Source organism: Mesorhizobium sp. CA8, assembly GCF_020164955.1.
Taxonomy (GTDB): domain Bacteria; phylum Pseudomonadota; class Alphaproteobacteria; order Rhizobiales; family Rhizobiaceae; genus Mesorhizobium.
Genome location: NZ_JAIUHG010000007.1, coordinates 112,857 through 169,038 on the forward strand (window position 1 = coordinate 112,857; position 56,182 = coordinate 169,038).

General features: G+C 63.5%; 54 protein-coding genes, 1 tRNA gene and 1 pseudogene (2 of these 56 only partly in view). 36 read left to right on the plus strand and 20 right to left on the minus strand.

Annotated features, from left to right (window positions below; translation table 11 throughout):
• Window positions 1-354 carry the 5' portion of a cytochrome o ubiquinol oxidase subunit I gene (cyoB, locus tag LB553_RS10340; RefSeq protein WP_224512876.1) on the minus strand. 1,653 nt of this gene lie to the left of the window's left edge, so only the first 354 of its 2,007 coding nucleotides appear in the window; it begins with the start codon at window positions 352-354; the stop codon falls past the left edge of the window.
• 10 nt (window positions 355-364) lie between these two features.
• The gene (cyoA, locus tag LB553_RS10345) at window positions 365-1,546 is read right to left on the minus strand and encodes a ubiquinol oxidase subunit II (protein WP_224512878.1); all 1,182 of its coding nucleotides are present in this window, start codon (window positions 1,544-1,546) and stop codon (window positions 365-367) included.
• A gap of 53 nt (window positions 1,547-1,599) precedes the next feature.
• Between cyoA and LB553_RS10350 the strand changes: the two genes are divergently transcribed.
• Window positions 1,600-1,794 carry a hypothetical protein gene (locus LB553_RS10350; RefSeq protein ID WP_224512880.1) on the plus strand — a complete coding sequence of 65 codons (195 nt, stop codon included), beginning with the start codon at window positions 1,600-1,602 and terminating at the stop codon, window positions 1,792-1,794.
• Window positions 1,787-3,097 carry an MFS transporter gene (locus LB553_RS10355; protein ID WP_224512882.1) on the plus strand — a complete coding sequence of 437 codons (1,311 nt, stop codon included), beginning with the start codon at window positions 1,787-1,789 and terminating at the stop codon, window positions 3,095-3,097. Before LB553_RS10350 ends, LB553_RS10355 begins: the two co-directional genes overlap by 8 nt.
• Before the next feature lie 37 nt (window positions 3,098-3,134).
• Here LB553_RS10355 and LB553_RS10360 read toward each other — a convergent pair whose 3' ends face one another.
• Complete coding sequence (locus tag LB553_RS10360) at window positions 3,135-4,154, minus strand: NAD-dependent epimerase (RefSeq protein WP_224512884.1); 1,020 nt, start codon at window positions 4,152-4,154, stop codon at window positions 3,135-3,137.
• Between the two features lie 306 nt (window positions 4,155-4,460).
• Here LB553_RS10360 and LB553_RS10365 point away from each other — a divergent pair, with 306 nt between their 5' ends.
• The 3 genes from LB553_RS10365 (at window position 4,461) to LB553_RS10375 (ending at window position 6,341) form a co-directional block, all read left to right on the plus strand.
• Entirely contained in the window at window positions 4,461-4,901 is a 441-nt protein-coding gene (locus LB553_RS10365; RefSeq protein ID WP_224512886.1) for a hypothetical protein, read from the plus strand.
• A gap of 116 nt (window positions 4,902-5,017) precedes the next feature.
• Complete coding sequence (locus LB553_RS10370) at window positions 5,018-5,500, plus strand: hypothetical protein (protein WP_224512888.1); 483 nt, start codon at window positions 5,018-5,020, stop codon at window positions 5,498-5,500.
• 97 nt (window positions 5,501-5,597) lie between these two features.
• On the plus strand, window positions 5,598-6,341 hold the full coding sequence (locus tag LB553_RS10375) for a pseudouridine synthase (protein ID WP_224512890.1): 744 nt from the start codon (window positions 5,598-5,600) through the stop codon (window positions 6,339-6,341).
• Window positions 6,342-6,512: 171 nt separating this feature from the next.
• On the opposite strand, the gene LB553_RS10380 is transcribed toward LB553_RS10375, so the two are convergent.
• Together LB553_RS10380 and LB553_RS10385 are read right to left on the minus strand one after the other, a co-directional pair.
• Window positions 6,513-7,094: a histidine phosphatase family protein gene (locus LB553_RS10380; protein ID WP_224512892.1), complete on the minus strand. Its 582-nt coding sequence runs from the start codon at window positions 7,092-7,094 to the stop codon at window positions 6,513-6,515.
• 146 nt (window positions 7,095-7,240) lie between these two features.
• Entirely contained in the window at window positions 7,241-8,575 is a 1,335-nt protein-coding gene (locus LB553_RS10385) for a dicarboxylate/amino acid:cation symporter (RefSeq protein WP_224512894.1), read from the minus strand.
• 239 nt (window positions 8,576-8,814) lie between these two features.
• On the opposite strand from LB553_RS10385, the gene LB553_RS10390 reads away from it, so the two are divergent.
• The 3 genes from LB553_RS10390 (at window position 8,815) to LB553_RS10400 (ending at window position 12,595) form a co-directional block, all read left to right on the plus strand.
• On the plus strand, window positions 8,815-10,680 hold the full coding sequence (locus LB553_RS10390; RefSeq protein ID WP_224512896.1) for a sensor histidine kinase: 1,866 nt from the start codon (window positions 8,815-8,817) through the stop codon (window positions 10,678-10,680).
• On the plus strand, window positions 10,677-12,032 hold the full coding sequence (locus LB553_RS10395; RefSeq protein WP_224512897.1) for a sigma-54-dependent transcriptional regulator: 1,356 nt from the start codon (window positions 10,677-10,679) through the stop codon (window positions 12,030-12,032). Before LB553_RS10390 ends, LB553_RS10395 begins: the two co-directional genes overlap by 4 nt.
• A gap of 215 nt (window positions 12,033-12,247) precedes the next feature.
• Window positions 12,248-12,595, plus strand: coding sequence for a hypothetical protein (locus LB553_RS10400; protein WP_224512899.1), 348 nt, complete (start codon window positions 12,248-12,250; stop codon window positions 12,593-12,595).
• Here LB553_RS10400 and ggt read toward each other — a convergent pair.
• From ggt to LB553_RS10415, 3 genes are all read right to left on the minus strand, one after another.
• On the minus strand, window positions 12,592-14,328 hold the full coding sequence (gene ggt, locus LB553_RS10405) for a gamma-glutamyltransferase (protein WP_224512901.1): 1,737 nt from the start codon (window positions 14,326-14,328) through the stop codon (window positions 12,592-12,594). The genes LB553_RS10400 and ggt overlap by 4 nt on opposite strands.
• Window positions 14,329-14,566: 238 nt before the next feature.
• On the minus strand, window positions 14,567-15,901 hold the full coding sequence (rhaI, locus tag LB553_RS10410) for an L-rhamnose catabolism isomerase (protein ID WP_224512903.1): 1,335 nt from the start codon (window positions 15,899-15,901) through the stop codon (window positions 14,567-14,569).
• Between the two features lie 45 nt (window positions 15,902-15,946).
• A complete protein-coding gene (locus LB553_RS10415) occupies window positions 15,947-18,049 on the minus strand; it encodes a bifunctional rhamnulose-1-phosphate aldolase/short-chain dehydrogenase (protein WP_224512905.1) in 2,103 nt (700 codons plus the stop codon).
• 189 nt (window positions 18,050-18,238) lie between these two features.
• Between LB553_RS10415 and LB553_RS10420 the strand changes: the two genes are divergently transcribed.
• From LB553_RS10420 to LB553_RS10450, 7 genes are all read left to right on the plus strand, one after another.
• On the plus strand, window positions 18,239-19,048 hold the full coding sequence (locus tag LB553_RS10420) for a DeoR/GlpR family DNA-binding transcription regulator (protein ID WP_224512907.1): 810 nt from the start codon (window positions 18,239-18,241) through the stop codon (window positions 19,046-19,048).
• Window positions 19,049-19,102: 54 nt separating this feature from the next.
• Window positions 19,103-20,098, plus strand: coding sequence for a rhamnose ABC transporter substrate-binding protein (gene rhaS, locus LB553_RS10425; protein ID WP_224512909.1), 996 nt, complete (start codon window positions 19,103-19,105; stop codon window positions 20,096-20,098).
• 182 nt (window positions 20,099-20,280) lie between these two features.
• Complete coding sequence (locus LB553_RS10430) at window positions 20,281-21,822, plus strand: sugar ABC transporter ATP-binding protein (RefSeq protein ID WP_224512911.1); 1,542 nt, start codon at window positions 20,281-20,283, stop codon at window positions 21,820-21,822.
• Window positions 21,819-22,796, plus strand: coding sequence for an ABC transporter permease (locus LB553_RS10435; protein WP_224512913.1), 978 nt, complete (start codon window positions 21,819-21,821; stop codon window positions 22,794-22,796). Before LB553_RS10430 ends, LB553_RS10435 begins: the two co-directional genes overlap by 4 nt.
• Window positions 22,793-23,794, plus strand: coding sequence for an ABC transporter permease (locus LB553_RS10440; RefSeq protein ID WP_224512915.1), 1,002 nt, complete (start codon window positions 22,793-22,795; stop codon window positions 23,792-23,794). Before LB553_RS10435 ends, LB553_RS10440 begins: the two co-directional genes overlap by 4 nt.
• Entirely contained in the window at window positions 23,794-24,108 is a 315-nt protein-coding gene (gene rhaM / locus LB553_RS10445; RefSeq protein WP_224512917.1) for an L-rhamnose mutarotase, read from the plus strand. The genes LB553_RS10440 and rhaM overlap by 1 nt, the downstream gene beginning before the upstream one ends.
• Window positions 24,105-25,463 (plus strand): FGGY-family carbohydrate kinase, encoded by a 1,359-nt coding sequence (locus tag LB553_RS10450; RefSeq protein ID WP_224512919.1) that lies wholly within the window; start codon window positions 24,105-24,107, stop codon window positions 25,461-25,463. Before rhaM ends, LB553_RS10450 begins: the two co-directional genes overlap by 4 nt.
• A gap of 219 nt (window positions 25,464-25,682) precedes the next feature.
• Here the strand turns inward: LB553_RS10450 and LB553_RS10455 are convergent, their stop codons facing one another.
• Both LB553_RS10455 and galE read right to left on the minus strand, forming a co-directional pair.
• The gene (locus tag LB553_RS10455; protein ID WP_224512921.1) at window positions 25,683-26,939 is read right to left on the minus strand and encodes a D-amino acid dehydrogenase; all 1,257 of its coding nucleotides are present in this window, start codon (window positions 26,937-26,939) and stop codon (window positions 25,683-25,685) included.
• A gap of 97 nt (window positions 26,940-27,036) precedes the next feature.
• Window positions 27,037-28,032, minus strand: a complete 996-nt coding sequence (galE, locus tag LB553_RS10460; protein WP_224513039.1) for a UDP-glucose 4-epimerase GalE — start codon at window positions 28,030-28,032, stop codon at window positions 27,037-27,039.
• Between the two features lie 276 nt (window positions 28,033-28,308).
• Between galE and hemA the strand changes: the two genes are divergently transcribed.
• Window positions 28,309-29,586 carry a 5-aminolevulinate synthase gene (hemA, locus tag LB553_RS10465; RefSeq protein ID WP_224512922.1) on the plus strand — a complete coding sequence of 426 codons (1,278 nt, stop codon included), beginning with the start codon at window positions 28,309-28,311 and terminating at the stop codon, window positions 29,584-29,586.
• A gap of 200 nt (window positions 29,587-29,786) precedes the next feature.
• Here hemA and LB553_RS10470 read toward each other — a convergent pair whose 3' ends face one another.
• Window positions 29,787-30,953: a pyridoxal phosphate-dependent aminotransferase gene (locus tag LB553_RS10470; protein ID WP_224512923.1), complete on the minus strand. Its 1,167-nt coding sequence runs from the start codon at window positions 30,951-30,953 to the stop codon at window positions 29,787-29,789.
• A 103-nt stretch (window positions 30,954-31,056) separates the two neighbouring features.
• On the minus strand, window positions 31,057-31,479 hold the full coding sequence (gene mscL, locus LB553_RS10475) for a large conductance mechanosensitive channel protein MscL (protein WP_224512924.1): 423 nt from the start codon (window positions 31,477-31,479) through the stop codon (window positions 31,057-31,059).
• A gap of 305 nt (window positions 31,480-31,784) precedes the next feature.
• Between mscL and LB553_RS10480 the strand changes: the two genes are divergently transcribed.
• Complete coding sequence (locus LB553_RS10480) at window positions 31,785-35,270, plus strand: PAS-domain containing protein (protein WP_224512925.1); 3,486 nt, start codon at window positions 31,785-31,787, stop codon at window positions 35,268-35,270.
• Here the strand turns inward: LB553_RS10480 and LB553_RS10485 are convergent, their stop codons facing one another.
• Both LB553_RS10485 and LB553_RS10490 read right to left on the minus strand, forming a co-directional pair.
• Window positions 35,271-35,930, minus strand: coding sequence for a response regulator transcription factor (locus LB553_RS10485; protein WP_224513040.1), 660 nt, complete (start codon window positions 35,928-35,930; stop codon window positions 35,271-35,273). It lies immediately after the preceding gene.
• A 123-nt stretch (window positions 35,931-36,053) separates the two neighbouring features.
• Window positions 36,054-36,485 carry a hypothetical protein gene (locus tag LB553_RS10490; protein ID WP_140843995.1) on the minus strand — a complete coding sequence of 144 codons (432 nt, stop codon included), beginning with the start codon at window positions 36,483-36,485 and terminating at the stop codon, window positions 36,054-36,056.
• Window positions 36,486-36,596: 111 nt separating this feature from the next.
• On the opposite strand from LB553_RS10490, the gene LB553_RS10495 reads away from it, so the two are divergent.
• Together LB553_RS10495 and LB553_RS10500 are read left to right on the plus strand one after the other, a co-directional pair.
• A complete protein-coding gene (locus tag LB553_RS10495) occupies window positions 36,597-36,944 on the plus strand; it encodes a DUF952 domain-containing protein (RefSeq protein WP_224512927.1) in 348 nt (115 codons plus the stop codon).
• The gene (locus tag LB553_RS10500) at window positions 36,941-38,032 is read left to right on the plus strand and encodes a quinone-dependent dihydroorotate dehydrogenase (RefSeq protein WP_224512929.1); all 1,092 of its coding nucleotides are present in this window, start codon (window positions 36,941-36,943) and stop codon (window positions 38,030-38,032) included. Before LB553_RS10495 ends, LB553_RS10500 begins: the two co-directional genes overlap by 4 nt.
• Here the strand turns inward: LB553_RS10500 and LB553_RS10505 are convergent.
• Window positions 38,025-39,288: pseudogene (locus LB553_RS10505) on the minus strand (MATE family efflux transporter). The gene LB553_RS10500 and the pseudogene LB553_RS10505 overlap by 8 nt on opposite strands.
• 195 nt (window positions 39,289-39,483) lie before the next feature.
• Here LB553_RS10505 and LB553_RS10510 point away from each other — a divergent pair.
• Complete coding sequence (locus LB553_RS10510; protein WP_224512931.1) at window positions 39,484-40,386, plus strand: histone deacetylase; 903 nt, start codon at window positions 39,484-39,486, stop codon at window positions 40,384-40,386.
• 12 nt (window positions 40,387-40,398) lie between these two features.
• On the opposite strand, the gene LB553_RS10515 is transcribed toward LB553_RS10510, so the two are convergent.
• Window positions 40,399-40,668 carry a DUF6460 domain-containing protein gene (locus LB553_RS10515; RefSeq protein WP_181166832.1) on the minus strand — a complete coding sequence of 90 codons (270 nt, stop codon included), beginning with the start codon at window positions 40,666-40,668 and terminating at the stop codon, window positions 40,399-40,401.
• A 138-nt stretch (window positions 40,669-40,806) separates the two neighbouring features.
• On the opposite strand from LB553_RS10515, the gene LB553_RS10520 reads away from it, so the two are divergent.
• Window positions 40,807-40,880 (plus strand) — tRNA-Gly (locus LB553_RS10520).
• A 102-nt stretch (window positions 40,881-40,982) separates the two neighbouring features.
• Here LB553_RS10520 and LB553_RS10525 read toward each other — a convergent pair.
• Together LB553_RS10525 and LB553_RS10530 are read right to left on the minus strand one after the other, a co-directional pair.
• Window positions 40,983-41,453, minus strand: a complete 471-nt coding sequence (locus LB553_RS10525; RefSeq protein WP_224512933.1) for a HEPN domain-containing protein — start codon at window positions 41,451-41,453, stop codon at window positions 40,983-40,985.
• A 169-nt stretch (window positions 41,454-41,622) separates the two neighbouring features.
• Window positions 41,623-42,750, minus strand: a complete 1,128-nt coding sequence (locus tag LB553_RS10530) for an acyltransferase family protein (RefSeq protein ID WP_140843987.1) — start codon at window positions 42,748-42,750, stop codon at window positions 41,623-41,625.
• Between the two features lie 80 nt (window positions 42,751-42,830).
• Here LB553_RS10530 and LB553_RS10535 point away from each other — a divergent pair, with 80 nt between their 5' ends.
• The 11 genes from LB553_RS10535 (at window position 42,831) to LB553_RS30680 (ending at window position 49,462) form a co-directional block, all read left to right on the plus strand.
• On the plus strand, window positions 42,831-43,424 hold the full coding sequence (locus LB553_RS10535; RefSeq protein WP_224512936.1) for a hypothetical protein: 594 nt from the start codon (window positions 42,831-42,833) through the stop codon (window positions 43,422-43,424).
• A complete protein-coding gene (locus LB553_RS10540) occupies window positions 43,405-43,932 on the plus strand; it encodes a peptidoglycan-binding domain-containing protein (protein ID WP_224512938.1) in 528 nt (175 codons plus the stop codon). The genes LB553_RS10535 and LB553_RS10540 overlap by 20 nt, the downstream gene beginning before the upstream one ends.
• 103 nt (window positions 43,933-44,035) lie before the next feature.
• Complete coding sequence (locus LB553_RS10545; RefSeq protein ID WP_224512940.1) at window positions 44,036-44,329, plus strand: hypothetical protein; 294 nt, start codon at window positions 44,036-44,038, stop codon at window positions 44,327-44,329.
• A gap of 4 nt (window positions 44,330-44,333) precedes the next feature.
• Window positions 44,334-44,483: a hypothetical protein gene (locus LB553_RS10550; RefSeq protein ID WP_224512942.1), complete on the plus strand. Its 150-nt coding sequence runs from the start codon at window positions 44,334-44,336 to the stop codon at window positions 44,481-44,483.
• Window positions 44,484-44,502: 19 nt separating this feature from the next.
• The gene (locus tag LB553_RS10555; protein WP_224512944.1) at window positions 44,503-44,838 is read left to right on the plus strand and encodes a DUF1515 family protein; all 336 of its coding nucleotides are present in this window, start codon (window positions 44,503-44,505) and stop codon (window positions 44,836-44,838) included.
• Window positions 44,839-45,083: 245 nt separating this feature from the next.
• The gene (locus LB553_RS10560) at window positions 45,084-46,208 is read left to right on the plus strand and encodes a PIN-like domain-containing protein (protein ID WP_224512946.1); all 1,125 of its coding nucleotides are present in this window, start codon (window positions 45,084-45,086) and stop codon (window positions 46,206-46,208) included.
• 17 nt (window positions 46,209-46,225) lie between these two features.
• Window positions 46,226-46,348, plus strand: a complete 123-nt coding sequence (locus LB553_RS30500; protein ID WP_263483998.1) for a hypothetical protein — start codon at window positions 46,226-46,228, stop codon at window positions 46,346-46,348.
• Window positions 46,349-46,460: 112 nt separating this feature from the next.
• Window positions 46,461-46,634: a hypothetical protein gene (locus LB553_RS10565; protein ID WP_224512948.1), complete on the plus strand. Its 174-nt coding sequence runs from the start codon at window positions 46,461-46,463 to the stop codon at window positions 46,632-46,634.
• A 78-nt stretch (window positions 46,635-46,712) separates the two neighbouring features.
• Window positions 46,713-47,510: a sulfotransferase family protein gene (locus LB553_RS10570; protein ID WP_224512950.1), complete on the plus strand. Its 798-nt coding sequence runs from the start codon at window positions 46,713-46,715 to the stop codon at window positions 47,508-47,510.
• A gap of 144 nt (window positions 47,511-47,654) precedes the next feature.
• Window positions 47,655-48,512, plus strand: a complete 858-nt coding sequence (locus tag LB553_RS10575) for a glycosyltransferase family 2 protein (RefSeq protein WP_224512952.1) — start codon at window positions 47,655-47,657, stop codon at window positions 48,510-48,512.
• The gene (locus tag LB553_RS30680; RefSeq protein WP_224512955.1) at window positions 48,509-49,462 is read left to right on the plus strand and encodes a glycosyltransferase family 4 protein; all 954 of its coding nucleotides are present in this window, start codon (window positions 48,509-48,511) and stop codon (window positions 49,460-49,462) included. Before LB553_RS10575 ends, LB553_RS30680 begins: the two co-directional genes overlap by 4 nt.
• A gap of 617 nt (window positions 49,463-50,079) precedes the next feature.
• Here LB553_RS30680 and LB553_RS10585 read toward each other — a convergent pair.
• Both LB553_RS10585 and LB553_RS10590 read right to left on the minus strand, forming a co-directional pair.
• A complete protein-coding gene (locus LB553_RS10585; protein WP_140647383.1) occupies window positions 50,080-50,415 on the minus strand; it encodes a protamine-2 (modular protein) in 336 nt (111 codons plus the stop codon).
• Between the two features lie 103 nt (window positions 50,416-50,518).
• Window positions 50,519-51,508, minus strand: a complete 990-nt coding sequence (locus LB553_RS10590) for a LysR family transcriptional regulator (RefSeq protein ID WP_224512957.1) — start codon at window positions 51,506-51,508, stop codon at window positions 50,519-50,521.
• A gap of 292 nt (window positions 51,509-51,800) precedes the next feature.
• On the opposite strand from LB553_RS10590, the gene chvE reads away from it, so the two are divergent.
• The 4 genes from chvE to araD1 form a co-directional block, all read left to right on the plus strand.
• On the plus strand, window positions 51,801-52,871 hold the full coding sequence (gene chvE, locus LB553_RS10595) for a multiple monosaccharide ABC transporter substrate-binding protein (RefSeq protein WP_224512959.1): 1,071 nt from the start codon (window positions 51,801-51,803) through the stop codon (window positions 52,869-52,871).
• A 187-nt stretch (window positions 52,872-53,058) separates the two neighbouring features.
• Window positions 53,059-54,594 (plus strand): multiple monosaccharide ABC transporter ATP-binding protein, encoded by a 1,536-nt coding sequence (gene mmsA, locus LB553_RS10600; RefSeq protein ID WP_224513041.1) that lies wholly within the window; start codon window positions 53,059-53,061, stop codon window positions 54,592-54,594.
• A complete protein-coding gene (gene mmsB / locus LB553_RS10605) occupies window positions 54,591-55,883 on the plus strand; it encodes a multiple monosaccharide ABC transporter permease (RefSeq protein WP_224512960.1) in 1,293 nt (430 codons plus the stop codon). The genes mmsA and mmsB overlap by 4 nt, the downstream gene beginning before the upstream one ends.
• Before the next feature lie 200 nt (window positions 55,884-56,083).
• A protein-coding gene (gene araD1 / locus LB553_RS10610; RefSeq protein WP_224512962.1) for an AraD1 family protein crosses the window boundary here: on the plus strand, window positions 56,084-56,182 show its start. It continues 897 nt past the right edge of the window; the window shows 99 of its 996 coding nt (coding positions 1-99); the start codon lies at window positions 56,084-56,086; its stop codon lies beyond the right edge, outside the window.

A 56,182-nucleotide genomic window follows, 5' to 3' on the forward strand; every position in this document is an offset into this window, starting at 1 on the left:
CATGATCACGCCGTGGGCGGTGAAGATCTGGTCGTAGTGATGGGCGTTGAGATAGCCCTCGGAACCGTTGAAGGCGATGGCCTGCTGCAGGCGCATCATGATGGCGTCGGAGAAGCCGCGCAAAAGCATGACGAGGCCGAGCGCCATGTACATGATGCCGATCTTCTTGTGGTCGACGCTGGTGAACCACTCGCGCCACAGATAGCCCCAGAGCCGGAAATAGGTGATGGCGCCGAGCACCGCCAGGCCGCCCAACGCCACCACGATGAAGGTGACGACAACGATCGGCTCGTGCAGCGGCAGCGACTCCAAAGTGAGGCGGCCGAAGATGAATTTGGTCAGCGACTCAGGCATCCGCGATCCCTCACAATTCGAAGCGCAGCAGGCCGAGCGACGGCGCGCCGGCGTCGGCTCGGCGGCTGCCGGCGCCGGGCGCGAGCAGGCCAACGCCGCGCAGCGGGGACAGGTTCCTGAGCGGCCAGCTCCTGTCATCGTCACTACGGGCCGCGCGCGAAGCGGCGGCCGCCTCCTCCGCCGTGCAGATGCTTGCTACGTAGGACGGATCGTTGCCGAACACCGCCCCGCGCCGCGCAAGCTTGTCATATTGCAGCGGCAGGGTGTTGCGCACGCCGGCCAGGCCAAGGCCGCCCTTGGCGTCGATCGAGATCATCTCGTTCATGCACATCTTGCCGCGCTCGACGCACAGATTGAGGATCGCGCCATAAAGGTCGGGATCGACGGAGGCATAGTGGCGGACCGGCTCGTTCTCGCTCGGACGTTCGAGCTCGAGATAGGTCTCGCGGCTGAGCGTAGCCTGCGTGTTTTTGGTCTGCGCCACCCACTCGCCGAAGGCCTGGTCGGAGAGGCCGTGGAACGCAAAGCGCATGCCGGAGAAGCCGGCGCCGCTGTAGTTGGCCGAGAAGCCGGTATAGGTGCCCGGCCTGTTGATGACGGCGTGCAGCTTGGTCTCCATGCTCGGCATGGCGTAGATCTGCCCGGCAAGGGCCGGGATGTAGAAGGAGTTCATCACCGTGGAGGAGGTGATGCGGAAGTCGATCGGCTGGTTGACCGGCGCCGCCAGCTCGTTGACGGAGGCGATGCCGTAATCCGGATAGATGAAGAGCCATTTCCAATCGAGCGCGACGACCTCGACCTTGAGCGGCTTGTGGTTCTGCGTGACCGGCTGTCCAGCCTCGATCCGGTCGATGCGCCGATAGGGATCGAGCAGATGCGTGCCGAGCCAGGTGAGCGCGCCGAGGCATATGATGACGAGCAGGGGCGCGGCCCAGATCACCAGCTCCAGCTTGGTCGAATGGTCCCAGTCCGGTGTATAGGTCGCCGTAGTGCTGGATTGCCGGTAGCGCCAGGCAAACAGCACGGTCAGCGCCATAACGGGCAGGATGATGAGCAGCATCAGCAGGGTCGAGACGACGAGCAGGTCGCGCTGCTGCACTGCCACGTCGCCCGCGGGCGCCAGCACGACGAAGTCGCAGCCGCTGAGCAGCACAGCCAGCGGAAAAAGAAGCAAGGCTCCGGATCGTTCCATCAAACGCTGCCCTCGATGGGCCTGCAGCAGGTCTTTGCAGGTTGCGATGCGATATGACCAACGGCTACTGCCGCCGTCACGGCGACGACATTGGACAATTTGTCCAATGCCGGATTGCTATGGCTTTGGCGAAAGTGTGCACGCATAATTGGATGACGACAACATCGCATCTGGATGACGACAACATCGCATCGGGACGACAATCGCGTTCCGAACTTGAGCTCGGTGACGACGGACAAGATGGCTGAAACCTCGACTGCCGAAACTGACAGCAGGCTGATCGGCTCGCATCACGGCCAGGTCAGCGCGGGCGATATTGCGGTCGGCGTGATCATCGGCAGAACGTCGGAATTCTTCGATTTCTTCGTCTATGCGATCGCTTCCGTGATCGTGTTCCCCAAGCTTGTGTTTCCAACGCACGACCCGCTGGTGGGGACGCTCTATTCCTTCGCCATCTTCGCGCTTGCCTTCATCGCCCGCCCGTTCGGCACCGTGCTGTTCATGGCGATCGACCGCGCCTATGGCCGCGGCGCCAAGCTTACGATCGCGCTGTTCCTGCTCGGCACCTCGACCGTCGCCATGGCGTTCCTGCCCTCCTATGAAGACGTCGGCGCGGTCGCTGCCTGGCTGCTGGCGCTTACCCGGTTCCTGCAGGGCCTTGCGCTCGGCGGGACCTGGGACGGGCTGCCCTCGCTCCTGGCGCTGAATGCGCCGCAGAACCGGCGCGGCATCTATGCGATGATCCCGCAGCTCGGCGCGCCGATCGGCCTCATCGTGGCCAGCTCGCTGTTTGCCTTCTTCGTTGCCAACCTCTCGGCCGAAGATTTCTTCGCCTGGGGTTGGCGTTACCCCTTCTTCGTCGCATTCGCCATCAATGTCGTGGCGCTGTTTGCCAGACTGCGCATCGTGGTGACGCCCGAGTTCTCGAAACTCTATGAGAGCGGCGACCTGCAGCCGACCCGCATCAGGGACATGATCCGCACGGAAGGCCGTAACGTCGTCGTCGGCGCCTTCGCGCCGCTGGCGAGCTTCGCCCTGTTCCACATGGTGACGGTGTTCCCGCTGTCCTGGGTGTTCCTGTTCACCAATGAAGGGCCGGAGCGCTTCCTGGTCATCGAGGCGGTGAGCGCGCTGTTCGGCATCGCTGCGATCGTCGCATCAGGCCCGCTAGCCGACCGCGTCGGACGTCGCGCCCTGCTCGGCGGCGGCGCCGTCGCCATCGCCGCGTTCAGCGGCTTTGCCCCGCAGCTTCTCAATGGCGGCACCGTCGGCGAGACGGTGTTCATGGTGCTGGGCTTCATCCTGCTGGGCCTAAGCTTCGGGCAATCCTCGGGCGTCGTCGCATCGAGCTTCTCGCGCCGGCACCGCTATACGGGCTCGGCCGTGACGTCGGACCTCGCCTGGATGTTCGGCGCTGGCTTCGCGCCGCTTGCGGCGCTGCTGCTGGCCGGTACTTTCGGCCTTATCGCCGCCGGCGCCTATTTGCTTTCGGGCGCCGCCTGCACGCTGATCGCGCTCTGGATCGACAGGCAGGCACGCCAGGCCGACTGAACGCCCAGCAAGCTCGGTTTGCGGCCGCTAACTGCCATCAGACCCGGTAAAAATCCCGATACCATTCCACGAAGCGCGGGACGCCGATTTCGATCGGGATGCTGGGCTTGAAGCCGGTCACCTCTTCGAGCGAGGTCACATCGGCGAAAGTTGCCGGCACGTCGCCCGGCTGGAGCGGCATCATATTGCGGATGGCTTTGCGCCCAAGCGCTTCTTCCAGCACGTCGATCAGCCGTTTCAGCTCGATGGGCGAGCTGTCGCCAATGTTGTGGATCCTGAACGGTGCATTGCTTGTCGCGGGATCCGGCGCAGCATTTGTCCAATCGGGATTGGGCGTCGCGGGATGATGCATGACGCGGACCACCCCTTCGACGATGTCGTCGATATAAGTGAAATCGCGCTGCATGTTGCCGTGGTTGAAGACGTCGATCGGCTGGCCGGCGAGGATGGCCTTGGTGAAGATGAACAAAGCCATGTCGGGCCGTCCCCACGGACCGTAGACGGTGAAGAAGCGCAAGCCCGTTGTCGGCAGCCCGAACAGATGGCTGTAGGTGTGGGCCATCAGCTCGTTCGCCTTCTTGCTGGCGGCATAGAGGCTAAGGGGATGGTCGGCGGAATCATGCACCGAGAACGGCATGCGGCTGCTGCCGCCATAGATCGAGCTCGACGATGCATAGACGAGATGGCCGACCGAGGCCTGCCGGCACCCTTCCAGGATGTTGAGGAAGCCGTTGAGATTGCTTTGGGCGTAGACATGCGGATTGATCAGCGAATAGCGGACGCCCGCCTGCGCAGCGAGATTGACGACGATCTCCGGCGCGGCCGAGGCAAAGACCGCCGAGATACCATCGCGGTCGGCGAGATCGACATGTTCGAAACGAAAGTGCGGGAATCTTTTCAACCGCTCGAGGCGCGCCTGCTTCAGGGCGACGTCGTAATACTCGCTCATGGAATCGAGGCCGACAACCTGCCGTCCTTCGGCAAGCAGCCTCTGGCAAAGGTGAAACCCTATGAAGCCGGCTGCGCCGGTGATCAGGATCGGCCTGCTCGACGTCAATGCATACCCCTAACGCTGCAGTCCAAGGCCAGTCGAAAGCTTGCAACTTGTATGGCAGGCTGGCGATGAATTCAACGATACGCTTTCTTCTGCCACTCCAATGGTGCCGCCCCGTGCGGCCGTTTCCGCCAGGGTAAGGCCGGCGGAAATGTGATCTCAAGCCGACGCTGATATGCGAGCGTGATCAGTGGTCGACCCCCTTCCGCACGGAATGAGATTGCGCGCACAGCCCGGAGCGGGGATTTGGTTTTCTTGGTGATCTCTGTTCCTTGAGGCAAACTGCTACCCGGGCTGTCAGGAGGAGACATGAGAGCACGCGCGGCGACGGTCGGAGACCTCGAAGATGTTTTCCGCGGCCTGTCCAAGCGAATGTCGGACGAATATGTGGCGGCCGGCAAGGACAGCAAAAGCGCCTATGACAATCTGATGATGAACCTGAAGGAAGGCCGGGCGCATGCGCTCGCGCAGGACGACAGGACGGTTGCGATCATCGCCTGGCACGAGCACGCGGACGCCGCCGATACGCTCTTTGCCGCGCGGGAGGATTTTTTCAACGCCGCGACGGTCCGCTTCTGCAGGCGCCATATCCGCCATGTCCAGGCGCTCGCCGGCAATCTTCCCATCCATTCGCGCAGCTGGCTGGACAGGCCCGACGTCGCGAAATGGTTCCGCGTGATCGGCTATATTGACCGGGGGCGGGAGAACGGCGCCACCCTGTTCGAGCTGCCGCCGGCCGCCAATAGCTGACAAAGCAAAGCCGCCCCTGAAACGGACGCTTGCGCGAAAATCCGATTGGAAAGATTGTACGCGCAGGCAGCCGGCGAGCCGGCACGCCGGATGGGGTTTGGCTGCTGGAAATCGGGATGTTGCGCGTCTGCCTGGCTTTTGTCGCCATCGCTGCCCTGACGAGACCGTCAGGGGCGGAGCCGCGCGCATCCCATCTTTTCGACCGCTCCGACCTCGCCGCAGCCTATTCGGGCCAATCCGACCTTATCACGGCATACACCACCGGCATGGCGCGCTACCGGCTTCAATATTCGGGCTCCGCGGCCCAGGCCGGTTTGGCCGCGCCGCTCGAGCCTCGCCTGCTGCGGCCCGAATTCCAGCAACGGACATGGCGCTCGGCGGACGGCAGCCTGCTGCAGGGCTTTGCCGGCAAAGGCGGCTTTCGCTTGACGGTCGGCAACTGCGTGACCCGCATATGCATGGCCAGCGAGTGCAGCGAGGCGGGCTGGCCGCTCTATGCCTGCAGCGACGGGCGCAAGCGCAACATGTCGGTCAACAGCTTCGTGACGGCAACATTCGACGGAGTCAGCTACCGGCGGCTGAGCGCGCCGCAGGAGTGAAATTGGACGACCCGAAGCAGGTGACGGAGCCGCTTGCGCCCATCTCGCCAAGCGTGGCATCGGTTGCGGCGTTTTGAGGCGATCGAAGAGAAAGATAGTGGCACGCCAACCCGACAGAGGATCCGCAACCCCAAAGGTCAGCCTCGCCCGAGCGCTCTCCAAGATGGGCTTCTGCTCGCGCACGCAGGCCGAGAATCTGGTCGCCGAGGGGCGCGTGCAAGTAACCGGCAAGACGGTGCGCGATGCCTTGCTGCGCATCGATCCCGACCGCGACAGCATCAGTGTCGACGGCAAGCGCGTCGTCGCCGAGCGCAAGGTCTATCTGATGCTCAACAAGCCGCGCGGGCTGGTCACCACCCGCGATGATCCCGAAGGTCGCGGCACGGTCTATGACTGCCTGGAAGGACTCGACCTGCCCTTCGTGTCGCCGGTCGGCCGGCTCGACAAGGCGAGCGAAGGGCTGCTTTTGCTGAGCAACGACACGCGCTGGGCGAACGGGCTGCTCGACCCCGCCTCGCATGTCGATAAGACCTATCACGTGCAGATCGCCGCCGCGGCTGACGAGGCGATGCTGGAGCACTTTCGTCAGGGCGCCGTCGTCGATGGCGAGTTGCTCACGGCAAGCTCGATCGCGCTGTTGCGCAGCGGCGGGCGGACAGCCTGGCTGGAGATCGTGCTCGACGAAGGACGCAACCGGCAGATCCGCAGGCTGCTCGGCGCTTTCGACATCGAGGTGCTGAGGCTGGTCAGGGTGGCGATCGGCGGCCTTCAGCTCGGCGAGCTTGCCAAGGGCAAGGCGCGGCATCTGACGAGCGAGGAGCTGGCGATCTTGTCGACTTGACGCGCCAGGCACTCCCCCTCACCCGGATTGCCAGCCGAATTGCAAAGGCAATTCGGCGCAATCCGACCTCTCCCCAAGGGGAGAGGAGGTCACCGGCGCCGAAGTCAGCCTCTTCTCCCCATGGTGAGAAGGTGGCCGCGAAGCGGCCGGATGAGGGGGAGCCCGCGCTCGCTACTTCTGGTTCCACCGCCGGATGACCGGCTCTGTCAGGTCATGCTCGTAGCCTAGGATGCTGAGGCTGGCGGTATCGAGCACGAAGTGCTCGCCACCTTGCGGCGGCAGGCCGACCCAGCGCGCGGCGAACACGCGCAGGAAATGCGAGCTGGAGAAGATGAGCACATTGCCGGCAACCGCGCGCAGCTCGGCGACGATGGCATCGGCGCGGGCGCCGACATCGGCAGCCGTCTCGCCCTGCGGACAGCCATCGCGAAACAATTGCCAGCCGGGTCGCCTGGACAGGATCTCCTTGGTCGTCACCCCTTCATAGGCGCCGTAATCCCATTCCTGCAGGTCCGGCTTCTTGACCGCGCGCTCGCCGAAGCCGGCGAGCCGGCAGGTGTCGAAGGCGCGCCGCGAGGGGCTAGACCAGATCGCCTGGAATGTCAGTCCCTTGAGCCGGTCGGCAACGGCGCGCGCGGCCTCCTCGCCTTTCGCCGTCAGCGGGATGTCGGTGCGGCCGGTGTGCCTGCCCGAGAGGCTCCATTCGGTCTCGCCGTGACGGACAAGATAGATCTCGGGATACGCGCTGCTCATCGACCGCCCTCTCGGCTGAATGTCTCGCCGAGAATTCGGCTCGCGCAGCCTATGCGGCGGCCGACAAAAAGAACAGGCCGCGGCAGAGCCGCGACCTGTCCGGCATCGGGAGGATGCCGTTTGTCTTTCGCAATTTCGGACGGCGATCAGGCAGGTTGCAGGCCGCCCGACAGCGCAAGATCAGCCTCTTCCGGCAATTGACCGGCCATGGCGGCGGCGAATTGCTTCTGGTCGAGCTCGCCTTCCCAGCGGGCCACGACGATGGTCGCGACCGCGTTGCCGACGAAGTTGGTGAGCGCGCGGCATTCCGACATGAAGCGGTCGACGCCGAGGATCAGCGCCATGCCGGCGACCGGCACCGAGGGCACGACCGAGAGCGTGGCGGCCAAGGTGATGAAGCCGGCGCCAGTGATACCGGCCGCACCCTTCGAGCTCAGCATCGCGACGAGCAAAAGCAGGATCTGGTCGCCGAAGGTGAGCGGCGTGTCGGTCGCCTGGGCGATGAACAGCGCGGCAAGCGTCATATAGATGTTGGTGCCATCAAGGTTGAAGGAATAGCCGGTCGGGATGACCAGGCCGACCACCGAGCGGTTGCAGCCGGCGCGCTCCATCTTGGCCATCAGGCCGGGAAGTGCCGCTTCCGACGACGAGGTCCCGAGCACCAGCAGCAGCTCTTCCTTGATGTAGCGGATCAGCGCCAGGATGGAAAAGCCGTTGTACCATGCGACAGCGCCGAGCACGACGAGCACGAAGAGCAGCGACGTCAGATAGAAGGTGCCGATCAGGAAGGCGAGGTTGGCGATTGCGCCTATGCCGTATTTGCCGACGGTGAAGGCCATGGCGCCGAAAGCGCCGATGGGTGCGGCCTTCATCAGGATGGCGACGAGGCGGAAGACCGGCGCGGTCAGCGCCTGGAGGAAATCGACGACCGGGCGACCGCGTTCGCCGACCAGCGCCAGGGCGATGCCGAACAGCGCCGAGAAGAACAGCACCTGCAGGATATCGCCCTGCGCAAAGGCGCCGGTGATGGTGTCGGGGATGATGTTCATCAGGAAGCCGACGATGGTCGTGTCATGCGCCTTCTCGGCGAAGGTCGAGACCTTCGAGGCGTCGAGCGTGGCCGGATTGATGTGCATGCCGGCGCCAGGTTGGACGACGTTGGAGACGACGAGGCCGACGACGAGCGCCAGAGTCGAGAAGACGAGGAAATAGATCATCGCCTTGCCGGCAACGCGGCCGACCTTCTGCAGGTCGGAAACGCCGGCAATGCCGGTCGCCACAGTGAGGAAGATCACCGGCGCGATCACCATCTTGACCAGCTTGATGAAGGCATCGCCAAGCGGCTTCAGCGAGGCGCCCAGGTCGGGATAGAAATGGCCAAGCAGGATGCCGGCGGCGATCGCCACCAGAACCTGGACATAGAGATGCCGGTAAAAGGGAACCTTGCCGCGCGGTTCGGCGGCAGCGATTGCTGTCTGCATGATATCCTCCATTCGGCCCCCGATCGAGAACACTCGACCTCCCTGGGAGCTGTTGACCTCCACAGCCTCGCGGCTGCTGCGGATGCATTTGCAACGCGCGTGCCAGATGACGGCCGAAGCCCTCGAAATATTGATTTTGTTGTTTTTTCGAACCGACGACGGGCATCTTCGAGAGCTTTCCGTGCGCTTATCCGCATAGGTCGAATTGTGCTTTGTGCGAATTCATGCACAGATGCGGCATGCTGCAACGCCCTGCCGCTGTCTTCGCCTGGACGCCCGAACTGCTCGCCGGGCGGGCACGCCGCGCCTGGCTGCTGTTCGGGGCGGTAGCGCTGGCGATCATCGCGGCAGCGCTTTACGGCGCAGGCCTCTACGGCCGCTCGACCGAGATCGAGGCTTTGGCCACGCAGGGACGCACCGACGCTAACCTTAAGGTGGCGCTGCTGCGCGCGGTACTGGAAAACCCGCGCGCGCTGCCGCTGCTGCTGTCGGAGGACCAGCAGGTGCGTGACGCGTTGAGCGAGCGCAGCCCTGCCTCGATCGACGTGCTCAACCGCAAGCTCGAAGGGCTGGTGTCCGGCACCAAGGCCTCGGTGCTCTACGTCACCGGCACGGACGGCCTGGCGATCGCTTCCAGCAATTGGCGCGAACCGGTGAGCTTCGTCGGCAACGACTATGGTTTCCGCGCCTATTTCTCGGGCGCTATGGAAACCGGCACGGCCGAATATTTCGCGCTCGGTAATGTCAGCAAACGTCCGGGCCTCTACATTTCGCGCCGCGTCGACGGCGCCTCGGGGCCGCTCGGCGTCGTCGTGGTCAAGATGGAATTCGACCAGCTCGAGGCCGACTGGCACGAGGCCAACCGCCCGGCCTATGTCAGCGACGAGCATGGCGTGGTGCTGATCACCAGCGTGCCCTCCTGGCGCTTCATGACGACGGCGCCGCTGGCGGCTCCGGTCAGCGCCGCCATCCGCGCCAGCCAGCAATTCGGCGATGCGCCACTGGTGCCCCTGCCGATCACGAAACCGCAACCGCTGAGCTCCGACGTCGCGCTGGTTCATGCCATCACGCCCGGGGGCAGCGACGCCCAGTATCTGCGGCTGTCGACCGCGGTGCCGTCGACGCCGTGGCGGCTCGACTATCTCGTTCCGGCCGAGGCGCCGATCGCGGCGGCGCAGCGCGAGATGCGGCTGCTGACGCTTGGTATTCTCGTTCCGCTCATCGCCTTTGCCGCCTATCTGTTGTGGCGTCGGCAATCCGGCCAGATGCGGATTGCCGCCGAACAGGCCGCGCGGGTCGAGCTCGAGCGCCGGGTCGTCGAGCGCACGCAGGACCTCAGCCTGGCGCGCGACCGGCTGCAGGCCGAGATCGCCGACCATCGCAGCACGGAGGCGAAGCTGCAGGTGATGCAGCAGGAGCTGGTCCAGGCCAACCGGCTTGCCACGCTTGGCCAGGTCGCCGCCGGCGTCGCGCATGAAATCAACCAGCCGGTGGCGACGATCCGCGCCTATGCCGACAATGCGCGCGTTTTCCTGGAGCGCAAGCAGAGCGCGTCGGCCGAAGAGAACCTTGGCGCCATCGCCGCGCTGACGGAGCGCATCGGCTCGATCACCGAAGAGCTGAAAGCCTTTGCCCGCAAGGGCCGCACCGCCGCCGAACCGGTTGAGCTGCGCAGCGTGATCGAAGGCGCCGTGGTGCTGCTCAGGAGCCGCTTCGCCGGCCGGCTGGACGCGCTGGCGGTCACGCTGCCGCCGCTGGCGCTGAAGGTGATGGGCAACCGGCTGCGGCTGGAGCAGGTGCTGATCAACCTGTTCCAGAACGCGCTGGAGGCGCTCGCTGGCCATGACGGCGCGCGGGTCGAAGTCTTCGCCACCGAAACCGCCGAAGACGTAGCGCTGGTCGTTTCCGATAACGGGCCGGGCATCCCGCCCGCGATCCTGAGATCCCTGTTCACGCCCTTCAACACCTCGAAAGAAAAGGGCCTCGGGCTCGGCCTCGTCATCTCCAAAGACATCGTCGCCGACTATGGCGGGCGTATCGAGGTTTCGAGCAGCGGCCAAGGCACACGCTTCACCATCCATCTGTCGAAAGCCGGCGCAGCATGACCAAGCATGACCCAGCACCGGTGATCCTGATCGATGACGACAGCGATCTGCTCAAGGCGACAAGGCAGACGCTGGAGCTTGCCGGCTTTGCGGTGTCGGCTTACGCGGTGGCGAGCGAAGCTTTGGCGGCGCTCGACAGGAATTTCGCGGGCGTGATCGTCTCGGACATCCGCATGCCGGAGGTCGACGGCCTGCAGCTTTTCGACCGCGTGCTGCGGCTCGATCCCGACATTCCCGTCATCCTGGTCACGGGCCATGGCGATATCGCCATGGCGGTCAAGGCGATCAAGGACGGCGCCTACGACTTCATCACCAAGCCTTTCGCCGCCGACCGGCTGGCGCAGAGCGTTGCGCGCGCCGCGGAGAAACGTCGGCTGGTGATGGAAAACCGCGCTTTGCGAGAAGCGGCAGAGCAGGCACAAGAGGGATTGCCGCTGATCGGCCAGACGCCGGCGATGGAGCGGTTGCGCCGGACATTGCGGCAGATCGCCGACACCGATGTCGACGTGCTGGTGACCGGCGAGACCGGCTCCGGCAAGGAGGTGGTGGCAAGCCTGCTGCATCGCTGGAGCCGCCGCGCCAAGGGCAATTTCGTCGCGCTCAACTGCGGTACGCTGCCGGAGACGGTCATCGAAAGCGAGTTGTTCGGCCACGAGCCCGGCGCTTTCACCGGCGCGCAGAAGAAGCGCGTCGGCCGTATCGAGCATTCGAGCGGCGGCACGCTGTTCCTGGACGAGATCGAAAGCATGCCGGCCTCAACACAGGTACAGATGCTGCGCGTCTTGGAAATGCGCGAGGTGACGCCGCTCGGCACCAATGAGGTGCGCCCGGTCGATCTGAGGGTGGTCGCGGCAGCCAAGGTCGATCTCGGCGATGCCAGCCAGCGCGGCGCTTTCCGCGAGGATCTCTTTTACCGGCTCAATGTGGTGACGCTTTCGATCCCGCCGCTGCGCGAGCGGCGGAATGATGTGCCGCTGCTGTTCGGTTACTTCGCCGAGCGCGCCGCCGCCCGCTTCCGTCGCACCCTGCCGGCGATCTCCGCCGCGGTCCAGCATCATCTGAGGGACCATGACTGGCCGGGCAATGTGCGCGAGCTCGCCCATTTCGCCGAACGTTTCGTGCTCGGGCTCGAGGATGTCGGCGAAACGCCTTCCCCCGCGGCAATGGAAAGCGACGCCGCGATGCCGTTGCCTGAACGGCTCGATCGCTACGAGGCCGAGATCATACGCGAGACACTTGGCCGCAATGACGGCGACGTCCGGCGCACCATCGAGGCGCTCGGCATCCCGCGCAAGACCTTCTACGACAAGCTGCAGCGGCACGGCATCGTGCGCAGTGATTTTTCCAGGTAGATCAAGGCCAGAGATGGGGCATGATGTCGTCCGCAAACGCTTCACATTTTTCGGCATCATGCCCGTGGGAACCGCAACGCCGCTACCGCCGTTGAAACTGACCGGAAAACCGTGGCACGCGGGCATCAGCCGGGCGGCGAATGCATCGCAGTGGCGGCTTTCCCGGGTTGCGCTCGGCTGGCGTTGATGGTTTGTTGCCGCCCAGCGGAGAACGAATGATGCGCGAATCCCTCGGTCAAGACGAATACGGCTCGACCAGCCCCTTCGACCCGGACGACCTGCCCAATCTCAATGCGATGGGGCCGGCGATGGGCGGCGGCAATGATTTCGAGAAATACGCGGTCGCCGTCATTATCGTCTTCGGCGCGCTGATCATCGGCGGCCTGATGGCCGCCTCCATGTCCTTCGGCCATCGCAACGGCTTCCTGTTCGCGCTAGGCGGCGCTACCGCGGCCTGGATTTCCGGCAATGCGCTGCTGCTCGACCGGCCGCGCATCTATGCGCTGTTCGTCGCCATTGCCGCCGTCATGCTGATCGCTTCGACCATCACGCTGGTCATCTAATATCCCAGCGCCTCGCCGGCGGCCGCGCGGCTGTCGATGGCGCCATTGTAGCGGGCGCCGCCGCCCTTCTCGATCTCCGCCAGGCCCTTGCCGCCGACCAGGATGCCCGCGGCCTGCCCCCAGGTCTGGTCGCTCAAGTCGAGATGGTAGCCCATTCCGGCAAGCAGCCGCTCCGTGTCCGGCGACAGCCCGAAAGGCTCGACATAGAGAGTGTCCGGCAGCCATTGATGATGGATGCGCGGCGCGTCGATCGCCTGCTGGATGTCCATGCCGTGATCGATGACGTTGACGATCGCCTCCAGCGTGATGGTGATGATGCGCGAGCCGCCGGGACTGCCGATGACCAGGAACGGATTGCCGTCCTTCGTGACGATCGTCGGGCTCATCGAGGATAAGGGCGTCTTCCTCGGCTGGATGGCGTTGGCCTCGCCCTGGACCAATCCATAGAGGTTGGGCACGCCGGGCTTCTGAGTGAAATCGTCCATCTCGTTGTTGAGCAGGATGCCGGTGCCGCCGGCGACGACGCCGGCGCCGAAGGAGCCGTTCAGCGTATAGGTGACCGCAACCGCATTGCCGTCCTTGTCGATGATCGAATAGTGCGTGGTTTCCTTGGACTCGCCGAAGCCTTTCGGCATCAGCTCCTTCGAGACGCCGGCACGGAACGGGTCGATCTTGTCGCGGATGTCTTTCGCATAGCTCTTGTCGAGCAGCTTCGAGACCGGATTGTCGACGAAATCCGGATCGCCGAGCGCCGAATTGCGGTCGACATAGGCATGGCGCATAGCTTCGACCATGACATGGACCGTCTCAGCCGAGCCGGCGCCGAGATAGGAGAGCGGATAGCCCTCCAGCACATTGAGTATCTCGCAGATGATGACGCCGCCCGAGCTCGGCGGCGGCGAGGAGATGATCTCGTAGCCGCGATAGGAACAGGTCACCGGCTTCAGCTCACGCACGGCATATTGCTCGAAATCGCCCTTGGCGAGGATACCGCCTTTCGCGCCGCTCGCCTTGACGATGGCATCGGCAATCGCCCCCTTGTAGAAGGCGTCAGGCCCCTTTTCAGAGATCGCCGACAGCGAGGCGGCAAGGTCCGGCTGAACAAGCTTCTCGCCGATGCCGTAAGGCCTGCCGTCTTTCTTCAGGAAGATGGCGGCGGCAGCCGGGTCCTTCGCCAACCGGTCGGCGCTGCCGGCGAACGAAGCCGCATCGCCCTGGTTGAGCACGAAGCCGTCTTTGGCGTAGGCAATCGCCGGCGCCATCAGATCCTGCCTCGACAAGGTCCCGTATTTCTCGCGCGCCGTCTCGAAGCCCGCGACCGAGCCGGGCGCGCCGACCGCCAGATAGCCGTCGAGGCTGGCGCCTTTGATCGGCTTGCCGTCCTTGTCGAGATACATGGTTTTGGTGGCGGCGAGCGGCGCGCGCTCGCGGAAATCGAGAAAGGTCGTGCGACCGTCCTTCATGCGCACGGTCATGAAACCGCCGCCGCCGATATTGCCGGCATTGGGATAGACCACGGCGAGCGCATAGCCGACGGCAACCGCGGCATCGACGGCGTTGCCGCCTTTCTTCAGCACGTCGACACCGACTTCTGTGGCTAGATGCTGGGCGGTCACCACCATGCCGTGCTCGCCTTTGGCGGGGGTCGGCGAAGCGGCGAAAAGGGCGGCTGGCGTGAAGGCAAAGGTGAGCGAAAGGCTGACGGCGATCAGCGTCCGGCGGGTCAAGGGCATGGCGGTGCTCCTGGCGTTGGGGGACGCGTAGGAAAGACCGCCACAGCGAATTAGTCCAATAACAATTGAAGCAGCGCGAGTGGCCCCTCACCCGGATTGCCAAGTCGAATTGCAAGGGCAATTCGGGCAATCCGACCTCTCCCCAAGGGGAGAGGAGCGTGCGGCGGCGCTGATCTCTTCTCCCCTCGGGGAGAAGGTGGCCGCGAAGCGGCCGGATGAGGGGGAGTGGCGCTGCCTGTCAGACAATCCCGCCGCCGCCACCCGCAACCGCCGGCCGCTCCGCCGCAACCTTGGCCCGGTAGCCGGCCTCGCGATAGGCGGCGACGGGATCGATGGCGCCTCCGGTTTTCAGCCGTGCCATAGCGAGGATCGGCTCGACGTCGGTACGGTAGGCGGTTTTCAACGTCTGCGTCGCCATCAGCGCATCATTGTCATCCTGGAGGCCTTCCAGCGCCTTGCGGTCGACCAGCAGCGCCTGCACATAGGCGCGCTGCACCTCGACCGCCGACAGCATCAGGCTTTCGATCGGGTCGGTAACGTTGTGGCTCTGGTCGAGCATATGCGCAGGGTGGAAACCCTTGGCGCCCGAAAGCTCCGCATCGACCAGTTCGTTGAAGATGAGGAACAGCCGGTAGGGATCGATCGAACCGGCGTCGAGGTCATCGTCGCCATATTTGGAATCGTTGAAGTGGAAGCCGCCCAGCTTGCCGAACTGGATCAGCCGCGACACGATCATCTCGATGTTGACGTTGGGTGCGTGATGACCGAGATCGACCAGGCAGAAGGCCTTGTCGCCGAGTTCCTTGGCAATGATGTAATTCGTGCCCCAATCCTGCACCACCGTCGAATAGAAGGCCGGCTCGTACATCTTGTGCTCGGTGAACAGCCGCCAGTCGCCCGGCAGGCCGGCATAGATCTCGCGCATGGCCTCGAGATAGCGCTCGAAAGCCTTGGCGAAATTGACCTGGCCGGGGAAGTTGGAGCCATCGCCGATCCACACCGTCAGCGCCTTGGAGCCCAGCGTCTTGCCGATCTCGATGCATTCGAGATTGTGCTCGACCGCTTGGCGGCGCGTGCCGGCATCGGCATGCGACAGCGATCCAAACTTGTAGGAAAGCTTCTGGTCCTTGGCGTCGGAGAAGGTGTTCGAATTCATCGCGTCGAAGCCGAGGCCGAAGCGGGACGCCGCCTGTTTCAGCCGGTTCGGATCGGCCTTGTCCCACGGGATGTGCAGCGAGACGGTCGGCGTCGCCTGCGTCAGCTGGCTGATGACGGCACAGTCCTCGATCTTGTCAAAGATGTCGCGCGGCTCGCCGGCGCCCGGAAAGCGGGCGAAACGCGTGCCGCCGGTGCCGACGCCCCAGGACGGGATCGCCACGCCGAATTTTTCCACCTTGTCGCGGATCGCGTCGATGGCGATGCCGCGCCGGTCGAGACGCTCGCCGAGCGAAGCGTAGTCGCGGTCGAGGTCGGGTTGGCGGGCGGCGTTGCTTTTTTCGACGACGTCAGTCGAGATGATCGTTTCGGACACTGCTCTTCCTCCCAGTATTCGTCGGCTGGCGCTGCCCCTCATCCGCCCTTCGGGCACCTTCTCCCCGTGGAACGGGGAGAAGGAATCTTAGCGCGTAAAGCTCTGCGCGTTGCCGGCGTCGACGTTGACGATGTTGCCGGTCGACTTGGCGGACATATCGGAGGCGAAGAAGTAGATCGCTTCGGCGATGTCCTCCGGGAAGACCGAGCGCTTCAGCATCGAGCGCGAGCGATAATGCTCCTCGAGGTCGTCGGTCGACATCTTGTAGGCGGCGGCGCGCTGTTCCTTCCACTCGCCGGTCCAGATTTTTGAGCCGCGCAGCACGGCGTCCGGATTGACGACGTTGACCCTGATCTGCGCCTCCGCCCCTTCCAGCGCGAGACAGCGGGCAAGATGGATCTCGGCCGCCTTGGCCGTGCAATAGGCGGACGCGTTTGGCGAAGCAGCTAGCCCGTTCTTCGAGGCGACGAAGACGACATTGCCGCCGATCTTCTGGGCGCGGAACAGCCGGAAGGCCTCGCGCGAAACCAGAAAATAGCCGGTGGACAGGATATCCATGTTCCGGTTCCACAAGGTCAGCGTCGTCTCTTCGATCGGCGCCGAGGAGGCTAGCCCGGCATTGGAAACCAGGATGTCGATGCCGCCGAACTCGACCGACGTTTCGGCGAAGCCGGAAAGCACCTGATCCTCCGACGTGACGTCGATGCGCACCGGACGGACGAAGTCTTTGCCGTAGGCTTTCGAGAGCTCTTCATTGGCGCTGGCCAAAGCGGCCTCGTCGATATCGGCGAGCACCACGCAGGCGCCTTCGCGCAGCAGTCGGTTGGCGGCGGCGCGGCCAATGCCGCCGGCGCCGCCGGTGACCAAGGCGATCTGCCCGGCAAGCGCCTTCGGCTTCGGCAGGCGCTGGAGCTTGGCTTCCTCGAGCTGCCAGTATTCGATGTCGAAGGCTTCCTGTGCAGGCAGGCCGACATAGGACGACACGGTCGAGGCGCCGCGCATGACATTTATGGCGTTGACATAGAACTCGCCGGAGATGCGCGCCGTCGCCTTGTCGCCGGCAAAGGTGAACATGCCGACGCCCGGCATCAGATAGACGACGGCATTCGGATCGCGGATGGCGGGCGAGTCCGCATGCTTGCAGGCGTCATAGTAAGCCTGGTAGCCGACACGATAGGCGGCGATGTCGTCGGCCAGACGCGCAATGACGGCATCGACATCCGGCTTTGCCGGATCGAACTCGATCACCAGCGGCCGGATCTTGGTGCGCAGGAAGTGGTCGGGGCATGAGGTGCCCAGCGCAGCCAACGGCCTCAGGTCTTTCGAGTTGACGAATTCAAGCACGGCCGGCTGGTCGTCGAAATGGCCGAGCTTGTGGCTCTTCTCGGAGATCAGGCCGCGGATCCGCGGCATCAGCTTGGCCGCGACGGCGCGGCGCGCCGATGCGTCGAGCGACTTTGCCACTTCGCCGCCGAAGATCGCCTTGCCCTCGGATTTGCGCTCGAACCAGTCGATCGCCTGGTTGATCACCGAGATCGTCGTCTCGTAGCATTCCTTCGGCGTGTCGCTCCAGGTGAACAGGCCGTGGCTTTCCAGCACGACGCCCTTGGCATCGGGATATTCGAGGCAGAATTTTTCCAGCCATAGGCCGAGCTCGAAGCCCGGCCGCTTCCACGGCAGCCAGCCGATGGTGTCGCCGAAGATCTCCTTGGTGATCGCCTTGGAATCCTTCGCTGCGGCGACCGCGATGATGGCATCGGGATGCATGTGGTCGACGCAAGCCTTCGGCACGAAGGCGTGCAGCGGCGTGTCGATGGAGGCTGCGCGCGGATTGAGGTTGAAGGTGCAGTGAGGCAGGTAGCCCACCATCTCATCCTCGTGCTCGACGCCGCGATAAAGGCCTTTCAGCGCCCGCAGCTTTTGCATGTAGAGCGTGGCGAAACCGTCAAGCTTGATCGAGGCGCTGTCGCCGCCCGAGCCCTTGACCCACAGCACCTCGACATCCTCGCCGGTGAGCGGATCCTTCTGCCAGACCTTGGACGAGGTGTTGCCGCCGCCATAATTGGTGACGCGTTTGTCGGAGCCCAGCGTGTTCGAGCGATAGACCAGGAGCTCGGGGCCGCTCATTCCCTCGGCTTTTGCATGGTCCCAAAGATTGGCGAGGCGCGAGCCGGAGCGCTTGTCGAGCATAGGTATCCTCCCTGGAGCGCGAACGCCGTGCCCCCTCATTTCTCGCCGGGAAATGTCTACGCAAGCGCTGCGCTTGTCAATCACAAACGATCAATATCGGTCATATTGCACTGCACAATGAAAATATATGATCGGAAATGATTGACACTGCGTGTTTTCTAAGGCCTGATGCTTGGGCAGGGAGGAAGCATGCACGAGAAAGAGCGCCACAGGATCATTCTGTCCGCCGTCCAGGAAAAGCCTGTGGTGACGGTGCAGGAGATGGTCGAGCTGACGGACTCCTCCGAGGCGACGATCCGGCGCGACATCGCGGCGCTGCATGTGCAGAAGCGCCTGCGCCGGGTGCGCGGCGGCGCCGAGGCGATCTCGCCGCCGCAATTCATCGGCCTCGCCGGCCGGCCCTTCTCCGTCAACGAGACGCTGAACGCCGCGCAGAAGCGGGCGATCGCGCGGGAAGCCGTGAGCCTTTGCGCGGACGGCGAGCCGATCATCATCAATGGCGGCACCACCACCTTCCAGATGGTGCATTTCCTGACCGGACGCCGCATGCCGATCTTCACCAACTCCTTCCCGATCGCCGAGCACCTGCTCAAGCACTCGAAGAATACGGTGATGCTGTCGGGCGGCACGATCTACCGCGAGCAGAACATCGTCCTATCGCCCTTCGACAATGACGTGACGCGCAACTTCTATGCGCGGCGCATGTTCATGGGCGCGCAGGGGCTGGGGCCGCTCGGGCTGATGGAGGGCGATCCGCTGCTGATCCAGGCCGAGCAGAAATTGATCGACCAGGCCGACGAGTTGGTGGTGCTGGTCGATTCCTCGAAATTCCGCATGCGCTCCAGCCTGATCCTGTGCGGGCTGTCGCGCATCGCGACCGTGATCACCGACGACGGCATCGAGGACCGCGAGGCCAAGATGCTGGAAACGGCGGGCGTAGCGCTGATCGTCGCCCGCAGACAGTCAAGCGAGAAGGAAGAATCTTCACTGCAGGCCTGAGGAAACTCGCGCCCGCAGCGGCGATGGAATGCAACGCTCAAGGGAGGATATTCGATGAGCTTTTTGAAGAAACTGCTGGTTACGGCGGCCTTTTCCGCCGCCATGTTCGTGAATGCTGCCTATGCCGAGAACGTCAAGATCGCGCTGGTGGTGAAGTCGCTCGGCAACGGCTTCTTCGACGCCGCCAACAAGGGCGCCGAGGAAGCGGCCAAGGAACTGGGCGATGTCGACGTCATCTATACCGGCCCGACCAAGGCTACCGCCGAAGCGCAGATCGAGGTCATCAATTCGCTGATCGCGCAGAAGGTCAACGCGATCGCGGTTTCGGCCAATGACGCCGACGCGCTGGTGCCGGTGCTGAAGAAGGCGATGGAGCGCGGCATCACGGTTATCTCGTGGGATTCCGGCGTTGCCAAGGAAGGCCGCCAGCTCCACCTCAATCCGTCCGACACTAATTTGATCGGCGAGACCATCATCAAGCTCGCCGCCGATTATCTGCCGGAAGGCGGCGACGTCGCCATCCTGTCGGCGTCCTCGACCGCGACCAACCAGAACGCCTGGATCGAAGCGGCCAAGAAGGTGCTGCCGGAGAAATTTCCGAAGATCAAGCTGGTCGCCACCGTCTATGGCGATGACGACTCGGCAAAGAGCACCGACGAGGCCAAAGGCCTGTTGAAGTCCTATCCGAACCTCAAGGCTATCATCGCGCCGACGACCGTCGGCGTTGTCGCCGCCGCACAGGTGGTGACCGACGAAGGCTTGATCGGCAAGGTCAATGTCACCGGCCTCGCGCTGCCGTCCGAGTTCAAGAAGTTCATCGACAATGGCGCCAGCCAGGCGGTTGCGCTCTGGAACCCGATCGACCTCGGCTACTCGGCGATCTATCTCGCCCATGACCTGGCGGTGAAGAAGGAAGAGGCGAAGCCCGGCGCCACGCTGTCGATCGGCCGCGTCGGCAAGGTGACGCTCGACGACACCAACTCGGCCGCCATGGCTCCGCCCTTCCAGTTCGACAAGACCAACATCGAGAAGTTCTCCAAGATCTATTGATCCTGGAACCAACGGCGCTACCCCCTCATCCGGCCGCTTCGCGGCCACCTTCTCCCCGGTGGGGAGAAGAGCCTGGAGCCAGGCTCGCAAACCTCCTCTCCCCTCGGGGAGAGGTCGACCGAGCGAAGCGGAGGTCGGGTGAGGGGGAGTCAACACGGAATATAGACGGGCTTGATACGACTATGGATACGACGGCCCATCACGGCAAAGTAGACGAACGGCCCCCAACCTCGGCTCCTCGCCTGACGCTCTCCGGCATCTCGAAAAGTTTTCCGGGCGTGCGCGCGCTGCACAATGTCAGCCTGTCGCTCTATCCGGGACAGGTGACGGCGCTGATCGGCGAGAACGGCGCCGGCAAGTCGACGCTGGTCAAGATCATGACCGGCATCTACCAGCCCGATTCAGGCGAGATCGGCATCGACGGCCTGACCACGACGCTACCTAGCGCGCATGCCGCCTTCGGCCACGGCATCACCGCCATCCACCAGGAGACAGTGCTGTTCGACGATCTTTCGGTCGCCGAAAACATTTTTCTCGGCCATGCGCCGCGCACCCGCTTCGGCACCATCGATTGGCGCACTATGCGCAAGAACGCCCGCGAGGTGCTGGAGACGATGCGCGCCGGCCATATCGACGCTGACGCGCGGCTGAAGGACCTCGGCATCGCCAATAAGCATCTGGTGGCGGTGGCCCGCGCGATGTCGATCGACGCGCGCATCGTCATCATGGATGAGCCGACCGCGGCACTTTCGATGAAGGAGATCGAGGAGCTTTTCCTGCTGATCGAATTCCTGAAGAGCGAAGGCAAGGCGGTGCTCTTCATCAGCCACAAGTTCGACGAGATCTACCGCATCGCCGACCGCTACACCGTCTTCCGCGACGGCGAGATGGTGGGCGAAGGCCTGCTGAAAGATACCGGCCAGAACGAGATCGTGCGCATGATGGTCGGCCGCAACGTCGACCACATCTTCCCGCGGCGCGAGCCGAAGATCGGCGCGCCGGTGCTTTCCATCTCCGGCCTGTCGCACCCGACAGAGTTCGACGACATCGGCTTCGAATTGCGCAAGGGCGAGATCCTCGGCTTCTATGGACTGGTCGGCGCCGGGCGCAGCGAGGTGATGCAGGCGATCGCCGGCATCACCCGCACCAGCCGGGGCGCGATTTCGCTCGACGGCAAGACGATCGCACCGAAATCGGCGGCGGATTCGATCGAGGCCGGCATCGTCTATGTGCCGGAAGAGCGCGGCAAACAGGGCGTGGTGATCGGCCTGCCCATCTTCCAGAACGTATCGCTGCCTTCGCTGAAGCGCACCTCGAAATCCGGCGTGCTGAGGCTGGCGGAAGAGTTTTCGCTCGCCCGCTCCTACACCGAGCGGCTTGATCTGCGCGCCTCATCGCTCAGCCAGGATGTCGGCACGCTTTCCGGCGGCAACCAGCAGAAAGTCGTTATCGCCAAATGGCTGGCCACCACGCCCAAGGTGATCATCCTCGACGAGCCGACCAAGGGCATCGACATCGGCTCCAAGGCCGCCGTGCACGGCTTCATGGCCGAGCTGGTCGCGCAAGGCCTTTCGGTGATCATGGTGTCGTCGGAACTGCCCGAAATCCTCGGCATGTCGGACCGCGTCGTGGTCATGCGCGAGGGCCGCATCGCGGCCACCTATGACAATGAAGGGCTCGACGCCGAGACGCTGGTTCGGACGGCAGCGGGGATCGTGGCATGAAAAGGTTCCTCAAATATCGCGAGATGTGGCTGCTGGCCGGCATCGTCGTGCTGGTTGGCCTGATCTCAACGCGCTTCCCAGGCTTCGCCGACCCGACCAATCTGCGCCAGGTGTTCAATGACACCTCGATCCTGATGATCCTGGCGCTGGGCCAGATGGTGGTCATCCTGACGCGCTCGATCGACCTGTCGATGGCGTCCAACCTCTGCTTCACCGGCATGGTGGTGGCTATGCTCAACGCCGCGCATCCCGCGATCCCGATCCCGGTGCTGATCGTCATCGCTCTTGCCGTCGGCCTGGTGCTTGGCGCCATCAACGGCTTCCTGGTCTGGCGGCTGAACATCCCGTCGATCGTGGTGACGCTGGGCACGCTCACCATCTATCGGGGAGCGACCTTCGTCGTCTCCGGCGGCGCCTGGGTCAATGCCGACCAGATGAGCCCCGACTTCATCAATTTCCAGCGCACCGCCTTCCTCGGCCTGCCAATGCTGTCCTGGATCGCGATCATCGTGATCGCGCTGTTCTTCCTGGTGATGACGCGCACGCAGATCGGCCGCTCGATCTACGCCATCGGCGTCAATCCGACCGCCTCGGTCTATGCCGGCATCGATGTCGGCCGCACAAAATTCATCGTCTTTTGCATTTCCGGCATGATCGGCGGGCTCGCCGGATATCTGTGGATCTCGCGTTACGTGATCGCCTCGGTCGAAGTCGCCAACGGCTATGAGCTCAACATCATCGCCGCCTGCGTGATCGGCGGCATCTCGATGGCCGGCGGCATCGGCTCGGTCGGCGGCGCGGTGCTGGGCGCGCTGTTCCTTGGCATCATCTCCAACGCGCTGCCGGTCATCAACATCTCGCCCTTCTGGCAGATGGCGATTTCGGGCAGCGCCATCATCCTGGCCGTCGTGCTCAACGCACGCGGCGAGCGCCGGCAGGGCCGCATCATCCTGAGAAAGGCGGAAGCGGCATGACCGACACCCCTGCCCCGCGCCACATCCCAGACCGGCTCGACAAGCCGCTCTCCTCGGCGATCTTCTCCTGGGAGGCGCTGCTCGTCGTCATCGCGGTCCTCATCTTCGCGGTGAACAGTTTTGCTTCGCCCTATTTCCTCGATCCGTGGTCGCTGTCGGATCTGACCTTCAACTTCACCGAAAAGGGCCTGATCGCTTTAGCCATGGCGCTGCTGATCATTTCGGGCGAGGTCGATCTGTCGGTCGCGGCGATCGTTGCTTTAGCCTCGACGATGATGGGCATGGCCGTGCAGGCCGGCGCCGGAACGCCGGTGCTGATGGCGATCGGCATTGCCGTCGGGCTCGGCTGCGGCGCCTTCAACGGGCTGCTCGTCACCCGGCTCGGCCTGCCTTCCATAGTCGTCACCATCGGCACGATGAGCCTGTTCCGCGGCATCGCCTTCATCATCCTCGGCGATCAGGCCTACAAGGGCTATCCGGAAAGCTTCGCCTTCTTCGGCCAGGGCTATGTCTGGTGGGTCTTCTCGTTCGAGCTGGCGCTGTTCCTCGTCGCGGCGCTGATCTACTGGTTCGTGCTGCACCGCACGAGCTTCGGCCGCCGCGTCTTCGCCATCGGCAACAACCCCGTCGCCTGCCAGTTCTCCGGCGTGCGCGTCGACCGCATCAAGTTCATCCTGTTCTGCCTGACCGGGCTGATGTCGGGCATCGCCTCGGTGCTGATCACCTCGCGGCTCGGCTCGACGCGACCGTCGATCGCGCAGGGCTACGAGCTCGAGGCGATCACCATGGTGGTGCTAGGGGGCGTGTCGATCCTCGGCGGCGCCGGCAGCATCCTTGGCGTCGTGCTAGCCGCCTTCATCATGGGGCTGGTGACGTTCGGCCTCGGACTGCTCAATGTACCCGGCATCGTCATGTCGATCTTCATCGGCCTGCTGCTGATCATCGTCATTGCGCTGCCGATCGTCTGGCGGCGGCTGCGCGAGGGGCGCTTCGCCTGATGGATAAGTACGCCTTCAAGATGAAGCTCAATCCCGGCATGAAGGCCGAATACAAGCGCCGCCATGACGAGATCTGGCCCGAGCTGGTCGCGCTGCTGAGAGAGGCCGGCATCTCCGACTATTCGATCCATCTCGACGAGGAGACCAATATCCTGTTCGGGGTGCTGTGGCGCCGCGATGACCACGGCATGGCCGATCTTCCGAAGCACCCGGTGATGCAGCGCTGGTGGGCGCATATGGCCGACCTCATGGAGACCAAACCCGACAACGAGCCGGTGGCGGTACCGCTGGAAACCGTGTTCCATATGGCATGATCGTCGCCGTCATCGATATTGGCAAGACCAACGCCAAGGTGGCGCTTGTCGATCTCGCGACCCTGAGCGAGATCGCGCTGCGCCGTATCGCCAACGCGCCAGTGCGGCAAGCGCCCTATCCGCATCACGATGTCGAGGCGCTGTGGACGTTCATCCTGAACAGCCTTGCCGATCTCAACCGCGAAGGGCGGATCGATGCGATATCGATCACCACGCATGGCGCGACCGGCGCGCTGGTCGACGGCTCAGGCGAACTGGTGCTGCCTGTGCTCGATTACGAATTCGACGGCCCCGACCAGCTTGCGGCCGATTATAACGCCGTGCGTCCGCCCTTCGGCGAAACAGGCACGCCGCGGCTGCCGATCGGCCTCAATCTCGGCGCGCAATTCTTCTGGCAGCAGAAGCGTTTCCCGGCGGAATTCACCAGGGCCGCCGCGATGCTGATGTATCCGCAATATTGGGCGCTGCGGCTGACCGGCGTCGCCGCCAATGAGCTGACCTCGCTCGGCTGCCACACCGATCTCTGGAATCCCTGGACATCCGATTACTCGTCGCTGGTAGACCAGATGGGCTGGCGCCGGCTGATGGCGCCGGTACGGCCGGCAAAGGACCGGCTTGGTCCAATCCTGCCGGAGCTGGCTCGGCGGACGGGGCTCGATCCCCAGACGCCGGTGTTCTGCGGGCTGCACGATTCCAACGCCTCGCTGCTGCCGCACTTGCTGTCCGACCGACCGCCCTTCTCGGTTGTTTCGACCGGCACATGGGTGGTGTCGATGGCGGTCGGCGGCAGGAGGGTGGAGCTCGATGCGGCGCGCGACACGCTGGTCAATGTCAATGCACTCGGCGATCCGGTGCCGTCGGCGCGTTTCATGGGCGGACGCGAGTTTTCGCTGCTGACCGAGGGCCAGCCACAGGAATGGAGCGAAGCCGATGCCACCGCCGTTCTGGCGCGGCAGGTGTTGCTGCTGCCTTCCACTCAACAGGGCTCCGGGCCATTTCCGCATCGCGACGCACAGTGGCTCAATGCCGACGACTTGAGCACGGGCCAGCGCTTCGCCGCCATCTCGTTCTATCTGGCGCTGATGACCGCGACCTGTCTCGAACTGATCGGCGGCGAAGGACCGACGATTGTCGAAGGGCCCTTCGCGCAGAACCGGCTCTTCATCCGAATGCTGGCGACGGCGGCGGAGCGGCCGGTCATCGCATCGGAGACCTCGACGGGGACCAGCATCGGCGCCGCGCTGCTGGCGTCAGATGGCGCTACCGTTTTGAGCAAAGGCGAACGCACCGGGCCTCCGGCCGAGCACGCCTGGCGCGATTATGTAAGGGCGTGGCAGTTGGCCGTTCAGACGTAACCGACCATTGACTGGTTAGCGCCGCGCCTCATTGCCCTGCCGGGTATTTCTCCCCGGATAGTGACGGAGAGAAAGACGCTCTCCTTGCACTTTTCGCCGATCGCCAGCGTTGCAGAATGGGTGCTGGCATTGCGGCCAGCTCCCGTCTCCCCGTTCAACGGGGAGAAGGTGCCGGCAGGCGGATGAGGGGCAGCGCCAAGCTCGGCAATTAAAGACCTCTCAGCGCGCCGTCCCGTAAAGCAGTCCCCGCGGGTCGATCTGCGGCTTGCGGCCGGCGACGACGTCGGCCAGGAACTGTCCCGAGCCGCAGGCCATGGTCCAACCGACATGGCCGTGGCCGGTGTCGAGATAGAGGTTGCGGTATTTCGCCTGGCCGATGACCGGCACCGAATTCGGCATCATCGGCCGCAGGCCGGCCCAGAGCACGGCCTTCTTCTCGTCGAAGGCGCCGGGGAAAAGATCCTTGCCGGTTTCCAGGATGGTCCTGAAATCACCCGGCTTGAAGCTGCGGTCGAAGCCGGTGAATTCGGCCGTCGAGGACATACGCAGACGATTGCCGAGCCTCGAATAGCCGATCAGCCGGTCCTCGTCGGCGCCGCCCATGGTCGGCCCCTTGCTCTCGTCCTCGAGCGGGATGGTGGCGGTGTAACCTTTCACCGGGTAGACCGGCAGGTCGATGCCGTAGCGGCGGCCGAGCAGGCCGCTTTCCGGCCCCATGGAGATGACGATGGCGTCGCCGGTGACCGGCCCGGCCGAGGTCATGACGGCGCGCACCTGGTCGCCCTCGATGTCGAGGCCCTGGATCGTCGTGCCGAACAGGAATTTGACGCCGAGCTTCTCGGCTGCATGCGCGGCGAGCTTGTCGGTGAACTGCTTGGAATCGCCGGTCTGATCGATCGGCGAATAGATGCCGCCGGCGATCTTTTCCTTAACGCCGGCGAGGCCCGGTTCCAGCTCGACCAGACGCTCGCGGCCGACGATCTCGATCGGCAGGCCGCGCTCGCCGAGGTAGCGGTAATTGTCGGTGCCGGTGTCGAGGCTCTTTTGCGAGCGGAAGAAGTAGAGAATGCCCTTCTTGCACTCGTCGTAATGGATGCCGGTCTCCTCCGACAGTTGATTGATGCAGTCGCGAGAATGGAGCGCGAGCCTGAGCTTGACGTCGGTGTTGGCGCGTAGCCGCGTCACGGTGCATTCGCGCAGGAAGCGCAGGCTCCAGGCATAGAAATAGGGATCGAGGCGCAGCCTGACCTTGATGCCGAGATCATGGTTCCAGAGCGCGCGCAGGAAGGTCTTCAGCGCGGCGGGCGAAGCCCAGGCGGTGGCATCGCCGGGCGACACCAGGCCGGCATTTGACTGGCTGGTGCCGCGCGCCGCCGTTTCGTGGCGCTCGATCACCGTCACCTCGTGACCGTCCCTTGCCAGATAATAGGCGGCCGCCGTGCCAACCACGCCGGCGCCGAGAACCAAGACCTTCATGCCGTTCCCTCATTGCGGCGGCGCACGCCTTTGGGCGCCGCTGAATGGGTTCTCAATACCGTGTACGGACGCGCCGGACGAGCCCTTGGCCCAACAGTCAGCTTCTGATGGAGTTCTTGGTCGTCAGAATCCGTTCCCAGGCCAGCGCGTCGTTGACGATCAGGTCGAGATCGTCACGCTTCGGCGTCCAGCCGAGTTCCTTGCGGGCAAGCTCGGAATTGGCGACCACGGCGGCGGCGTCGCCCGGCCGGCGGTCCCCCATGCGCACATGGAAGTCATGGCCGAAGGCGCGGCGCACGCTGTCGATCACCTCGAGCACCGAATAGCCGTGGCTATAGCCGCAATTGGCGACGAGACTCCCGCCGCCATCGCGCAGCCGCTGCAGCGCCAGCCGGTGCGCGGCGGCGAGATCGCTGACATGGATGTAGTCGCGCATGCAGGTGCCGTCCGGCGTCGAATAATCGGTGCCGAAGACCTGCATGAAGGGGCGCTTGCCGAGCGCGGTCTCGCAGGCGACCTTGATCAGATGCGTGGCGCCGGGGGTCGACTGTCCCGTGCGGCCCTTCGGATCGGCGCCGGCGACGTTGAAATAACGCAGCGCCGTGTAGCGGATGTCGTGCGCCAGCGCCGCGTCGCGCAGCATCCATTCGCTCATCAGCTTGGAGAGGCCGTAAGGCGATTCCGGCGCAAGGCGGGCATCCTCGCGCACCGGTTCCAGTCCGGCGCCGCCATAGACGGCAGCGGTGGAGGAGAAGATGAAGTGCGGCACGCCTTCACGCACCGCGGTTTCGATCAGCGTGCGGGTCTTGCAGGTGTTGTTTTCGTAATAGCCGAGCGGGTCGGCGACCGATTCCGGGACGACGATCGAGCCGGCGAAGTGGATGATGGCGTCGACCTTGTTGTCGCGGATGATCCGGCCGACCAGGTCGCGGTCGGCGACGTCGCCGACGGTGAGCCTTGCTTCCGGGGCGACCGCCCATTCAAAGCCGGTGGAGAGCCGGTCGAGCACCACGACGCTCTCGCCGGCGTCCAGCAGCTCCCAAACCATGTGGCTGCCGATATAACCGGCACCGCCTGTCACCAAAACCGTCATCATCTACCTCGCTGGTCAAGATTTATCGGAAACTGTCTCAACAGCCACCATGCTGGAAAACCCGCCGCAAGCCCACTAGCCTCCCTATGTTAAGTCCGTAACAGTTCGTCGCGCCCGAGGCATCGTACTGAAACCAAACTGCTTCAAACAGCCGGGAATAGGCCACGATCCGGCATCGTTAGGAACAGGGCACGGGCGTGGCATTTTGACCGGTTGGGCGCGGTGGACGCGGCATGGGGCAGTGATTATGATCCGGCCCAAAATTGGGAAGTCGACATGGACTATCAGCGGTTCTTCGAGGATGCGATCGACCAGCTCCACGCCGAGCGTCGCTACCGCGTTTTCGCCGACCTGGAACGCATCGTGGGCAAGTTCCCGCGCGCCATCTGGCGTTCCAACGGCCGCGCCCAGGAAATCACCGTGTGGTGCTCCAATGACTATCTCGGCATGGGCCAGAACGCCGATGTGATTGCCGCCTTCCAGACCGCGGCCAGCAAGATGGGCTCGGGCGCCGGCGGCACCCGCAACATCTCCGGTACCTCGAACCCTTTGGTCGAGCTCGAGCAGGAGCTCGCCGATCTGCATGACAAGGAAGCGGCGCTCGTCTTCACCTCGGGCTTCGTCTCCAACGAGGCCTCGATCTCGACCATCGCGCGGCTCCTGCCCAACTGCCTGATCATTTCGGACGAGCTCAACCATGCCTCGATGATCGAAGGCGTGCGCCGCTCGGGCGCGGAAAAGAAGATTTTCCGCCACAACGATGTCGCGCATCTGGAAAGCTTGCTACAGGCAGCCGGGCGCGAACGCGCCAAGCTGATCGTCTTCGAAAGCGTCTATTCGATGGACGGCGATATCGCGCCGATCAAGCAGATCGTCGAGCTCGCCGAACGCTACAACGCCATGACCTATATCGACGAGGTCCATGCGGTGGGCATGTACGGACCGCGCGGCGGCGGCATCACCGAGCGCGAAGGCCTGGCCGACCGCATCGACATCATCGAGGGCACATTGGCCAAGGCCTTCGGCACGCTGGGCGGTTACATCGCCGGCACCAACGCCGTCATCGACGCGGTGCGCTCATATGCGCCGGGCTTCATCTTCACCACCGCGCTGCCGCCGGCGATCGCGGCGGCCGCAACGACCTCGATCCGTCACCTCAAGCGCTCGCAGGCCGAGCGCGACGCCCAGCAGCGCCAGGCGGCGCGCACCAAACAGGTGCTTGCCGCGGCCGGGCTGCCGGTGATGGACTCGGCCACGCATATCGTGCCGGTGCTGGTCGGCGATCCCGAGCTTTGCAAGATGGCCAGCGACCGTCTGCTCGGCGTACACGGCATCTATATCCAGCCGATCAACTATCCGACGGTGCCGCGCGGCACCGAGCGGCTGCGCATCACGCCGACGCCGTTCCATTCGGACGCGCTGATCGCCGAGCTGCAGGACGCGCTGGTCGAGACCTGGGATGCGCTGGGCATTCCCTATGCCAGCTCCGGCCGTCCCGCCGTCGCCAAGAGCGACCGGATCATTCCGCTGCTGGTGCCGAAGTCAGGCGGCTGAAGCCGTTTGAAACTCTACTCCGGTGGCCACCTGCTCAGCTTTCTGCGCTTCCGGTGCTCACGGACCTGAATGTCCGCTGCGCTCCGGCCTTCGCCGGCCGAAGCACCCATAAGCACCTCCGCCTTTGAAGGCTACGGCCGGCGTAGGCCGGTGCACCAGCCGACTCGCCAGAGCGAGTTTCAATCCGGCTTCAGGGCGATTCACACCGTCTTCGTCCATTTCGCCAGGCGATGCGCCGCTTCCTCGAGTTGATCGAGGCGGCGGTGGAAGCATAGCCTGAGGAAGGCTTCGCCGCCGGGGCCGAAGGCGGTGCCGGGCGCCAGGCCGACATTGGCGTTGTCGACGATGTCGAAGGCGGCTTTTCGAGCATCGGTAAGGCCGTCAATCCTGAAGAACAGGTAGAAGGCGCCCTGCGGCACGGCGAACCGCGCCTTGCCGGTTTCGCCAATGATGCCGCAGACGAGGTCGCGTGCCGCCCGCGCGCGCTCCACCTGTTCGGCGATGAAGCCGTCACCCTCATCGAGGGCGGCGACCGCGCCGCGCTGCATGAACTGCGCGACGCCCGAGGTCGAGTACTGGATCAGGTTCTCGAACACCTGCTGCAAGGCGGGATGGGTCTTGATCCAGCCGACACGCCAGCCGGTCATGGCCCAGTTCTTGGAGAAGCTGTTGACGAACAGGATACGGTCCTCGGGCGTGGCGATGTCGAGGAAGGACGGCGCGCGGCCATGGCCGTAGTGGAACAGCGAATAGATCTCGTCGGCAATGATCCACAGGCCCTTCTGGCGGGCGAGATCGAGGATCGCCTGGAGCGTCTCCTTGTCGGCGGTCCAGCCGGTCGGGTTGGACGGCGTGTTGATGAACAGAAGCTTCGTGCGCGGCGTGATCGCCGCTGCGATCTTGTCGACGTCGCAGGACCAGCCATTGCTGGACTGGTCGAGAGTAACCGGCACCGGCACGGCGCCCGCCACGCCGGCGGCCGCAGCGAAATTCGGCCAGGCGGGCGAGAGATAGATCACCTCGTCGCCGCTGCCGGCGATCGCGTCGATGGCCAACTGGATGGCATGCATGCCGGATCCGGTGACGATGAACTCTTCCTCGGCGAAGGTCTTGCCAAAATGCCTGGCGTAGTAACGGGCGAGCGCCTGCCTGAGCGCGGGAATGCCCTTCTGCCAGGTGTAGAACGTCTCGCCGTCGGCCAGTCCCTTGGCGGCGGCATCGCTGATGAAGGAAGGCGTCGGCAGGTCCCCCTCGCCGGCCCAGAGCGGGATCAGGCCTTCGCGCAGGCGGCCATGATTGATGACGGCGACGATGCCGCTTTCGGGCGCAGCGCGGGCTTCCGCGCGCAAGGTCTCGATAAGGGTCATGGGCAAAATCCGTATTCGTCTCGTGAGCGCTCTTACCAGATCCCCAAACGGAAAACCCCGGCCGCAGGGGGCCGGGGCTTTGGTCCAGAGCACCCGCTCCGCGTTATCTCTTGGCGAGCAGGTCGCGGATTTCGGTCAGCAACTGCACGTCGGCGGGCGGCGGGGCAGCGGCAGCAGCGGGCTTCTCGCGTTCCAGTCGCCTGCGCAGATTGTTCACCGCCTTGACCATCAGGAAGATGATGAAGGCCAGGATCAGGAAATTCAGCACGACCGTGAGGAAGCTGCCATAGGCGAAGACGGCGCCTTCTTTCTTGGCATCGGCCAGCGTGGCCGAATGGACGTTCGAAGACAGGCCGAAGAAGTAATTGTTGAAGTCCAGCCCGCCGAAGATCGCGCCGATGATCGGCATGATGATGTCGTTGACGAGCGAATCGACGATCTTGCCGAAGGCGGCGCCGATGATGACGCCGACGGCCAAGTCCATCACATTGCCCTTGGAGATGAATTCCTGGAATTCTTTCAGCATTCGACCCTCCTTGCCGTGACGGGCCGCGCTGCCGCCTCACCAGTGTCCTTCGGTGCCGGCCCTGGACCCACCATAACAAAAACCCCCGGTTGCAAAACCGGAAAAAGGGCCAAAGCACCGGTTTCTGTTTCCGCACCATCATCCAGCACATATGCGCCGAAAGCCGCGGTGGACTCGCGGTTGGAGCTGTGATTGCGTTGTAGGAACCGGATGAGGTACCGGTTTTAGTCAAGAAATAGAGCATGATGTTGCCCGAAAACCGCCTCTCACTTTTCGGCATCATGCTCTAGGAGGAAGTGCGGACCGTGCAAGGCTGGTTCGTCGTCATCATCGCGATCGCCTATGTGACGCTGCTTTTCGCCATCGCCAGCGTCGGCGACCGGCGCTCGGTGGCAGCCGGGCTCGGACGGGCACGGCCCTTCATCTATGCGCTCAGCCTCGCCATCTACTGCACCTCCTGGACCTTCTTCGGTTCGGTCGGGCTGTCCTCCGAGCGCGGCCTCGAATTCCTCGGCATCTATACCGGCCCGGTGCTGGTCTTCGTGTTCGGCTTCCCGCTGCTCAACCGCATGATCCGGCTGGCAAAAAGCGAGAAGATCACCTCGATCGCCGACTTCCTCGGCGCCCGCTACGGCAAGAGCTTCACCGTCGCGGCGATCGCGACGCTGATCGCCACCATTGGCGCGGTGCCCTACATCGCGCTGCAGCTCAAGGCGATCTCCGGCTCCGTCAGCCTGATGGTCGAGCACTATACCGGCTCGCCGCCTTCTTTCGATCCGTTCGTCAGCGATATCTCACTTGTGGTCGCGATGTTGCTGGCGCTGTTCGCGGTGCTGTTCGGCACACGCCATGCCGACGCCACTGAACACCAGGACGGGCTGGTTCTGGCAGTGGCGGTCGAAACCGTGGTCAAGCTCGCCGCCTTCCTCGCCATCGGCCTGATGGTGACGTTCCTGATCTTCGGCGGGCCCGGCGACATGTTCGCCAGGCTTGCCGGAAACAGCCAGGTGCGCCAGGCGATGAGCTACAGCACCTCGCTCGCCACCTGGCTGGTGCTGACCGGCCTGAGCGGCTTTGCCGTGCTGATGCTGCCGCGGCAGTTCTACGTCACCATCGTCGAGAACCGCAGCGAGGCGGAGCTGCGCACCGCGACCTGGGTGTTCCCGCTCTATCTCGTGGCCATCAATGTCTTCGTGCTGCCGATCGCCTTTGCCGGCCTGTCGCTGGTCGGCGGCAAGACCAGCAGCGACCTCTATGTCTTGTCGCTGCCGCTGTTCAGCGGCCATGACGTGCTGGCCATGGCCGCCTTCGTCGGCGGACTGTCGGCGGCGACCGCCATGGTGATCGTCGAGAGCGTCGCGCTGTCGATCATGATCTCCAACGATCTCGTCATCCCGCTGTTCGTGCGCCGCGTGCTCAAGACGAGTTCTTCGGAGAACGAGGACTGGTCGACGCTGATCCTCAATGTGCGCCGCGCCTCGATCTTCATCATGCTGTTCATCGCCTTCCTCTATTATCGCGAGAGCACCAATAGCGCGCGGCTATCCTCGATCGGCCTGATGTCGTTTGCCGCGATTGCCCAATTCGCGCCGGCGTTGATCGGCGGGCTGATCTGGCGCCGCGCCAACGGCCGGGGCGCAGCCCTCGGCATGGTCGCCGGCATAGCCGTCTGGGGTTATACGCTGCTCCTTCCTTCACTTGTCGGCACAGAATCCGACGTCGTCGTCCATGGCCTGTTCGGCTTCGAGGCGCTGAGGCCGCAGGCGCTGTTCGGCACCGTCGGCGAGCCGCTGAATCACGGCGTGCTGTGGAGCCTCTCGGTCAATGCGCTGTTTTTCGTCCTGGGCTCCCTCTCGCGCGCATCCGTGCCGCTGGAGCGCATCCAGGCGGCGCTCTTCGTGCCGCGCGAGGCCGGCCCGATGCCCAGCCTCAGACGCTTCCGCACCGCCGTCACCGTCAACGACCTGAAGGACACGATCTCGCGCTATCTCGGCGTCGAGCGCACGGAGCGCTCGTTCCAATCCTTCGAGAGGGACGCGAAGGTCTCCCTGCACGGCACCGAGCAGGCCAGCATGGATGTCATCCGCTTTTCGGAGCAACTGCTGGCGAGCGCCGTCGGCTCCTCCTCGGCGCGGCTGATCTTGTCGCTGCTCTTTCGCCGCAACGATCGCGACTCCAAGGATGCCTTCAAGCTGCTCGACGACGCCACCGAGGCGCTGCAGCACAATCGCGACCTGCTACAGATCGCGCTCGACCAGATGGAGCAAGGCATCACCGTCTTCGATCGCGATTTCCGACTGATCTGCTGGAACCGGCAATACCGGCTGCTGTTCGACCTGCCAGACGAGATGGGCCAGGTCGGGGTCTCGCTCGACCGGATCCTTCATCATCTCGCCGAGCGCGGCGACATTCCCGCCGACCAGCGGGTGACGATGCTCAACCGGCTGACCAGCTTCGCCGGCCCGTGGCAGATGGAGCTGAAGACCAGCGGCCGCATCCTGGAGCTGCGCTCCAACCCGATGCCCGACGGCGGCATCGTCGCCACCTATGCCGACATTTCAGGCCGCGTCGAACAGGACCTGGCGCTGAAGCGGGCCAATGAATCGTTGGAGCAGCGGGTCAAGACCCGCACCGTCGAGCTCACCCGCGTCAACGAGGAACTGGCGCAGGCGCAGATGTTGGCCGAGGAGGCAAACCTCGGCAAGACGCGCTTCCTCGCCGCCGCCGGCCATGACATCCTGCAGCCGCTGAACGCCGCCCGGCTCTATTGCTCGTCGCTGATCGAGAAGGCAGGCAAGGGACCTGCCGGCAAGGCCGCGATGAACATCGAGTCCTCGCTGGAATCGGTCGAGACCATCCTCGGCGCGGTGCTCGACATCTCGCGGCTCGACGCCGGCGCCATGAAGCCCGACAATACCGCTTTTACCCTGGGCGGACTGCTTGGCCAGATCGGCACCGATTTTCGCCCGCTCGCCGCCGAAAAGAAGCTTCATCTGAAGATTGTGCCGTCGTCCCTCGGCGTCATGACCGACCGGAACCTTTTGCGCAGGCTGATCCAGAACCTCGTTTCCAACGCCATCAAATACACGCGCCAGGGCCGCATCCTGGTCGGCGTGCGGCGGCGCGGCGAACTGGCGGAGATCCAGGTGATCGACACCGGCATCGGCATTGCCGGCGACAAGCTCAACACCGTCTTCCATGAGTTCACGCGCCTCGACGAGGGCGTGCGCGAGGCCGAAGGTCTTGGCTTGGGGTTATCCATCGTCGACCGCATCGCCAGGGTGCTGCGGCTCGAGATCCGCATCTACTCCACCCCCGCCAAGGGCACGCGCTTTTCCGTCATCCTGCCGGTCGCGGCGGTCGCGGCGCCGCCGCGCGAGGCCGGCAAGGCGCCGTCCCGCTCCGCCTCGACGCTTGCCGGGCTCAACGTGCTGTGCATCGACAATGACGCGCGGATCCTCGACGGCATGCGGCTGCTGCTGGAAGGCTGGGGATGCCGCGTCGAGACGGCTTCGGGATCAGGCGATCTCCTGAAGCCCGGCGCGCCAAAGCCGGACCTCGTGCTGGCCGACTATCACCTCGACGGCGGCACCGGGCTCGATGCGATCGCCGCGCTGCGCGCCGCCTATGGGCAGGACCTTACCTGCGTGCTGGTCACTGCCGACCGCTCCAGCGAGGTGCGCGCGGCTGCCGGCCGGCTCGACATTCCGGTGATCAACAAGCCGCTGAAGCCGGCCGTGTTGCGCTCGATGATGGGGCGCGTCAGGCCGCTGGCGCCGGCGGCGGAGTGATCAGCCGACCGGCTGCAGCGGGTCGCCGCCGATCTTCGACAGCTGGATGACCACTTGGGTGCGGCTGTCGACGCCCAGCTTCTGCAGGATGGCCGAGACATGCGCCTTGATGGTGGCCTCGGAGACGCCGAGCTCATAGGCGATCTGCTTGTTGAGGAGGCCCTCCGCCAACATGCCGAGCACGCGCGTCTGCTGCGGCGTCAGCGCCTGCAGGCGCTTGATCAGATCGGAGATTTCCGGGTCACGCTCGACGCCGAGCTCTATGCCGGCGGGTGCCGCGATATCGCCGGCAAGCACCGCCTGCACGGCGGCGCGGATCTCTTCCATGCTGGCCGATTTGGAGATGAAGCCGGAAGCGCCGAGATCGAGCGCGCGGCGGATGGTGACGGGATCGTCATGCGCCGAGACCACCACCAGCGGCACCGCCGGATGGATGCCTCGCAGCGAGATCAGGCCGGAGAGGCCGCTGGCGCCCGGCATCGACAGGTCGAGCAGCACCATGTCGACATCCTCGTTGGCCAGTACCAGCGCCTTGGCGCTTTCGAAATCGCCGGCTTCATGGATGGCGGCAACGTCGCCGATGCCGGCAAGCGCCTCCTTCAGCGCGCCGCGAAAAAGCGGATGGTCGTCGGCAATGACGAAAGTGTGGCCCGACGGCAAATATTCCTCCCCCGATCCCATCATCATTGTGTTCTTGCGGGGACCGGAATGATTATGCGGCGGCGCGGCGCGTTTTCAAGCGGCAAAGGCCGCGTGCGGGGTTTTCCCCAAGGCGGCTTGCAATCAGGTCTTCTGCTGGTTCAGCTTGCCGTCGCCATCTTCCTTGTCCAGGTCCTTGACGATGTCCTTGAAGGTCCGGAAGAAGCGCTCCATGTAGCCCATCGTCTTGTTGAAATCCTCTTCGCTGGGCAGTTGCGATTCCAGCCGGGCAGACAGCGAATTCTCGAGCTTGGCGACGCGCGCGTCGAGCGCCTTGAGCGAATTGTCCAGCCGGTCGATCTCGTCCTGGTAGGCGGCCCGCTCGTCGGCGGCCATCTTGCAGACGAGCTGGCCGGCGCGCTCTTCGCAGATCGACATGGCGCCGGTCCTTGTGTCCATGCGGACATAGCCGTTGGCCGACTTCTCCAGACGGTAATGGTCGGTCTCCTCGGAATAGGCGGAAGCGGCAACCAGCGAGCAAAGCGCCGCGGGGATCACGATGTGCTGCAGACGCATGTTGTTCCTCCATGAGCCAGTGAAGGCGGGCTATCACAGGTTTGCGCCGGAAATGGGGAGAGTCGAGCTTCGAGCCTTCCCCGCACCTTCGGTTCGGACTATAGCGCGACAATGTCTCAGATTATCTACAAGATCGCGCCCGAGGCGCTTTGGCGCGAAGCCGAGAGGAACGGGCGCTTCGCCGGCGCGCCGATCGACATCGCCGACGGCTTCATCCATTTCTCCACCGCCGGCCAGGTTCGCGAGACGGCGGCCAAGCATTTCGCGGGGCAGACGGACCTGCTGCTGATCGCGATCGACGCGGCAAGGCTGGGTGATGCGCTGAAATACGAGGTCTCGCGCGGCGGCGCCCTGTTCCCGCATCTCTACGCCGAGCTCGACCTTGATGCGGTTCTCTGGGTGAAACCGCTGCCGCTCGGCGCCGGCGGCCACGAATTCCCGACGCTGGAGGGCGAATGAGCGTGCTCGACCGGATCGGCCAAAAGCTGCTTTTCTCCTTCGATCCGGAAACCGCGCATGGCCTGTCGATCGCGGCGCTGCGCTGCGGGCTGCCAGTCGGCGCGACGGCGCCGCGGCGCCCGACGCATGACGCGCGGCTCAAGATCAGCCTTTGCGGCCTCGACTTTCCAAACCCGCTCGGCATGGCCGCCGGCTACGACAAGAACGCCGAAGTGCCGGACGCGCTGCTTGGGCTTGGCTTCGGCTTCGCCGAGGTCGGCACCATCACGCCGCTGCCGCAAGCCGGCAATACGAAGCCGCGCATCTTCCGGCTGACGGCGGACGAGGCGGTGATCAACCGGCTGGGCTTCAACAATGAAGGCCACGCGGCCGCCGAAAAGCGCCTTGCCGCGCGCAAGGGGCGGCCAGGCATCGTCGGCGTCAACATCGGCGCCAACAAGGACAACGCCGACCGCATCGCCGATTATGAGCGCGGCGTCGCCCGCTTCGCGCCCTATGCGAGCTATCTGACGGTCAACATCTCCTCGCCCAACACGCCGGGCCTGCGCAATATGCAGGCGCGCGAGCAGCTCGGCGAGCTGTTGTCACGTGTGATGAAAGCACGTGCCGCGGCCCCCGCGCAGCCGCCGGTCTTCCTCAAGATCGCGCCGGATCTCGTCGAGGCGGAGCTGGAAGACATCGCCGCCGAGATCGCCGAGAAGAAGATCGACGGCGTCATCGTCTCCAACACGACGCTTGCAAGGACAGGATTGCGGAGCACGACCGTGGCAGGCGAAGCCGGCGGCCTTTCGGGCAAGCCGCTGTTCGAGCGTTCCACCGCCGTGCTCGCCCGCATGCGCAAGCTGCTCGGCCCAAGCATTGCCATCATCGGCGTGGGCGGCGTGGATTCCACCGAAACGGCGCTGGAGAAAATCCGCGCCGGCGCGGATCTCGTCCAGCTTTACACCGGCATGATCTATGCCGGGCCGGCGCTGCCCGGGCGCATCGTCGCCGGCATGGCGCGGTTCATGGAACGCGAGCGGCTTGGGTCGATCAGGGACCTGCGCGACTCGGCTTGCGAGCGCTGGGCTTCAAAACCGATCAGCTGAAAGCTGTCTTCACCCTGAGCCTGAGCACCGTCAGCAGGCTCAAGCCGCGCACCAGCAGGAAAACATGCAGCGATGCCCACAGGCCGCTGTTGCCGAGTGCCGGCGCTAGGGTGATGAGCGCAGCGCTGAAGATGAGGAACGACAACAACATCATGTTACGCATGTCGCGTGACCAGGTGGCGCCGATGAAGACACCGTCCATCTGGAAGGCCAGCACGCCGCTCAGCGCCGTGAAGGCGGCCCAGGGAAGATAGGTGTCGGCGACCGCGCGAACATCCATCGAGGTCGTCACGAGCGCCACCAGACTGGCGCCGGCGGTCAGCAGGATGAGCGTGGCGATACCGGCGAGGCCAAAGCCCCAGATCAGCGTCAGCCGGACTGCCTGCCGGAACGGGGCGGGCGCATGCGCGCCGATGGCTCGGCCGGCAAGCTGCTCGGCGGCGGTGGCGAAGCCGTCGAGGAAATAGCCGGCGATGAGGAAGAAATTCATCAGCACGGCGTTGGCGGCGAGCGTCACCGTGCCGAACTGCGCGCCCTGCCTGGTGAACAGCGCGAAGGCGGCAAGCAGCGAGAAGGAGCGGATCATGATGTCGCGGTTGAGCGACAGCATGCGCCGGTAGGGCTGGCAAATCGAGGATGCGGCGGCGCGACGGCCGCTCCAGCCTGCGGAAGCGACTGAGCACGATGGCAAGGCCAAGCAGCAGGGCCAGGAATTCGCCGGTGACGGTCGCCCAGGCGACGCCGGCAACGCCCCAGCCGAGCTCGAGACCGAGCAGGAAGCAGAGCAAGATGTTGATGCCGTTGAGCACCGCCTGCAGCATCAGCCCGAGCCCGCCCTCGCCTCGCCCCAGCACGTAGCCCAGTATGGCGTAGTTGATCAGCGAGAAGGGCGCGGCGAGCAGCCTGATGCGGATATAGACCGACATCGCTTCGCTGACACGCGGTTCGGCGCCCATGAACCATTGGCCGGCGACGGCAAAGAGCGGCGCAAGGGCGGCAAGCACGACGCCCGCGACGACCGCGATCAGCACGGCGCGCCACAGCACCGCCTGCTCCTCCAGCGCATCGCCGCGCCCGAAGGCCTGGGCGACGAGGCCGGTGGTGCCCGAACGCAGGAAGTTGAAGGTGGTGAAGACGACGTCGAACACCAGCGACCCCGCCGCCAGGCCGCCGAGCAGGGCCGCATCGCCGAACTGGCCGACCACCGCGGTGTCGACGATGCCAAGCAGCGGCGTCGTCAGATAGGCAAGCGTCATCGGCACGGCGATCGCCAGCACCGAGCGGTTGGTGACGGCGAAAGACCTGGCGTTGGCTTGAGTCGCGTCCAAGGGATTGCTGCCTGTCCGATTGCGGCTTGATCGAGGACCCGATGTGCCCCAGTTTGCCGGCATCACGCAACCATATCCGCCGGACTGCCAACCGAATTGCAAACCTGGCGCAGCCCCCAATTCATGCCGCTGCAGATCGTCCATCACCCCGACTATGACGCCGGCTTCGCCGTCAATCACCGCTTTCCGATGAGCAAGTATCCTCTGCTGATGGAGACTTTGCGCTTACGCGGTCTAGCCGTGCACGGCGCGCTTTCGATGCCGGAACCGGCGCCGGCCGCACGCCTGAAGCTGGCGCACGCGTCCGACTATGTCGATCAGGTGATCGCCTGCCAGGTACCGGCGAAAATAGAGCGCGAGATCGGCTTTCCGATCGGCCCGCGCGTGTCGCTGAGAGCGCAGCTCGCCACCGCGGGTACGGTGTTGGCTGCCAGGCTGGCGCTTAAACATGGCATTGCCTGCAACGCCGCCGGCGGCAGCCATCATGCCAGGCGCGCGCAAGGCGCTGGCTTCTGCACCTTCAACGATGTCGCCGTCGCCGCGCTGGCGCTGCTGGCCGAAGGCGCCGTCGAAAACGTGCTGGTCGTCGATCTCGACGTGCATCAGGGCGACGGCACGGCCGACATTCTCAAGGACGAGCCTCGCGCCTTCACCTTTTCCATGCATGGCGAGCGCAACTACCCGGTGCGAAAGATCGCCTCCGACGTCGACGTCGCCTTGCCGGACGGGACAGGCGACGACGCCTATCTCGAACGGCTCGCCGCCATCCTGCCGGAACTCTCCGGGCAAAGGCGCTGGGACATCGTCTTCTACAATGCCGGCGTGGATGTCCATGCCGAGGACAGGCTCGGCCGGCTGGCGCTCACCGACGACGGTCTCAGCGCCCGCGAGGACATGGTCATCGGCCATTTTCGCAAGCAGGGCGTGCCGCTGTGCGGCGTCATCGGCGGCGGTTACTCGACCGACGTGCCGGCGCTGGCCGCGCGCCACGCTATCCTGTTCGAGGTGGCGTCGCGATATGCGTGAGGCCGCGCCGAGCTATTTCCTGTAGCTGGCGATCCTGAGCAGGATGAACACCGGCACAACGATCGCGGCGCCGAGCAGGATATAGCCCAGGAAGCGGTCGATGGCGTGGAAGCCGAGATTCCACAAATCGACGAAGAACTGGCGGATGCCGTAAAAGACGTCCATCGGCGACCAGCCGAAAGCATGCATGACGAGGCCGACGAGGAAGGAGACCACGAGCAGCTTCAGGAATACCCTGAGCGGCGTGTCGCCGAGAAAGCGCGTCAGTGCGGACAAGGCCATTCTCCGGTTCGAGCTGCCCGATTCGGGCGGGACGACATCAGAGATACGCATTCCGCGGAAAGGCATCAAGCAATGGAGCCGCGGTTCCGCTTTGCCGATTGCTTGCAGCCCGGGCCTCATGTTAACGAGGTGGCCGAAGCGGGTATGATGTAATGGTAGCTTGTCAGCTTCCCAAGCTGAACGCGCGGGTTCGATTCCCGCTACCCGCTCCAGCCTGCAACGAAAGGGTTTGAGGGCAATCTTCTCTTTCTCGTCCTCGACCGGTTTTACAGCCAGTTTTACAGCCTTTGTTCCTGATCTGAACTGATCGGTGATCAGCCTCGGACGAAAGTACCGCTCTTCCGGATCGCATCACCCACCGATTCACGCAGGCTTTGACAGGTCCGATCCATCGCCTTGAGGGTCGGCATCGTGAAATATCCGGTGATGATGTATCGCGATCGAATCACGATATCGGTCTCCGCCATGAACCTTAGGACCTCGACATCTTCGCCGTTTAGAAGCAGACCGAGGGTGGATGCCCGGCCGCTCAGCCGATCAGTTCTGTGGCCGAACTTCTTGCCTGCAAGTTCGGCGACAGACACTCCATGCAAGCGAAGGAAAGCCTTCAGATAGAGCTCGACCGCGTGGTAGTGGAGGAAGTAGACAGGCGAATCCCGGTGGGTCGCCCCGGTGTCTATATCTGCCAGAGCGCGCGCGGCTTTATGGTAGGATACGGCGTAATGGTAAAGGCCCGCCGAGGTGGTCCTCTGATCTTCATCGCCCTCTCTGCGGCACCCTGACATGGCATTCTTCCATTGAGGGGGCGCTGAGATGGGCTTCCCCAATGTTCCCCAAAGGGCTTCAGCCTTGATACAGAGCCTGGCTGAGGTGCAGCGGGCCGATCCGGATGTCAGGGCACGGCAAGCGCAGATCGAAGCGGACCGACTTGCCCATGGGGAACAGCCACAGGCGTCAGGCTGATCGACCTTCAACTGCTTCAAATCGGCGCTTGTATTGCGCGATCCACTTTTCGAACCCGTAGTAGCTGATCGTTGCCAAGGCGATGGTCATTAGAAGCGCGGTCGCCCACATCGCCCAATAGTCGGTTGCATTCTCTTCAGGCTTTATCGTGGTCCAGCCCATCTGGTGTATCATTCTGCCTGGCGCCGAGACGATGCAAAGATAGTGGTAGACGTAGAGGCCGTAGGAGATGCGTCCGAGGAAGCGCATCGGCGCCGACGACAGGAGTGCCGCAAGGACCGGCGCCCGCAACCCGGCATCGACCAGTCCGCCGAACATGATCGCCGCCAGCGGGTAGCTGAAAGCCGAAGCAGTGGCCGACATCCATGGCGGCTGCAGGGACAGGAAGCCGTAGCCGGCAACGGCAGCGCCCGCAAACGAGTAGCCCCAATGCCAACGCGGCCCGACGATGTAGAGTGCCATTCCCATCAGGATACTCTCAGGTCGCAGGAACGGCGTTTCCCAGACCACGAACTGTGGGGGGTTTAGGGCCTGAAAAACTGCACGGGCAGCGAAGCTGTAGATCAGGACTGCCGCCATAGCGCCGAGAAAGACCTTCTTGCCGAACTTTCGATAGGCAAGAAAGACGAACGGGATGAACAGATAGACCTGAAACTCGAATGACAGCGTCCACAGATGCGCGATGTTAGGGATCGACTTGTTGTAGCTCCCGAACCAAGAGATGGCGTTGTCCAGAAACAGCGCCAGCCCGGCAAGCCGATAGTAGCCTAGACCGTCGGCGCTCCCGTAATAGGCCAGCATCGCGATTGGGAACAAGATCATCAGCGGATAGATGCGCAGCAAGCGGCGAACGAAAAAGCGCCTGATGCTGATGGTTCCGGTTTTCAGATATTCAGCGTCGAGCAGGTGGAAGAACAAGAACGACGAGATCAGGAAGAAGAGCTCGACGCCGACCCAGCCGTAGTTGTGCAGCGTATCCAGCACAGCCACGGCCTTAAACTGGGACATGTGGTGAAAAAACACAGCCAGGAAGGCCACGAAACGAAGGCCATCTAAAGGCGCGATATAAAGGCGCCGCGACGCTGTAGCAGCATCTATTAGCTTGTGCTGAATATTCACTTAATGGTTCCACCCCGGGACGAAGCGATCTTCTTACCCGAACTAACCCAGCCGAAACAACCACCAAAGAGGTTCTATTCATGGACAAAACCGTTCCCTCGGGCGCGGCGATGCTGCTTGCCTTCATCGGTAGCATCGAGGCGCCGCACGGCTTCGACGCCGTGTATGGCAACAACCAGGCCAAGCTGCCGAAGCCGCTGACGTCGATGACGATCGACGAGGTGATCGCGGCCGGGCCCCGCTGGACCAGGGCGTTCGGCAGCTCGGCAGCCGGCTTTCTGCAGTTCATGCGCGCCACCTTGCTGCGCCTGAAGAAGAAGCTCGGCCTCACCGGCAAGGAACTGCTCGACGGGCCGATGCAGATGGCGCTCGGCTACGAGCTGTTGAAGGAGCGCGGCTTCGCCGAGTTCATGGCCGGCACGAAGTCGCGCACGGCCTTCGGTCTCGGACTGGCACAGGAATGGGCGTCGTTCCCGGTGCTGACGTCGACCGTGAACGGAACCGGCAAAGCCAAGCGCACGCTGAAGCGCGGCCAGAGCTACTATGCCGGAGACGGCTTGAACAAGGCCCTGGTGGCGCCGGAGAAGGTCGAGGCGATGCTCGACAAGTTGAAGGCGTCGTCAGCCCGCGCCGGCCGCGCCTGCCCCGGAGCACGTGGGCGCCGCAATCCCTAACAAGGCCACCGTCGCGCGCGTGCAGCTGCAGCTGAAGGATCTCGGCTATACCGAAGTCGGCGCCGTCGACGGCAAGATCGGCACGATGACGGCGACGGCCATCCGCGCCTTCCGCGCCGACAATGCCCTGCCGGCCGGCGACGGCATCGACGACGACATGCTGCTTGCCCTGCAGAAGGCCAAGCCGCGCGCGATCGCGCCGGAGCGGGCCAATGCGGCGCCGGAGGTCGTGCGCGACAAGGTGCCGGAGGTCAAGGCGAACTGGCTGACCAAGATGGGCGGCTACATCGTCGGCATTCCCGCCGCCGTCGGGGCCGGCGTCAAGGGCATCCTCGGCAATCTCGACGCGGCCAAGGGTTATGTCGAGCCGCTGACGTCGATGGCCAGCGACGTTCCCGGCTGGGTGTGGCTCGCCGGCGTTGCCGGCATCGCCGGCGCCCTGGTGCTCATCTCGCGTCACGGCGAGGCCAAGGGCGTCGAGGCGTTCCAGACCGGGGCGCGGCGCTGATGCAGCCGATCCTTGAGGCGCTGATCGAACAGGTGCTGCCCATCGTCGCCGGCTTCCTGGTCGGCGTGGCGGCGGGCATCGGACTGATGTGGTGGGTGTTCCTGTGAGCGCCGCCATCACACTCATCGCCGGCCTCGTCGGCGGCAACAGGCTGCTCGCCGGCGTCATCGCCTGGGCTGTCATCGCGCTCGCCGTCTCGGGCACCGCGGTCGGCATCTACGAACTCATCAAGCACAAGGGCGCCGACGAGGTCCGCGCGCAGATCGACAAGGAGAACCAGGATGCGGTCAACAAGGGCATTGAGGCCAGCCGGTCTTTTCGCGATTGCAACGATGCTGGCGGGCTGTGGGACTTCAGGCGTCAGCGGTGTTCCCGCGCTGCGCTCGGCCATCGGTAACAGCTTGGCTGGGGCGCAGGGCAAGACGGTCGCCGATCAGAACAAGATCGACGAGACGATGGCCTCAGGCTGCGCCGTAAAGTTCTACACGCCGAGCGAATGCGACCGGCACACCAGGGCCAGCGCCGAGCGGCGCGCCCAACTGAAATCCTAGCAGCGCATCGGGCGGGGACATGTCGCAGACAAGCGTCGAGCGCACGCTCGGAATTCTATTGGGAAAGCTTGAGGCGATCGAGGATCGGCTTGAGCGCGCCGACGAGAGCCGGGCCAGCATTCACAGGCGTCTCGACGAGGTGGTGATGCGCACGACACACCTCGAGGCGGATGTGTCCTCGGTCAAGAACAAGACCGAAGCCATCCAGTCCGTCGCTGACGATGTCGTGACGCTGCGCAGCCAGGCACAGGGCGCCGGCACGCTCGGCCGCTGGCTGATCAGGATCGGCATCGGCGTGGTGACTGCCGCCGGCTGGCTGCTCGGCGCCTACACCTATCTGACCGGCCGGCCATGACCATCCGCATGAGTTCGATCGGATCGGCATGAGCCTCATTCCCGACGTGCCGGTTGAGCTCAAGCTGTTCCTTCCGCACAAATCTTGAGTTAAAAATGCCCCCGGGGATGGCCTGCAGGCCGTGGGGTTACGATGCGAAAGACATTTCCCGGCTACTACCAGCCGACTCCTGAGGAGTTCGAAAAGCTATGGTCGGACGGTCTTCTCGTACCTGACAACAACGTCCTGCTGCACCTATTTCGGTTATGCCGAAGCAGCGGGCAGAGGTGCTGGCCGCATTCAAAACCTTCGGTAATCGCCTGTGGCTCCCTCACCAGGCGGCTAAGGAATTCCAGAACGGCTGGCGCTCGGCCGATAGCGACAACAGGGGTTTATATCGCAAGCTGAAGGAAGATCTTGCCAGCAAAAAGAACGAAATTGACGATTTGGTGCGGAGGTTCACTCGGTTTGACCCCTGGCCCGAGGGATCGGCTATGGACAAAATCGACGAGTTTTTCGAAGGCCTTTCGAAGGATGTTGACGCTGCCACGGCCAGCCTCCCCGACATCGATGAGGTTTTCGGCGCGGTGAGCGATCTTTTCGACGGCAAGGTGGCCGCGGAGCCAGATCAACAGGAAATCGAAAGGCGAGTGAAAGAAGCCCAGCGCCGCATTCAGGGCAAAATCCCTCCCGGCTACATGGACAAGGGGCCGGGCGACTATCTGATCTGGGCCGAGCTCAAAGAGAAAGCGCGGACGGCAAACGTGCCGATACTGTTCGTCACAGACGACCGGAAGGAAGATTGGTGGCTGGAGCAATCCGGCAAAACGATCGGGCCGAGGCCTGAGTTGAGGCAGGAATTTTTGGCTGACACCGGCCAGATGTTCTACGCCTATCGCCCGGGGCAGTTCCTGTCGTTGGTTCGTGATCGCACCAATAACTTGGTCTCTCAAGAAACAGTCAAAGAGATGGAGCGGGCCGAACTAGGTCCAAACCCGCAGGTTGACAGCCGGCTACTACTAGATCGCGCCTTTTCGATCGCAAATGCGGCTGACGTCGACCCTCTTCGCGTTCTCGATCTCGCACGCAAGCTAGCGCGGGCTACTGACATTGTGAACAAGAACAGTCGTTTCGCCAACGGAGGCGGTCCGGCAATGGGTTTCCTACGCAGCGAAATCGAACGATGGAGTGGAGAGGCGGAGCAGTTGTTTTTCGGCGAGCTCGCCGCAGAGGACCGCGCTCATGTTCATGCGACCAGCACGATTTGGGGTCAGTTCTTGCAATTGGTCGACGACATGTCGCGCGACAACTTTGCCGCCATCTCCCACCTTGTCACAACAAACTACGACGAGTTTTGGCAGCGGTTTGAACGGAAACGAGCAAGATATTAGCTCTCGACGCAAACAGCTTGTGCCGCCATGCCGAAGCCTGGCTGCAGGGCTTCGACGGCGTGCCGCTCGGCAGCGCGCCCAAGCCGGTGAACGACGGTCTGGAAGCCGAGCTCGACGAGAGCGCGGTGAATAGGTCCTAGTTCAGCGATTCCCGAGCGGCCTTGGCGTGCAGGCGCAGATCGTTTTTCGATCTGCAGCTGTATGATTTTCGATAGCTCGACCGCCTTTTCCTCGCCGAGATCGAGGCTCCGCATGCGCTGCGAGAACGGCGCCGACCATGGCCGCCTCGACATCGAGGCGTTCGCGCCCACCGGCAAGGAAGCGCTCGGCCTGCGCATCCGCCGCCTGAAGGCACTCAAGGTCCACGGTGCCGGTGTGGGAGGAGGAGCCCTCTCGATGATGTCCAGGTCAGTGTCAACCCGCTAGTGGTCGGCCGAAACCATGGACTTGAAAAGACACCAAGCCCTGCTCTACAGGTCCCCCATGGAGACCGGGGACAATTTGTTGGATTTCTTCATTGTGGGGGCTCAAAAAGCCGGCACCACGGCCCTGCATACGTTCTTGTCTCAGCACCCTGGCATAGACCTGCCCGCGGTAAAGGAAATCCATCACTTCGATGACGAGGTCGGCGTAAATTGGGATAATCCAGACCACTCGCGGCTGCACAGCTATTTCGACTGGTCCCAGCCGGCAATACGCGGCGACTCGACGCCGATCTATTCTTACTGGCCAAACTCGATCGAACGAATCCACCGGTACAATCCTGAAGCCAAGCTCATTCTGGCCTTGCGGCACCCTCTTTTCCGGGCGATGTCGCATTGGCGCATGGAGATTGAACGAAAAGCTGAGACCTTGTCATTTGCTGCGGCTGTGTCGTCCTTCGGGAGACGCCGGGTTTCGGAAAGCCCCAATGGTGTTCATAGAATCTATTCGTACATAGAGCGCGGATATTACTCGAGCCATCTGACGCGCATTTACCGCCTTTTTCCACGGGATAGCGTTCATGTGTATCGGGCCGACCAATTGTGGGATAGGCCAGGTGCCACGCTGGCGTCGATTGAGAGCTTCCTGGGTGTAGAGCCAAATCTCGCCGGGACGCTGAAACCTCGTTACGTCGCCCCAGTCGTGTCGCCAGCGTTTACCCTCGATCCTTCTCTTGCACGAGATCTCAAAGATCATTTTGAAGCCGACATCTGGAAGACTGCGGAACTCGCGCGCCTGGATCTCTCGGATTGGGTAGAAGATTATTCCGAACCGATGTGTCAGCCTGAATGTACGATTGAGGCAGAAATACCTGCTTAACAAAACTCCTGCTTGGCTAACGTTTCGCGACGGGGGCCGCTCTGAGCCTTCAGACTTGTCATTCCGGCCAAGTTCATTAACTAGGCCATATCAGTTGATCAGCCAGCATGGCGTCTGGAAGCAGACAACGAAGGATTGAGGGGCTTGGTCGATCTCAATACCCACACTGCGAATGCTGCGCGTGACCGTAATTCCCCGCGAGTCGTCGCGGTCCTTACAACACGCAACGAAGAGCGGTTTGTCGCCGGATGTCTTGAGAATCTGTTTCGTCAAGGCGTGCAGGTCTACATCTGCGATAATCAGTCGACGGACCGAACGCTTGAGATTGCCCAGCGCTACCGCGGAGCCGGATTGATAGGATTCGAAAGCATCCCGCATAGCGGCTGGTATTGCTGGGAGCACCTTCTTCGTCGCAAGGAGGAACTATTTCAGTCGCTCGAAGCAGACTGGTTCATGCATCTTGACGCTGACGAGATCCACCTTCCGCCGACTTCGCACTCGTCATTGGTCTCCGCCATTGCGGCAGCCGACTCACTCGGCTTCAATGCGATCGAGTCTTCCGAGTTCACGTTCATTCCTACTAGGGAAGCCCCCGATCACGACAATTCCGATTATCAACACACGCTGCGGACCTATTACCCGTTCCGGCCGACCTCCCCACACTGCGTCCGTGCGTACAAGAGACAGGACGGCCCTATGGAGATTGCGTGGTCAGGCGGCCATCGCATACGCTTCGGGGGTCCGGTGCGGCTCTACCCCGAACGTTTTCGCATGAAGCATTATCTGTTCCTGAGCGCAGAGCACGCCGCGCGCAAGTATTCTGGCCGCCGGTACCTGAGCGAGGAGATCTATGGTCTTGGTTGGCACGGATGGCGCCCCCGCTTGCGACCAGGGGATATCGAGCTGCCGGATACTACCCAGGTACGCACCATTGCAACGGACGACGATCTGGACGAGTCCAATCCATGGTCGGCTCATTGGCTTGAGCGGTACGCCTCGTGAGCGATGTGCACCTCCCCCGCATCCTGGCGATCGCTGACCGGCCCGGCTGGGCGATCGATAGTAAGACCCAAAATCTCCGGCGCGTGCTGGAAAGAAGGTTCGAGATCATCAAGCGATTTCAGCACGATGTGACTGAGTCCGACGTAAACGCCGCGGACATCGTGCTCATCTTTTATTGGTTCCAAATCGCGAAGCTGCCCCTACCGGAATCGATCCTCGCCCGGCGGTCTGATAGGCTGCTGATCGGGATCTGCAGCCACAGAGAGCTGGAGGGCGAATTCCGCGAGCCCGGGCTCGCCACCCTGCAGCGGCTGGCGCGCGCTGTTTTTGTCAATAATCGGAGGCTTGAGCACGAATACGGTCCTCTACTGCGTGTTCCGGTCCACTACACGCCCAACGGAGTCGACACGACATTCTTTTGTCCTACACAGGAGCCACGACCCTGTTCTGGCGAGCTCCGCGTCGGATGGGCGGGAAGTCTCAGCAACCATGGTCCGGCACATCGCGGCTTCCACGATGTCATTGAACCCGCGGTCGCTGCCATGCCGGGCGTGAGACTACTGACTGCGGTTCGGGAGCAACGCTGGCGTAACCGCGACGAGATGCTCGACTTCTACCGGGATCTCGACGTTTATGTCTGCGCCAGTCGCAGCGAAGGCACTCCCAATCCATGTTTGGAAGCGGCGGCATGCGGTGTCCCCTTGGTGACGACCCGTGTGGGAAACATGCCCGAGTTGATCCGGGATGGCGACAACGGACTGTTCTTCGATGGAACTGCGGAAGGGCTTGCGAACAAGCTCGCCGTGTTGCGGGACACGCCATCGCTCGGGTCGCGGATGGCCGTCCGCATGATCAAGACGATCCGGGAGTGGGATTGGCGCGTGCAGGCGGAGCACTACGCGCAGATGTTTAGCTCGGTGCTCGCTGCGGACCGAGGGGGCAACCTATAAGATGGGCGGATTCAGATGTGCGCTGCGAAACCCTGATCTGATATTGCCGTTTGGGGATGTCTTCATGCGTAACGGCGGCGTTGGCTCGCGCTGACAGCGGAAAACTTCATTCTCGACGGCGAGACGATCGTGCTCAACAAAAAGGGCCTGTCGGCCGGGCCTACCTGGTTTCTGAACTCAGGGGCAAGGTCCGCCGCCCAATGTGCGGCTCGCACGAGGTCGCGATACGCCGGGCGATGCCGGCGTTCAAAAAGTAGGCGGTCAATAGGTTTTACAACTGCACCGTAACCTATTGATTTGCTTTGCACCGGTTTGGCACGGTTTTACAGCCAAGCTTCTGGTATCATGCCGAAAGGGCTAGCTTCCCAAGCTGAACGCGCGGGTTCGATTCCCGCTACCCGCTCCAGCTTGCGCCGGACAGGTTGAGTCAGACCTCACCAAGGGACCAAATTGCGCAACCGATTCGGGTCGGCTGCCGGGGGATCGCGGGGCGGAATTGCATTGGGTCGACCCTCAGGCCGAGCAGTTTGCGCGAGGGTGAATTCGGCTGTCTGTAAGCGAAGGTTTGGGTCTTGCACACCATGCAAGACCCAGTCAGCGATTCACCCGGTAGGCCCCTAGAGCCGGAAGCCGATCCAGACGCGGCGACGCCAGCAGCGGACATGACGCCGGCCGTAACGCCAGTAGCGGCGGCAGACCCTTCTCCAAACGCGGCGCCGGCGGCGGCGGTAGTACCGGTCACGGTAGTACCGACGGCGGTAGTACTGAGCTGGCTGCAGCAGATCGGCCTGGTCATCCTCCTCGTAGATGGCCGGATCCGGCTTGTCCAATTCATCGAGAATCCCGTTGCCTTTGGGGATGCCGGCAACCGCCTTGGCTGGTCCGGCCAGGCTTGCAAGCGCTGCCGCCCCCGCAACGCCAAGCATTCCAGTCAGAAACAACCGACGTTCCATCGAAACCTCCCGAGCCGTCGAGCATCGGCAGCCTTCCCTCACCCGCAACGGGTTCCAGCGAGCGACCGATCGGTTTGAACGTACAAGTAGCATTCTCGTTCCATTAGCCCACCTCGCGCAAAATGAAGTCGTGCAGCATTTTGGCTGCGGGCGAGAGCACGCGGTTCTTGACCGTGATCAGGCTGTAGGGCCGGACTTCGATGTCGAACTCGGTCTGGACGACGTCGATGGCGCCGGCCAGCCCGTCGCCGCCTTGAATGAACTTGGCGACCTGGATCGAGACCGGCGCGATGGCGTCGGACTGCGCCACCATCACCAAGGTGAGCAGCAGCGAGGAGGTGTTGAGGATGCGGTCGGGCAGCGGGATGTCGCGGTTCAAAAAGTTGCTTTCCATCGCCTGGCGCAGCGGCGAGCCGCCGGACTGGAACACCCAGTCATAGGCCGCCGTGTCTTCCAGCCTCACCGCCTTGCCGCTCGCCAGCGGATGGCCGCGGCGCACGATGAGGCAGGCTTTCTCGACGCCGATAACGCGCGATTCGAAAAGCCGCGGATTGAGGTCCTCGGGAATGCGGGCGATGATGAAGTCGTGGCGCGATGCGATCAGCTCGCGGGCGAGCACGTTCGAAGTTTCGACCTGCATGGTGATCTCGATGCGCGGATAGATGCGGCGAATCTCGCGGATCGCCGGCACCGCGAGCTCGATGGCCGGCGCCGTGACCGCGCCGAGAAACACCGAGCCGCCCTTGCCGGCCTTGAGCTCGGCAATCTCGCGGTCGGCCTCGCGCATCTCCAGCAAGATCGAGCGGGCGCGGCGAGCGAGCGCCTGGCCGTAAGGGGTCAGCGTCACGCCGCGTGGCAGCCGCTCGCACAACTTCACGTCGAGCACCGCCTCCATCTCGGCGATCATGCGCGAGGCTGCCGGCTGGGAGATGTTCATGACCTGGGCGGCGGCGCTCACCCGGCCGTGATCGTCCAGCGCGGTGATCATGCGCATGTGCCGAAGACTGAGGCCGCTGCGCAGCAGCGTCTCGCCGTCTCCCGGCAATTTCTCGTAACTTGCTGAAATCACATCAGGATCATGCAATGCCGCCATGGATTGAGGCCTCTCCGCCGGATTTCCATCTGCCGTTCAAGCTATACCAGTTTCGATATAGCAACCAGCAAAGATCGCATTTGACAGTTATGTCAAAGGGACCCACCCTTCGCGCGTTCCGAGACGCAACGGTCGGCAACGAGCAAATTCGTATCGATTGAAACTGCGTCGGGGGACCGATTGGGAGGATACCGGAGATCGATAAAGCCGACAGTGGCGCGCCAGCGCACCTGCTCGACTGCGCGGCCCGCGAAGCCCCGAGGTGTCGCGTCCATCAACCAGGGAGAGTAACGTGAAGATCATCAAGACGCTGGCCGCCGTGGCGGCCCTTGGCATTGCCGCCATGAGCTATTCGGCACACGCAGCCGACAAGGGCCTCATCGGTGTGCTGATGCCGACCAAGACCTCGCAGCGCTGGATCAACGACGGCGACGCCGTCAAATCCCAGCTCGAGAAGCTCGGCTATACCGTCGACCTGCAATATGCGCAGGACGATATCCCGAACCAGCTCAGCCAGCTGGAAAACGAAATCACCAAGGGCCCGAAGGCGCTGATCATCGCTTCGATCGACGGCACCACCATGGCCGACGCGCTGCAGAAGGCCAATGACGCCGGCGTCGTCGTCGTCGCCTACGACCGTCTGATCAAGAAGACCCCGAATGTCGACTACTACACCACCTTCGACAATTTCGGCGTCGGCGTGATCCAGGCGAATTCGCTGGTCAAGGGCCTCAAGGAGCGCTTCCCGAACACCAAGCCGTGGAACGTCGAACTGTTCGGCGGCTCGCCGGACGACAACAATGCCTTCTTCTTCTACAATGGCGCGATGTCGGTCCTGCAGCCGCTGATCGACGACGGTTCGATCAAGATCAAGTCCGGCCAGATGGGCATGGACAAGGTAGGCACGCTGCGCTGGCTCGCCGCCACCGCCCAGGCGCGCATGGACAACCTGCTCTCGGCCAACTACTCGGACGGCAGCCGCGTCGATGGCGTTCTGTCGCCCTATGACGGCCTGTCGCGCGGCATCACCGCTTCGCTGCGCGCCGTCGGCTACGGCACGGAGGCACAGCCCTGGCCGATCGTGACCGGTCAGGACGCCGAGACCGCCTCGGTCAAGCTGATCATCTCGGGCGAACAGTACTCGACCGTGTTCAAGGACACCCGCGAGTTGGCCAAGGCCACCGTGCAGCTGGTCGACAAGGTGCTCTCCGGCGGCAAGCCGGACGGCCTCGACACCAAGACCTACAATAACGACGTCAAGGTCGTTCCCTCGATCCTGTTGACGCCGCATGAGGTCGACAAGTCGAACTACAAGGAACTGGTTGTCGACTCCGGCTACATCAAGGCCGACGAGCTGAAGTAATCCAGCCTCACAGGAAGGGGTCCTGCGCGACCGCAGGGCCCCTTTTCGTTCACAAGCGACACCGGTATTGTTTTTGCCGGCTTCTGCAGCGCTGTGCGCGGTCGCGGTGCTGACCAGACTGCAGTATGTTGATTTCGCGCATGACGCTTTCCGCGAATGGAAGGCAGGCGCCAGGGAGCAGAACCTCATGGCCTCGACGATTTTGGAGATGCGCGACATCACCAAGACGTTTCCCGGCGTGAAGGCGTTGTCGAACGTCAATCTCAGCGTCGAGGAAGGTGAGATCCACGCCGTCGTCGGCGAGAACGGCGCCGGCAAGTCGACGCTGATGAAGGTGCTGTCGGGCGTCTATCCGTCCGGCACCTATGAAGGCCAGATCATCTTCCGCGGCCAGGAATGCCATTTCAAGGGCATTCACGACAGCGAGCATATCGGCATCGTCATCATCCACCAGGAGCTTGCGCTGGTGCCGATGCTGTCGATCGCGGAAAACATCTTCCTCGGCAATGAGCATGCCAGCTATGGCGTCATCGACTGGGACGCCAACGAGACACGCACGGCCGCCCTGCTCAAGAAGGTCGGGCTCAAGGAGGATCCCAAGACGCTGATCACCAATATCGGCGTCGGCAAGCAGCAGCTGGTCGAGATCGCCAAGGCGCTCAGCAAGGAAGTGAAGCTCTTGATCCTCGACGAGCCGACGGCGTCGCTCAGCGAAAAGGACAGCCAGGCGCTGCTCGACCTTCTGCTCGAGTTCAAGCGACAGGGCATGACCTCGATCCTGATCTCGCACAAGCTCAACGAAGTGAACCGGGTCGCCGACAAGGTGACGGTGATCCGCGACGGGCGCACCATCGAGACTCTGCCGAGGAAAGATATCTCGGAAGACCGCATCATCACCTCGATGGTCGGCCGCTCGCTCGACGACCGCTATCCGCCGCGAGAGCCGCAGATCGGCGAGGTCATCTTCGAGGTCAAGGACTGGTCGGTCTACCACCCGATCCACGCCGAACGGCAGGTGATCAAGAACGTCAACCTCAATGTGCGCAAGGGCGAGGTGGTGGGCATTGCCGGGCTGATGGGCGCCGGCCGCACCGAATTCGCGATGAGCCTGTTCGGCCGCTCCTATGGCCGGCACATCACCGGCGAGGTTCTGCTTAGAGGCAGGCCGCTCGACCTCTCATCGGTGAGCAGAGCGGTGGAGAACCGCATCGCCTACGTCACCGAGGATCGCAAGACCTACGGCCTCAACCTCATCGACCACATCAAGCACAACGTGACTTTGGCCAACCTCTCCGGCGTTTCCAGCCGCGGCGTCATCGACGACATGCGCGAGATGAGCGTCGCCAACGACTACCGCAAGAAGACCAACATCCGCGCCTCCAGCGTCTATCAGCTGACCGGCAATCTTTCGGGCGGCAACCAGCAGAAGGTGGTGCTGTCGAAATGGCTGTTCGCCGATCCGGAAGTGCTGATCCTCGACGAGCCGACGCGTGGCATTGACGTCGGCGCCAAGTACGAAATCTATACGATCATCGCCCGCCTCGCCGCCGAGGGCAAAGCGATCATCGTCATCTCGTCGGAAATGCCTGAACTGCTCGGCATCACCGACCGCATCTATGTGATGAACGAAGGACGCATCGTCGGCGAAATGGCGGCAAGCGACGCCAGCCAGGAAAAAATCATGCGCGCCATCGTTCGGGGAGAAGGAAAAAAAGCATCATGAGCACAGAAAGCGCTCCCGCGCCGCAGAGCGGCGTCGCCGAGGACGTCAAGCAGGGTCCACGCGTCGCCGTGTCGGCGCTGACGACGAACCTGCGCGAATACGGCCTGATCATCGCGCTGATCGTGATCATGCTGTTCTTCCAGTACACGACGTCGGGAACGCTGTTCAAACCGGTCAACCTCAGCAATCTGGTGCAGCAGAACTCGTTCATCATCGTGATGGCGCTCGGCATGCTCTTGGTGATCGTCGCCGGCTATATCGACCTCAGCGTGGGATCGGTCGCCGGCTTCATCGGCGCGCTGGCGGCGATGATGATGGTCATCTGGCCGCTCGGGATATTCTCGAATCCGCTGGTGGTCTCGATTGTCTGCCTGATCGTCGGCGCGCTGATCGGCGCGGCGCAAGGCTACTGGATCGCCTATCACCGGATCCCGAGCTTCATCGTGACGCTGGCGGGCATGCTGATCTTCCGCGGCATCTGCCAGGCGCTGCTTGGCGGCGGCTCCTCGGTCGGCCCGCTGCCGGACAGCTTCAAGGCGCTGAGCTCGGGTTTTATCCCGGACGTCATCGGTCCGCTGACGCTGATCCCGCCGACGGTGAATGCCGCCGGCAAGACGATCGTCGGCAGCGGCTTGACACTGCATATGACGACGGTCGTGCTCGGTCTGATCGCGGTCCTCGCATATGCCTATTTCGGCTTCCGGACGCGGCGCAAGCGCGAGCGTCATGGCTATGAGGCGGAGCCCTTCCCGCTCTTCGTCATCAAGACGCTGGTCGGCAGCGCGCTGGCGCTCTTCCTGGTCTTCCAGTTCGCCAGCTACAGGGGCCTGCCGGTCGTGCTGCTGGTGATGGGCGTGCTGATCTCGCTCTTCGTCTTCGTCACCAAACGTATGACCATCGGCCGCCGCATCTATGCCATGGGCGGCAACGCCAAGGCCGCGCAGCTCTCGGGCATCAACACCGAAAGGCTGACGCTGCTCGTCTTCATCAATATGGGCGTGCTGTCAGCGCTGGGCGGCCTGATCATCGCGGCGCGCCTCGGCCAGGCCGTGCCGGCGGCGGGTCTCGGCAGCGAGCTCGACGTCATTGCGGCGGTCTTCATCGGCGGCGCCTCGGCAATGGGCGGCGTCGGCCAGGTGATCGGCGCGGTGGTCGGCGGCTTCATCATGGGCGTGATGAACAACGGCATGTCGATCATGGGCGTCAATGTCGACTGGCAGCAGGTGGTCAAGGGTCTGGTGCTGCTCGGCGCGGTCATCTTCGACGTCTACAACAAGAACAAGGCTTAAGGGCCGGAGCAAGGTTCAGGAGGCATACGGGTTTCAGATCGCGAAGCTGCCGGCAGCCCGTCGGCGTCAAGAAGTCCCGACAAGGACCAGGCTCGCGAGCGCAATCCGGACGAAGAAATTCAACCGTGGCGTGGATCGCTCCACGCCGCGCCCGGTAAGGTTTGCCCGCAGGCAGCCGTAGAAATGAGAGAGGATTGAACATGCTGATCTCCCAGATCCTCGACGACGCCGAGACGATCCGCGTCGTCGCCCGCAATGGCGGCGGCAAGACCAGGGTCATCAATGGCGCGCGCAGCGTC

Excerpts from the sequence above, each read along its gene's own strand:
- cyoA (WP_224512878.1), bottom strand. The coding sequence starts at position 1,546 with ATGGAACGATCCGGAGCCTTGCTTCTTTTTCCGCTGGCTGTGCTGCTC.
- LB553_RS10350 (WP_224512880.1), top strand. The coding sequence starts at position 1,600 with ATGACCAACGGCTACTGCCGCCGTCACGGCGACGACATTGGACAATTT.
- LB553_RS10355 (WP_224512882.1), top strand. The coding sequence starts at position 1,787 with ATGGCTGAAACCTCGACTGCCGAAACTGACAGCAGGCTGATCGGCTCG.
- LB553_RS10365 (WP_224512886.1), top strand. The coding sequence starts at position 4,461 with ATGAGAGCACGCGCGGCGACGGTCGGAGACCTCGAAGATGTTTTCCGC.
- LB553_RS10370 (WP_224512888.1), top strand. The coding sequence starts at position 5,018 with ATGTTGCGCGTCTGCCTGGCTTTTGTCGCCATCGCTGCCCTGACGAGA.
- LB553_RS10380 (WP_224512892.1), bottom strand. The coding sequence starts at position 7,094 with ATGAGCAGCGCGTATCCCGAGATCTATCTTGTCCGTCACGGCGAGACC.
- LB553_RS10385 (WP_224512894.1), bottom strand. The coding sequence starts at position 8,575 with ATGCAGACAGCAATCGCTGCCGCCGAACCGCGCGGCAAGGTTCCCTTT.
- LB553_RS10390 (WP_224512896.1), top strand. The coding sequence starts at position 8,815 with ATGCTGCAACGCCCTGCCGCTGTCTTCGCCTGGACGCCCGAACTGCTC.
- LB553_RS10395 (WP_224512897.1), top strand. The coding sequence starts at position 10,677 with ATGACCAAGCATGACCCAGCACCGGTGATCCTGATCGATGACGACAGC.
- LB553_RS10400 (WP_224512899.1), top strand. The coding sequence starts at position 12,248 with ATGATGCGCGAATCCCTCGGTCAAGACGAATACGGCTCGACCAGCCCC.
- ggt (WP_224512901.1), bottom strand. The coding sequence starts at position 14,328 with ATGCCCTTGACCCGCCGGACGCTGATCGCCGTCAGCCTTTCGCTCACC.
- rhaI (WP_224512903.1), bottom strand. The coding sequence starts at position 15,901 with ATGAGGGGCAGCGCCAGCCGACGAATACTGGGAGGAAGAGCAGTGTCC.
- LB553_RS10415 (WP_224512905.1), bottom strand. The coding sequence starts at position 18,049 with ATGCTCGACAAGCGCTCCGGCTCGCGCCTCGCCAATCTTTGGGACCAT.
- LB553_RS10420 (WP_224512907.1), top strand. The coding sequence starts at position 18,239 with ATGCACGAGAAAGAGCGCCACAGGATCATTCTGTCCGCCGTCCAGGAA.
- rhaS (WP_224512909.1), top strand. The coding sequence starts at position 19,103 with ATGAGCTTTTTGAAGAAACTGCTGGTTACGGCGGCCTTTTCCGCCGCC.
- LB553_RS10430 (WP_224512911.1), top strand. The coding sequence starts at position 20,281 with ATGGATACGACGGCCCATCACGGCAAAGTAGACGAACGGCCCCCAACC.
- LB553_RS10435 (WP_224512913.1), top strand. The coding sequence starts at position 21,819 with ATGAAAAGGTTCCTCAAATATCGCGAGATGTGGCTGCTGGCCGGCATC.
- LB553_RS10440 (WP_224512915.1), top strand. The coding sequence starts at position 22,793 with ATGACCGACACCCCTGCCCCGCGCCACATCCCAGACCGGCTCGACAAG.
- rhaM (WP_224512917.1), top strand. The coding sequence starts at position 23,794 with ATGGATAAGTACGCCTTCAAGATGAAGCTCAATCCCGGCATGAAGGCC.
- LB553_RS10450 (WP_224512919.1), top strand. The coding sequence starts at position 24,105 with ATGATCGTCGCCGTCATCGATATTGGCAAGACCAACGCCAAGGTGGCG.
- LB553_RS10455 (WP_224512921.1), bottom strand. The coding sequence starts at position 26,939 with ATGAAGGTCTTGGTTCTCGGCGCCGGCGTGGTTGGCACGGCGGCCGCC.
- galE (WP_224513039.1), bottom strand. The coding sequence starts at position 28,032 with ATGACGGTTTTGGTGACAGGCGGTGCCGGTTATATCGGCAGCCACATG.
- hemA (WP_224512922.1), top strand. The coding sequence starts at position 28,309 with ATGGACTATCAGCGGTTCTTCGAGGATGCGATCGACCAGCTCCACGCC.
- LB553_RS10470 (WP_224512923.1), bottom strand. The coding sequence starts at position 30,953 with ATGACCCTTATCGAGACCTTGCGCGCGGAAGCCCGCGCTGCGCCCGAA.
- mscL (WP_224512924.1), bottom strand. The coding sequence starts at position 31,479 with ATGCTGAAAGAATTCCAGGAATTCATCTCCAAGGGCAATGTGATGGAC.
- LB553_RS10490 (WP_140843995.1), bottom strand. The coding sequence starts at position 36,485 with ATGCGTCTGCAGCACATCGTGATCCCCGCGGCGCTTTGCTCGCTGGTT.
- LB553_RS10495 (WP_224512927.1), top strand. The coding sequence starts at position 36,597 with ATGTCTCAGATTATCTACAAGATCGCGCCCGAGGCGCTTTGGCGCGAA.
- LB553_RS10500 (WP_224512929.1), top strand. The coding sequence starts at position 36,941 with ATGAGCGTGCTCGACCGGATCGGCCAAAAGCTGCTTTTCTCCTTCGAT.
- LB553_RS10510 (WP_224512931.1), top strand. The coding sequence starts at position 39,484 with ATGCCGCTGCAGATCGTCCATCACCCCGACTATGACGCCGGCTTCGCC.
- LB553_RS10515 (WP_181166832.1), bottom strand. The coding sequence starts at position 40,668 with ATGGCCTTGTCCGCACTGACGCGCTTTCTCGGCGACACGCCGCTCAGG.
- LB553_RS10525 (WP_224512933.1), bottom strand. The coding sequence starts at position 41,453 with ATGTCAGGGTGCCGCAGAGAGGGCGATGAAGATCAGAGGACCACCTCG.
- LB553_RS10535 (WP_224512936.1), top strand. The coding sequence starts at position 42,831 with ATGGACAAAACCGTTCCCTCGGGCGCGGCGATGCTGCTTGCCTTCATC.
- LB553_RS10555 (WP_224512944.1), top strand. The coding sequence starts at position 44,503 with ATGTCGCAGACAAGCGTCGAGCGCACGCTCGGAATTCTATTGGGAAAG.
- LB553_RS10560 (WP_224512946.1), top strand. The coding sequence starts at position 45,084 with ATGCCGAAGCAGCGGGCAGAGGTGCTGGCCGCATTCAAAACCTTCGGT.
- LB553_RS10565 (WP_224512948.1), top strand. The coding sequence starts at position 46,461 with ATGCGCTGCGAGAACGGCGCCGACCATGGCCGCCTCGACATCGAGGCG.
- LB553_RS10585 (WP_140647383.1), bottom strand. The coding sequence starts at position 50,415 with ATGGAACGTCGGTTGTTTCTGACTGGAATGCTTGGCGTTGCGGGGGCG.
- LB553_RS10590 (WP_224512957.1), bottom strand. The coding sequence starts at position 51,508 with ATGGCGGCATTGCATGATCCTGATGTGATTTCAGCAAGTTACGAGAAA.
- mmsA (WP_224513041.1), top strand. The coding sequence starts at position 53,059 with ATGGCCTCGACGATTTTGGAGATGCGCGACATCACCAAGACGTTTCCC.
- mmsB (WP_224512960.1), top strand. The coding sequence starts at position 54,591 with ATGAGCACAGAAAGCGCTCCCGCGCCGCAGAGCGGCGTCGCCGAGGAC.